Source organism: Streptosporangium sp. NPDC000509 (assembly GCF_042898365.1).
Taxonomy (GTDB): domain Bacteria; phylum Actinomycetota; class Actinomycetes; order Streptosporangiales; family Streptosporangiaceae; genus Streptosporangium.
Genome location: NZ_JBIAYX010000012.1, coordinates 1 through 57142, shown reverse-complemented (window position 1 = coordinate 57142; position 57142 = coordinate 1). Strand labels below are relative to the sequence as shown.

Here is a 57142-nt window from a genome sequence, read left to right as displayed (position 1 = left end):
CTCGCGTGGAACGAGGGCGACCTCTCTCGCGGGCTGGGCCTGGCGCGCGAGGCCGTGGAGCGACCGGCCGGCGGCCCGCACCGGCAGCCGCGGGCGGTGCTGGCCACGATGCTCGTCGACCTGTGGCTGCTGGACGAGGCGGCAGCGGCGACAGAGATCGCCGCCGAGGAGGCCGACACCGCGGGTGAGCCCTCGTGGGCCGCGGAGATCCCCGTTCTCCGCGCCCGCCTGGACCTGGCCACGGGCCGGATCGGCGCAGCGATCAAGCACGCGGAGGTCGCCCTGACCACCGCCGAGGCCCTGGAAGCGCCGATGCTGGTCTCCTCGTCCCTGTCGGTGCTCGGCACCGCGTCACTGCGGTCGGGCGACCTGCCTGGGGCCGTCAGGTACATGGAGAGGGGCCTGGTCAGGCCGGCATCCGGCATGCCGCCGCCCGCACGGCTGCGATCGGAGCTGGTGGCCGCGCGGATCAGGGAGGCGCGCGACGGCGCCGCGGGTGGCATGAGCTCGCTCGGCGGGGTCTACGACGCGCTGCCCCTGCACCTCGGCGCGCTGACCGGCGAGCCCGCGGCGGCGGCGTGGCTGGTGCGGGTGGCGATGGCCGTGAACGACCGGCGCAGGGCCGACGCCGTGGTCGACGCCGCCGAGGACGTCGCCTCCCGCAATCCCGGCCTGTCCAACCCGTCGGTCTCCGCCGACCACGCGCGAGGGCTGCGGGAGGGTGACGCCGAGGCGCTGGGCCGCGCGGTGGCCGGGTACGTCGATCCCTGGGCGAGAGGGTCGGCGGCGGAGGACCTCGGGGTACTGCTGGGGGTGGGCGACGGCCACAGGGAGCTGGCCGTGGGGAGCCTGAAGACCGCCCTGACCTGCTACGGGGCCGTGGAGGCCGTCCGGGACGCGGCGCGGGTGCGGGGCAGGCTGCGGCGTCTGGGCGAGCGGTGCCGCCACTGGGTCAGGACCGCCCACCCCACCTCGGGGTGGGCCAGCCTGACCGGCACCGAGCAGGCCGTCTGCGATCTGGTCTCCCAGGGGCTGACGAACCGGCACGCCGCCGAGCAGATGTTCATCAGCGAGCACACCGTCGCCTTCCACCTGCGGCAGGTCTACCGCAAGCTGGGTATTCACTCACGGGTCGAACTGGCCAGGCTCGCGGCACAGGAGAGCGGCCACCGGCGTCCTGGCTGACGTCCTCCTGGCGCGTCCTCCTCGAGGAGGACGGGGCGTGGTTCCGGTATCGCACGACATTTCGGTATTTCGGGGACGTCGACCGTTCCGCTGGTCCGCGGTCGGCGACTCACCCGTAGGTGACGGCGAGTTCGTCGCCGGCGAGGTCCACCCGGACCACGGCTCCCTCGTCCGCCTCTCCCGACAGGAGCGCGCGGCCGATGCGCGTCTCGACCTCCCTGGCGATGAACCTGCGCAGCGGGCGGGCTCCGTACACGGGGTCGTAGCCTCGCTCGGCGATGTGCCGCAGCGCCGCCTCGGTGACCTCCAGCCGGATGCCCCGCTGTTCGAGGCGGTCGCGCAGCTCGACGAACATCAGGTCGACGATGCGTTCGATCTCCTCCGGGGTGAGCGGCTTGAAGATCACGATGTCGTCGACGCGGTTGAGGAACTCGGGGCGGAAGTGGGAGCGCAGTTCGGCCATGACCCGCTGCCTCGCCTCGGGCTCGATCTCCCCGGTCGAGGTGACGCCGTCGAGGAGGTACAGGGAGCCGAGGTTGGAGGTCATGATCAGGACGGTGTTGCGGAAGTCGACGGTCCTGCCCTGCGCGTCGGTGAGCCTGCCGTCGTCGAGCACCTGCAGCAGCGTGTTGAAGACATCGGCGTGCGCCTTCTCCACCTCGTCGAAGAGCACCACGGAGTAGGGCTTGCGCCGCACGGCCTCGGTCAGCTGGCCTCCCTCCTCGTACCCGACATAACCGGGGGGCGCGCCGACGAGACGACTGACCGTGTGCCGCTCCTGGTACTCGCTCATGTCGATGCGGATCATGTTGTCCTCGGTGTCGAAGAGCGCCGCCGCGAGCGCCTTGGCCAGCTCCGTCTTGCCGACGCCCGTGGGCCCCAGGAAGATGAACGACCCGATCGGGCGGCGCGGGTCCTTGATGCCGGAGCGTGCCCGGATCACCGCGTCGGCCACCAACCGCACCGCCTCGTCCTGGCCGATCACCCGCTCGTGCAGGATCTGGTCGAGCCGCAGGAGCTTCTCACGCTCGCCCTCGCGCAGCCTGCTCACCGGGATGCCCGTCCATCGGGAGACGATCATCGAGATCTCCTCGTCGGTGACGACCTCGCGCAGCAGGCGCGAGGCGCCCTGCTTGGAGTACAACCGCTCCTCCTCGGCATCGAGCCGCCGCAGCAGCTCGGGCAACCTGCCGTGCCGCAGCTCCGCGGCGCGGTTGAGGTCGTAGTCGCGCTCGGCCCGCTCCGCCTCCGCGCGTACGTGCTCCAGTTCCTCGCGCAGGGCCTGGACGGCGCGCAGGGCGTGCCGCTCCGCCTCCCACTGCGCCCGCATCGCGTCGGTCTGGGCGCGCAGGTCGGCGAGTTCCCTGCGCAGCTCCTCCAGCCGGGTCCCGCTCGCGGAGTCCTCCTCCTTCGCGAGCGCGGCCTCCTCGATCTCCAGGCGCATCACCCTGCGGGTGAGCTCGTCGAGCTCGGCGGGCATCGAGTCGATCTCCGTACGCAGCATCGCGCACGCCTCGTCCACCAGGTCGATGGCCTTGTCGGGCAGGAAGCGGTCGGAGATGTAGCGGTGGCTCAGCACGACGGCCGCCACCAGCGCGCTGTCCTGGATCTTCACGCCGTGGAAGATCTCCAGGCGCTCGCGCAGGCCGCGCAGGATGGACACGGCGTCCTCGACCGAGGGCTCGTCGACCATCACCGGCTGGAACCGGCGCTCCAGGGCCGCGTCCTTCTCGACGTGCTTGCGGTACTCGGCGAGGGTCGTCGCCCCGATCATGTGCAGCTCACCACGGGCCAGCATGGGTTTGAGCATGTTGCCCGCGTCCATCGCGCCCTCGGCGGCTCCCGCGCCCACCACGGTGTGCATCTCGTCGACGAAGAGCAGGATCCGCCCTTCCGCGGCCTTGACCTCGTTGAGCACCGCCTTGAGCCGCTCCTCGAACTCGCCCCGGTACTTGGCCCCGGCCACCAGCGAACCCATGTCGAGGCTGAAGACCGTCTTGCCCTTGAGTCCCTCCGGCACGTCCCCGTGGCTGATCCGCAGGGCGAGGCCCTCCACGATGGCGGTCTTGCCCACACCGGGGTCGCCGACGAGGACCGGGTTGTTCTTCGTCTTGCGCGACAGGATCTGGATGACGCGGCGGATCTCGGCGTCACGCCCGACGACCGGGTCGAGTTTGCCGGACATGGCGTCGGCCACCAGGTCGCGCCCGTACTTCTCCAGCGCCTCGTACGCCACCTCGGGCATCGCGGAGGTCACCCGCTGGTTGCCGCGGATCGCGGTGAGCGCCTTGAGGAAGCCGTCCCTGGTCAGGGCCTGCTCGTGCAGCAGCCGCCCCGAGGCCGTCGAGCCGCCCTCCTCAAGCAGGGCGACGAGCAGGTGCTCCACCGACACGTACTCGTCCCTGAGCCGGTCGGCCTCCCGCTTGGCCGTCTCCAGCAGGCGGGAGAGCCGCTGCGTCACGTAGACCTGGCCGGGCGAGGCGCCGGGACCGCTCACCTTGGGGCGGCGGTCCAGCCCTGCCTCCAACTCGGTCCTGAGCCGGTCGGTGTCGACGTTCGCGTACGAGAGCAGGCGCGGGATCAGCCCGTCCGGCTGGTCGAGCAGCGCCAGCAGCAGGTGCTCGCCGTCCACCTCGGTGTGCCCGAAACGCAGGGCCTTGGTCTGCGCGTCGTGCAGCGCCTCCTGTGACTTCTGCGTCAGCTGGTTCATGTCCACGGCGGGCCTCCGGTGGGTCGGGAACGACCGCGCTGGGCGGCCTCGAGTTCTGCGATGCGGTCCAGCAGGTCCAGTACGAGGCCGAGCGCCGCGTAGTTGATCGAGAATCCGGCGCGCAGCCGCCGGATGCGCGCCATGGTGAGCAGCTGGGGAGGCGGGAACCACAGGTTCCCCTCGGCGTCGGTCCAGGCGTCGAGCAAACCCAGCACGACGAGGCGTCGCAGCAGGTCGGGGTGTGTCCCCGTCTGGGCGGCGAACGTCTCCAGATCCAGGCGCGCGGGCCTGGTCAGCTGATAGGTCCTCCCTGCCTCTCGCGGGGCCTCTCGCGGGGCCTCCCTTGGGGCCTCCCACCGGTTCTCTCGCGGGTGGGAGACCGCGTCCGGGGCCGACGAGCCTCCGGCGCGCTCCGCCCGCTCCCGCGGGTGGGTGGGGCGCGGCTCCGGCCGGCGCGGTCCGCGTTCGGAAAACGGGTCGTTCATCACCGTCTCCTCGGGTCGAACGTGGAAACCGAGGAGAGCTGCTCGAACAACCGCCGCTCCTCCTCGGACAGCCGTTCCGGGACCATGATCCGCACCTCGGCGTACAGGTCGCCCGGCTTGTCGCGACGGCTGGGCATCCCCCGGCCGCGCAGCCGCAGCCGCCTGCCGCTGGACGTGCCCGGCGGCACCTTGACCTTGGTCTCGCCGCCGGGGGTGTCGACCGCGACGGAGGCTCCGAGCGCCGCCTCCCACGGGGCGACCGGGAGCAGGACGTGGATGTCGCGCCCCTCGGCCCGGTAGCGGGGGTGCGGGGCGATCCTGATGATCAGGTAGAGGTCGCCCGCGGGCGCCCCTTCACCGCCCTTGCCGCCCTGACCGGCCAGCCTGACGCGCTGGCCGTCGGTGACGCCCGGCGGGATGTCGACCCGCAGCCGACGCGAGCCGACGGTGATGGAGCGGGGCCCGCCACGGTAGGCGTCCTCGAAGGACAGCACGATCTCGGCCTCCTGATCGGCACCGGGAATCGGCCCCCAGCTCGTGCCGGAACGCCTCCTCCTGCCGCCGGAGAACAGCCCTTCGAGGAGATCGTCGAGGTCGACGCCCTCCTCGAAGCCGCCGAAGCCGCCGCCACGGGGACCCGCTCCGCTCCGGCCCCCGGCCCGGCCCGCGCCCGCCCCGCGTCTCCCGGCGCGTGCCCACGTCTCGGGGTCGACGTCTTCGGGCACCTGACGGAAATCCGGCCCGAAGGCGTCGTAGCGGCGCCGGGTCGCGGGGTCGGACAGCACGCTGTAGGCCTCGGAGACCTCCTTGAAGCGGTCCTCGGCGGAGGGGTCCTTGTTGACGTCCGGATGGTTGGCCCGCGCCAGCTTGCGGTAGGCGCGCTGGATGTCCTCCTGGCTCGCCCCTCTCCGCACGCCGAGGATCTCGTAGAAGTCCCGGTCGGGGGGCATCATGCCCCCTTGGCCACCACGACCAGCGCGGGCCGCAGCTGCTGTTCACCGTCCCCGTAGCCCGGCCGCACCACCCGTACGACCGTGCCGTCGGGCACGCCCTCCTGCGAGAGCACGCCCACCGCCTCGTGCCTGGCCGGGTCGAACACGGCCCCGGTATCGTCACGACGCGCGTACCCGAGGCGGGAGAGCACCTCCTGCGCCTGGTCGCGGATCACCCGCAACCCGTCGGCTATGGAGACGGGGTCGGTCTCGGCGTGCTCCAGCGCGCGGTCCAGGTTGTCCAGTACGGGCAGCCACTCCCCGGCGGCCCGGGCCCGCTCCTCCGACCGGGTCCGCGCGGCGTCCCTGCTGACGCGTTTGCGCAGGTTGTCGAGGTCGGCGAGGGCACGCCGCCACCTGTCCTGGAGATCGGTCACCAGCGCCTGGAGCTCCACGACGCGCTCCTGGAGCTCGTCCGGGGTCTCCAGGCTCTCCGGGGCCCCCGGGGACCCCGGGTGCTCCTCCCGGACCTCCGGTCCCCGGTCCGGTGTCTCCTCCCGGCCATCGCGCCGTGCCTCGGGTGTCTCACTCATCGGTCGTGAACTCCGCGTCGATGACGTCGTCGTCCCTGCCGCCCTGGGAGCCGGCCGGTCCCGCGGCTCCCGGACCGCCCGCCGCCCCGCCGGTCCCCGTGGCTCCGTCGCCCGAGACGCCGGCGCCCGCCGCGGCGAGGCCGTGGTAGGCCTGCTGGAGCTCGGAGGTGAGCGAGCGGATCCGGTCGAGCGGGGCCTCCTGCTTGATCGCGTCGCGGGCGTCGTTCACCAGCATCTCCCCGCGTGCCTTCTCGTGGACGGGCACCGAGTCGCCCAGCTCCGCCAGGCGGCGCTCCACCTGGTAGGCGGCACTGTCGAGCTCGTTGCGCGCGTCCACCACCTGCCGCATCCGCTGGTCCTCCTCGCGGTGCCGCTCGGAGTCGGCGACCATCCGCTCGACCTCGCTCTTGTCCAGGTTCGAGCTCTCGCTGATCGTGATGCGCTGCTCGGCGCCGGTGTCCTTGTCCTTGGCCGAGACGTTCAGGATGCCGTTGGCGTCGATGTCGAAGGTCACGTCGACCTGCGGCACACCGCGCGGCGCGGACCGAATGTTCTCCAGCCGGAACCGGCCGAGGGGGCGGTTGTCGGCGGCGCGCTCACGCTCGCCCTGCAGGATGACGACGTCCACGGCGGTCTGGTTGTCCTCCGCGGTGCTGAACGTCTCGGAGCGGCGGGCCGGGATGGTCGTGTTGCGCTCGATGACCTTCGTCATCACCCCGCCGAGCGTCTCGATGCCGAGGGAGAGCGGGGTCACGTCGAGCAGGACGACGTCCTTCAGCTCACCCTTGATGACGGCGGCCTGGATCGCGGCGCCCAGCGCCACGACCTCGTCCGGGTTGACCGTCATGTTCGGTTCCTTGCCACCGGTCATCCGGCGCACCAGGTTCTGCACGGCGGGCATCCTGGTCGACCCGCCCACCAGGATCACCTCGTCGATGTCGTCGGCGGTGAGCTTGGCGTCGGCCATCGCCTGCTGGACGGGCCCTTTGCACCGTTCGAGCAGGTCGGCGGTGATCTCCTCGAAGGTCGAGCGCCTGAGCGTGGCGTTCAGATGCTTGGGGCCGGAGGCGTCCGCGGTGATGAAGGGCAGGCTGACCTGCGTCTGGCTGACCGCCGACAGCTCGACCTTGGCCTTCTCGGCGGCCTCGAACAGCCGCTGCAGGGCCTGCGGGTCCTGACGCAGGTCGATGCCGTTGTCCCGCTGGAACTCGTCGGCGAGGTAGTCGACGACCCGCCGGTCGAAGTCGTCGCCGCCCAGGTGGGTGTCGCCGGCGGTCGACCGCACCTCCACGACGCCGTCCCCGATGGCGAGGATGCTGACGTCGAAGGTTCCACCGCCCAGGTCGAAGACGAGCACGGTCTCGCTCTCCTTGCGGTCGAGCCCGTAGGCGAGGGCCGCCGCGGTCGGCTCGTTGATGATCCGCAGGACTTCCAGGCCGGCGATCTTCCCCGCGTCCTTGGTCGCCTGGCGCTGGGAGTCGTTGAAGTAGGCGGGTACGGTGATGACCGCCTCGGTGACCTTCTCCCCCAGGAACTTCGAGGCGTCGTCCACGAGCTTGCGCAGGACGGCCGCGGCGATCTCCTCGGGGGCGTACGACTTCTCGTGGATCTTGAAGCGGACGGCCCCCTCCGGGCCGGGGACGACGTCGAACGAGACGGCGTTCAGCTCGCTGGAGACCTCCTCGTGGCGGCGGCCCATGAAGCGCTTGGCCGAGTAGATCGTCCCCTTGGGGTTCAGGATCGCCTGGCGGCGGGCCAGTTGCCCCACCAGGCGTTCGCCGTTGTCGGTGAACGCCACGACCGACGGCGTCGTCCGGGCACCCTCGGAGTTGGGAATCACCGTGGGCTTGTCGCCCTCCATGGTGGCGATCACCGAGTTGGTGGTGCCCAGGTCGATTCCGACTGCTTTAGCCATGCTGCCCTCCTATGCGCTGCGGCACCGGCGCCCGCCGGACGGCGTCGTCGGTGCCCATCCGACAGCCCGGCGTCCCCCGGGCCCGGTGGTTCCGCGTCTCCACCGGAACCGCCCGGCGGATCGGGCCGGCCGGATGGGCGGACATGGGACGGCGGCGCGAGCGACATCGCCCGCGCCGCCGTCAGTACGGGCTCCGGCCCGGGTGGCTCCGGCCGGTCAGATCTGCTGATGCATCTGCTGGGACGTACCGACGTTGAGCAGCCTGCGCGCCTCGGCGGCGTGCGCGGCCGCCGCCAGCACCTCGTAGCGGTCGGCGACGATCGCGCTCGACGACAGGAAGTCGCGTTTGCCGCCGGTGAGCGCGTGACCGACCAACCCGAAGATCACTCCGGCGATGGCACCCCAGATCAGGCCCCACAGCACCAGGATGAAGGGGAAGCGCCCGGGAGTGAAGATCGCGAAGAACAGGCCGATCAGCAGTCCGAACCAGGCTCCGGTCGCCGCGCCCATCCCCGCGGCGCGGAGATAGGTCAGCCGCCCGAGCACCCGCTCGATGAGCCGGAGACCGACTCCGACGATCATCGTGTGCTCCACCGGGAACTTCTGGTCCGACAGCTGGTCCACGGCACGCTGGGCCTCGGCGTAGTCGCCGAAACTCGCCACCGTCTCATAGCCGGTCAAATTGACGTCAGGTCGCATGGCACTTCCCTTCGACGGGCACCCGCGAGGTGAATCCGTACTCGACTCACCCTGACCCCGCGACGGCGTCCCCACATCCCCAGACCTGACAGTCATCGCCGTCGCCGTCACCCCGGCGCGGGTTCCCCTGCCGTCGGGCCACCGCCGGGGAGGGCGCCCGGCGCGTCCCCACCGTCGGCCGGGAAGCCGCTGTCAGTCGTGGGCCAGGCCATGCCGGAAGGCGTACGTCACCGCCTGGGCCCGGTCGCGCAGTCCCGCCTTGGCGAAGAGATTGTTGATGTGCGTCTTGACCGTCGCCTCGGAGATGAACAGCTCCCGGGCGATCTCCGCGTTGGAGCGGCCCGCCGCTATCAGTCGCAGCACCTCGCTCTCGCGGCGGGTCAGGCCGTCGGGCGGGTCAGGCGCGCGGCGGCTCCCGGTCACCGCCTCGGCGAGCCGCCGCTGGACACCGGGATCGAACTGGGCCTCACCCTCGACCACGGTGGCGATGGCCGAGGCGAGGGACTCGGCGTCGGCGTCCTTGGTCAGGTAGCCCCGCGCCCCCGCGGCCAGCGCGGCGAAGACCGACTCGTCGTCGGAGTACGTCGTCAGGACCACCACCTGGATCTCCGGGTGGGCGGCCCTGATCCTGCGGGTCGCCTCCACCCCGTCCATCCGGGGCATCCGCAGGTCCATCAGGACCACGTCGGGCCGAAGAGAGCCGGCGAGCCCGACCGCCTCCCGTCCGTCGGCCGCCGCCCCCGCCACCTCGATGCCGGGCAGCAGCCCCAGGAGCAGCACCAGCCCCTCGCGCACCACCGTCTGGTCGTCGACCACCAGCACCCGCACGGTCACCCTGCCTCCCTGCCTCCCTACCTCTCGAACGCCTCTCGAACGCCCGCCGAACCCCTTGAACGCCCCTCGAACGCGCCCGCGTGCGCCGATCACACTCCCGGCGTGGTCGTACCGTACGGCACCGGCGTGACCCGTCCGCGGCGCGGCGCCCACCCCCGCGATGGCGCCGCGCCGCGGGCGGATCACGCCGGGACCCGCAGCAGGACCTCGAAGCCCTCCTCACCCGGACGCACGGCGAGCGAACCACCGATCAGCTCGGCCCGCTCCCGCATGCCCACCAGCCCGTACCCGCCTCCCGACGGCGCCGCCGGGCCCGGCGGGCCGCCCGTGTCGCGTACCTCCAGCTCGCACCAGCGGCCGACGCGGCGCAACGCCACCGACGCCGCGGCGCCCGGCGCGTGCTTGCGCACGTTCGTCAGCGCCTCCTGCGCGGTCCTGGCCACCGCCAGCCGTGCCCCCGCCTCCAGGCCGTCGAGGTTCCCCGCGACCGAGACCGCGCAGGGCGAGCCGGTCACGGAACGGAACTCCACCGCCAGCCGCTCCAGCCGCTCGGCCAGCGGAAGCTCCTCCCCGCGCAGCGCGTCGAGCGCCCTGCGGGTCTCCTCGAGCCCGGCGCGCGCCAGCCGCACGGCGCGGTTCACCCGGTCGAGGGCCGCCGCCGTGTCCTCTCCACGCTCAAGCAGCAGCCGCGCGCCCTCCAGGTGGACGATCTGCGCCGACTGCGAGTGCGCCAGGATGTCGTGGACCTCCCTCGCCAGCCGGGCCCGCTCGGCCAGTACCGCCTCGCCCGCCCGCGCCTCGGCGAGCGCGGCGGCGTGATCCCTGGTCGCCTTCACGTGCCGCATCAGGAAGACGAAGACGGCGACGTAGGTGAGGCCGAAGGTGTTGCCCAGCACCTCCGCGACCGGCAGCCCGAGCAGGAAGGACACGGCCGTCGTGGCGGCGACGTCCGCCGTGACCAGGAACGCCGCCGGCCAGAGGCGGGTTTTGAACGGCGCGGCGAAGATCACGATGTACATGAACCCCATGCCGCTGTAGGGGCTGATCCCGTGCAGGGCCAGTCCCCCGGCCAGGGTCGCCGCGAGCAGCGGGGCATCTCGGCGCGGCTCCCGGCCGAGCAGCACCCACAGGCAGCAGCCGACGGTGGCGGCGCCGAGCGGGACCACTCCGAGCAGACCGGGCCAGCCCGTCTCGACCGCGCCGATCACCGGACCGGAGAGCATGTAGCCCACCAGCACGACGGCGAGGAACCGGCGCACCGAGGGGCGGCGGAGAAACGTCACGCCCACACGCTATCCACGCCTTCCTGCGGCGGGCCATGGGCCTCGGGGTGGAGATCGCCTCCACCCCCGGCGGTCCCGATCTCCTCCCGGGTGGACATCGCGAGATCCATCCCCGGGACCGTGCGCTCCCACCCGCCCGGGGGCCATCGTCGAGGCCATGTCAGCAATCAGCGTCACCCACCTCGGCAAGTCGTTCGGCGGGGTACGGGCCGTCGACGACCTGTCGTTCACGGTGGAACGGGGAACACTCACGGCCTTCGTCGGCCCCAACGGGGCGGGCAAGACCACCACCCTGCGCATGATCCTCGGCCTGGTCACGCCCACCGAGGGCAGCGCGACCATCGGCGGCGAGCCCTACCGCGACCTGAAGCGCCCCGTCTGCACGGTCGGCGCGGTGCTGGAGGCCACCGCCTTCCACCCGGCGCTGAGCGCCCGCACGCATCTGGAGGCTCTCCGTCTCGCCGCGGGCCTGGATCCCGGACGCGTGGAGCAGGTTCTGGAGCAGGTCGATCTCACCGCCGCGGCCGACCGCAGGGTGCGGGGCTTCTCCCTGGGCATGCGTCAGCGGCTCGCCCTCGCCTCCGCCCTCCTGGGCGACCCGGAGATCCTCGTCCTCGACGAGCCCGCCAACGGCCTGGACCCGGCGGGCATGCGCTGGCTGCGGGGGTTCCTGCGGGCCTACACCCACCAGGGGCGCACGGTCCTGGTCTCCACCCACGTGCTCGCCGAAATCAGGCAGATCGCCGACCACGTGATCATCGTCAGGGCGGGGTGTCTGGCCTGGCAGGGCCCGCTCGCCCCGGAGACCGACCTGGAAGAGCTCTACATGGAGGTGACCTCGTGAACGGCCTGATCCGCGCCGAGTTGCTCAAGGCACGCGCGAGCCGCACCACCTGGATCCTCGCCGCCCTCGCGCCCCCGCTGTGCGTGGCCTGGGCGGGGCTGATGGTCTTCCTGATGAGCCTGGAAGGCGGGATGCCACTCGACGCGCAGATCGAGAACGTCTACAGCATGGCCCAGCAGGCCTACGTCGTCACCCTGCTGCTCGGCGTACTCGGCATGGCCGGGGAGAACCGCCACCAGACGATCACCTGGCAGTTCCTGGTCACCCCGGGGCGGAGCCGGGTGGTGACGGCCAAGCTGGCCGCGTACGGGATCGTCGGCCTGCTGATCGCCACGGTCTCGGCGCTGGTCACGCTGGTGGCGGGCCTGGTCACCCTCACTCTGGCCGGCCACCCCGCCTGGAGTCCCGGTGTGCCCGCCGTCCTGCTCGGCTCGGCGCTCGGGGTCGCCCTGTACGGCCTGCTCGGGGTGGCTCTGGGCGCTTTGATCCGCAACCAGGTCGCGGCGGTGGCGGTGGCGCTGGTGTGGTTCATGTACGCCGACTACCTGCTCGTCAGTTTCCTGCCGGAGCTGGGCAGATGGCTGCCGACCGGGGCGGCCAGGGCCCTGAGCGGCATGCCCCTGCGTACCGGTGAGCTGCTGCCCGCTTGGGCCGGCGGGATGCTGTTCGCGGGCTACGTCGCGGTGATCGTGCTCGCCGCCCGTGCGCTGACCCTGCGTCGCGACATCACGTGATCTCGCGACACCGCGGCACGGCCCCTGTCACGGCACCTTCATGACACCGTCACGAAGCGCGTCGGACCGGCCGCGCCGCGCCTCGGAAAGCACGCGGTGCGATGTGATCGGAGGAGGCGGTGTCACGCCATGGTGTCGCGGACGGCGGCGTGGGCCGCCTCACGCATCATGGAGTGCAGCACCGCGTTGGACTCCCGGTCCGTCCGCACCTCGATCATGCGCAACCCGTCGCCGCGCAGCGCCTTGACCAGCTGCCCCGGCTCGTCCACGAAGGTGTACGGCGTGCCGGTGGCGGCGGCCACGTAGCCCAGGTCCACCGCGTGCGAGGTGCCGAAGACCCGCTCGAAGGGGTCGCGCAGCGCGGCCTGGGGAAGGAGTGAGAAGATCCCGCCGCCGTCGTTGTTCACCACGACCAGGCAGAGATCCGGGCGGGGCTCGCGGGAGCCGAGGACCAGCCCGTTCTGGTCGTGCAGGAAGGTCAGGTCGCCCATCAGGGCGTAGGAGGGGCCGTTGTGCGCGAGGGCGGCGCCCATCGCGGACGACACCACACCGTCGATCCCCGCCGCCCCCCGGTTGGCCAGGACCCGCAGACCTCGCCGGGCACGCATCGCCTGGTCGAGGTCGCGGATCGGCATGGAGGAGCCGGAGAACAGCAGCGATCCGTTGGGCAGCGCCTCCGCCAGGTCGCGGGCCAGGCGCGGCTCGCTGAGCCCCGTACCGTCCAGCACCTCGTCGATCGCGGTCCTCGCCGCCGTCTCGGCACGGCGCCAGGAGTGCAGCCACGCGTCGTCGCCCGCGGTGACCGGGATCTCCACCACCTGGGCGACCTGGGTGGCCGAGCGGGTCGGGTCGGGCCAGCGGGTCATGTCGGCGGCGACCACGATGTGCTCGTCCGCGTGCCTCAGCCAGTTCAGCAGCGGCCGGGACAGGCCGGGACGGCCCAGGGTGACCACGACGTCGGGACGGTGCCGGTCGGCGAACTCCGGGGTGCCGAGGAGGAAGTGGTAGGTCGACATCGCGTGGTCGCCGTAGCGGGCGCCGCCGTTGGGCTCCGACAGGACCGGCCATCCGGCCATACCCGCCGCCGCCACGTATCTGCGCGTGTTGGTCGCGCCGTCTCCGACGACCAGCACACCCCTCCTGGTCGGCGGCAGGTGCAGGGCCACCGGCGGGGAGGCCACCCTGGCGCGGATCCACGGCCCTTCGCTGTCACCCTCCAGGGACTCGCACCAGGACGGGTCGCCGTCCGGGACCAGCGGCTCGCGGAAGGGCACGTTGAGGTGAACCGGACCCGGGTCGTACGGGCCCAGCGCGCGCTGGTAGGCGCGGCAGGCCGTCGACCGCCAGTAGGCGACCTGGCCCAGGCGGTCCTCGGGCACGCCGATCTCGCCGAACCAGCGGACGGCCGTGCCGTACAGCTTGACCTGGTCGACGGTCTGGCTGGCGCCGGTGTCGCGCAGCTCCGGCGGGCGGTCGGCGGTGAGCACCAGCAGCGGAACCCCCGACTCGTGCGCCTCGATGACGGCGGGGTGGAAGTTGGCCGCCGCGGTGCCGGAGGTGCAGATCAGGACGACCGGGCGGCCGCTACGGCGGGCGAGGCCCACCGCCAGGTAGGAGGCCGAGCGCTCGTCCACCCGCACGTGCAGCCGGATACGGCTGTCGGCGTGCACGGCCAGGGCGAGCGGCGCCGACCGCGATCCGGGTGCGAGCACCACGTCCGTGAGACCGCAGCGGGCGAGCTCGTCGACCAGCACCGTCGCGAGCGCGGTCGCGGGATTCACCGCACCGCCTCCTTAACTCCGCACCCGGGGGGTGAGTCCGTCCTGAGGCGCGCGAAGGCGACCTCGTCCATGCGGGGCGGCGCGCCTCGGGACCGAACCGCCTCGGACCCCCGCCATCCCCGGGGGCGGCGGGAGAACCTGTCCCCGCCACCCGGCCGTGAACTTCCGCCGCCGCTAGGGACGGCGCGGGAACTTACCGAAGTCGGGGGCGCGCTTCTCCTTGAACGCGTCGCGGCCCTCCTGCGCCTCCTCGCTCATGTAGTAGAGCAGGGTGGCGTCACCGGCGAACTGCTGCATCCCCGCGGCGCCGTCGGTCACCGCGTTCAGCGCGCCCTTGAGCATACGCAGCGCGAGCGGCGACTTCTCCAGCATCTCCCTCGCCCACTTGACCGTCTCCGTCTCAAGCTCGGCGAGCGGCACGACCGCGTTGACCAGGCCCCAGTCGAGGGCGGTCTGCGCGTCGTACTGGCGGCAGAGGTACCAGATCTCACGGGCCCTCTTCAGGCCGACGGTCTCGGCCAGCAGCCAGGAGCCGTAACCTCCGTCGAAGGAGCCGACCTTGGGACCGGTCTGGCCGAAGACCGCGTTGTCGGCGGCGATGGACAGGTCGCAGCACACGTGCAGCACGTGGCCGCCGCCGATGGCGTAGCCGGCGATCATCGCGATGACCGGCTTGGGGCAGCGGCGGATCTGGACCTGCAGATCGAGCACGTTGAGCCGGCCGACGTGCGGGGTGGACTTGTCGACGTAGCCGTCGTCGCCGCGGATCTTCTGGTCACCGCCGGAGCAGAAGGCCCTGTCACCCGCGCCGGTGAAGATGATCACACCGACCTCGGCGTCCTCCTGGGCGACGTTGAAGGCGTCCTTGAGCTCGAAGAGCGTCGTCGGGCGGAACGCGTTGTGGCGCTCCGGGCGGTTGATCGTGATCTTGGCGATGCCCTCGCCGGTCTCGTAGACGATGTCCTCGTACTGGCCGGACCTCTTCCAGTCGACCGCGCCGTCGCGCTCGGACGCCTTCTCCACCGCCCGCTCATCCACGCCCGGCTCGACCCGCTCCGTGCCCACGATGGCTTCACCCTCTCCGCTGCGCCGGTACCCCCGGCCGTTGTCCGGCTTCCGGCACTAACCTTACGACCGTGATGACCGCTCCTGCGCACGAGGCGTGGCTTTCCGTAGAACGGGAATTGCACGCCGTGGTATCTCCGGCGACCTCGGAGTTGTTCCGGGCCGTCGGCGAGGCGCTGGACGGCAGCGGCCCGGCCGTGCTGCCCCTCTCCCCCGCCCTGCCCGCCCCCGCACTGCGGGCGACGCTCGACGCGTTGCGCCCGACCCATGTGAACGGAGTACGCCGCGAGGGCGGCGTCGGTGTGCCCGCCGAGGTCGCGGTGGTCATCGCCACCAGCGGCTCGACCGGCGTCCCGAAGGGCGTCCAGCTGTCCGCCGAGGCGCTGCTCGCCTCCGCGTCGGCCTCGTTGCGGCGCCTGGGCGCCGCCGCGGGCGAGCGCTGGCTGTGCTGTCTGCCTCCCTCCCACGTCTCCGGCCTGCAGGTCCTGGTCAGGTCGCTGCTGGGCGGGACCGAGCCGATCGTGCACGACGGGTTCTCCCCCGAGGCCGTGCTCTCCAGCGGCGCGGAGCACGTCTCGCTGGTGCCGACCCAGCTGCGCCGGCTGCTCCAGGTGGATTCGACGCGTCTCCAGCGCCTGTCGAGGATCAGGACCATCCTGCTCGGCGGCGCCGCCGCTCCCCCCGGCCTGCTCGCCGCGGCCCGCGCGGCCGGCGCCCAGGTGGTCACCACGTACGGCATGAGCGAGACCTGCGGCGGGTGCGTCTACGACGGCGATCCCCTCGACGGGGTGGGGATCGCCGTCGTAGACGACGGCCGGATCCGTCTGAGCGGGCCCATGCTGTTCTCCGGCTATCGGCTCCGCCCCGACCTCACCGAGGCGGCCCGCGACGGCGACTGGTTCCTCACCTCGGACCTGGGCACCCTGGAGGGAGGGCGGCTACGCGTGCTGGGGCGGGCCGACGACGTCATCAACACCGGAGGTGAGAAGGTGGTCGCCGCGGCGGTGGCCGCCGTGCTGGCCGAGCATCCCGCGATCGTCGACGTCGCCGTGGTCGGCCGTCCCGACCCCGAGTGGGGCGAGCGGGTGGTGGCCGTCGTCGTCTCGCCCTCTCCGCCGCCCCTGGCCGAGCTGCGCGCCCTCGTCAAGGAGCGGATGCCCGCCTACGCGGCCCCTGCCGACCTGACCGTTGTGACCGAAATACCGCTTCTGGCCAATGGCAAGCCGGATCTCGCGGCTCTCCGTTATGGTCGTGATCGGGAACCGTGAAGGTGCCCCCGAACGTCCAATGAGGTAGCCGAAGCAGGAAGGACAAGCCCGATGAACGTCACCCGGAAGACATGGGTCTCGGCTGGAATCGTGAGCCTGGTCCTCGCCGGCGGCATTTCCGTCACGGCGGCCGCCGCGTCGGGCGGGATCGGCAGAGCGGAGAAACCATCGGACGAGCCGGTGCCCGCCGTGTCCCCGAACGAGCCGGGACCGCCCTCGTACGAGCCGTCACCGACCGCGTCCGCTCCTCCCGCCGAGGACTACGTGGTCTCCAAGGAGGTCAACCCCGACCCCGAGAAGGTCTTCGGTTACTGGAACGAGGACCGGCTGGAGCAGGCCGAGCCCTTCCCGATGCCCATGGTCGACGGCCCGCTCGAAGGCTCCTCGGAGTCGGCCGAAGAGGGCCCCGTGGAAGTGATCGAATAGGCCCTCTCGGGCACCCGAGCGCGGGTGGATCGCCGACACGGCGGTCCACCCATCATATTTTCCGAGTCAAGTCGGGAACAGAATGTTCTTGCCTGGGGTTATTGGTACTGGTGCGCCGAGCGGCTCCCAGACCGCCCCACCCCAAGACCAGCAAACCGTAAATTCAGACGACTCCGTGATGGAGGAGGTGTCCTCATGCCCCCAGCCGCCGTGGCGACCTCATCTGAGGCCCCGACGACCCTCGACCAGCTCCTTGACCGAGGACGAGTCCAGGGTCACCTTTCACTCGCGGAGCTGCGTCACGCCTTCGCCGAGGCGGGCGTCAGCCCCACCGAGGGCAGGTCGATTCTGCGCGAGCTCACCGAGGCGGGCGTCAGCCTGGCGGCCGAGAACGAGCCCACACTCTCGGCATCCACCACCAAGAGCACCCGCAAGACCTCCGCACACAAGACGAAGACCGCCTCCGCGAGGAAGACCTCGACGAAGGCCGAACCCGTGGCCGGCGCCCCCGACGCGACCAAGGTCCCGGTGGAGTCCTCCGGGGACCTCAAGACCACCAGGAGGACCAAGGCCGTGAAGGCCGCCGGGACCACCGCCAAGGGCGTCAAGGACGCCAAGGACACAGCGGCGGAGCCCGAGGACGAGTGGAACCCGACGGAGGAGCCCGAGGTGGAGGTCGAGCCGACCCTCGACCTCGACGACCAGTCCTCCGTCATGGGCGACTCGGTGCACACCTACCTGAAGTCGATCGGCCGTCGCACCCTGCTCACCGCCGCACAGGAGGTCGAGCTGGCCAAGCGCATCGAGGCCGGCCTGTACGCCGAGTCCAAGCTGGAGGCCGAGCCGGGCCTGTCCGCGGTCGTGCGTGACGACCTGGAGTGGATCGCCGAGGACGGCCGCCGGGCCAAGGACCACATGCTGGAGGCCAACCTCCGCCTGGTCGTCTCCGTGGCGAAGAAGTACACCGACCGGGGCATGGCCCTGCTCGACGTGGTCCAGGAGGGCAACCTCGGCCTGATCCGCGCGGTGGAGAAGTTCGACTACACCAAGGGCTACAAGTTCTCCACCTACGCCATGTGGTGGATCCGCCAGGCCATCCAGCGCGGCTTCGCGGACTCGGCCCGCACGATCAGGCTGCCGGTGCACGTGCTGGAGATGCTCTCCAAGCTGTCGCGCGTCGAGCGCGACATGCACCAGCGCCTGGGCCGCGAGCCCACGCCGGAGGAGCTGGGCGTCGAGCTCGACAAGAGCCCCGACCAGATCGAGGAGCTGCTGCGCACCAGCCGCCAGCCGATCAGCCTCAACGCCACCATCGGCGAGGACGGCGAGACCACCATCGGCGACCTCATCGAGGACGTCGACTCGCCCGAGGCCTCGGAGGTCGTCGACCGTCAGCTGCTCGGCGAGCAGCTGCGCGGCGTGCTGGGCAACCTCTCCCCCAGGGAGGCCAAGATCATGGCCCTGCGCTTCGGCCTCGTCGACGGCAAGCCCCACACCCTCGACGAGATCGGTAAGCACCTCGGCCTGACGCGCGAGCGCATCCGCCAGCTGGAGAAGGAGTCGCTCTCCAAGCTCCGCCACCCCAGCAACACCCGCCCGCTGCTCGACTGGGCCAGCTGACCCGGGCCGCCCGTTTCGAAGGGCGCCACCGCGAGACCTCCTGTCCGCGGTGGCGCCCTTCCGCGTTTCCGGCCCCGCCCGAGGGGGGTCCCGACGGAATCGGCGCGATCGCCGAGCGTCCCTCCCGGAAGGTCAGCGCGGGGGCCAAGGTGGACCAAGGCGACGGTCACCCGCATCCGGCCTCGAAGGCCGGGAAGGCGCGGAAGGCTCAGCCGTCCATCTGGGTGATGAGGCTCCTTGGGCGCATGTCGGTCCAGGAGCTCTCGACGTAGGCGAGACAACCGGCGCGGGAGTCCTCACCGTGGGCGATCTGCCAGCCCGCGGGGACGTCGGCGAACGCGGGCCACAACGAGTGCTGCCCCTCCACGTTCACCAGCACCAGGAAGGACGCGCCGTCGTCGTCGAAGGGGTTGATCATCGGTTACCTCCAGCAGGAACGGGCAAGGATCGGGGATTCGTCCGGCACCGGGAGCGGCGGTCGGCACGGGGTCCGCGTACGGGCGTCGGCGCGTGGTTTTCCCGCCGGCGCGCCCGGAGGCCGCCGAGCACCGATCTCCCGTCGCGTTCTCGGAGCCATCAGGCAGGGGTTGGGGCAGAGGAAAATGCGTGGCTGTGCACATCTCAGCGAAATACCTGGTCACAGCGTTAGGCGAGCAGTCGGGGGCTGTCGGAATGACAAGATTTATTAGGTAAGCCTATCCTAAAATCCACCTCATCGACGGCGATGTCAAGGCTTATGGGGGATGACGGTGCCCAGGCCCCCCACAGGCCCGCCCGTGGGCCGGGACCGCGAAGGGCTCCTCCCCGCGGTCTTCGGCCGCGGGGAGGAGCCCTCTCGAACGGGAGCCCTAAGTGCCCAGGGTGCTTGGGACGAAGGTCAGCGGGCGGAGGCGGCGACCGGGCGGGGAACCCGGGGGATGCCGGTCAGCCGGTTCTGCTCGCGAAGGGTGCGCAGGCGGTTGACCTCCGCGGTCCACTCGGCACCCCGGGGGGTCGCCCTGCCCTTGCGGCGGCGGATCCGGTCGTCGTACGCCTTGACCCCGAACGTCGCACGCTGGTTGGCCTCGGCCGCGCGCAGGGCCTCGGTGAGAGCCCTGTCGAACGCCAGCCCGGCGGCTCGCAACTCCTGCACCGGAGCCGCGGCGGCCTGCGCCCGGCGCATTTCGGCCTCGGCCTCGCGCGCCTTCTCAAGGAGCTCGGGAAAGCTCTTCCCGACCTCCTGGTCAGCGTGGTGACGAACCTCCGCCTCCCGGCTCACGCTCGGTCGGAAAAACGCCATCTTCTTCCCTCTCTCACCGGTCGCCGGGCCTCCTCCGGCAGATCACCGCTCGTAGCCTACGCGCTCAGCCCTCACCCCACACACTCAGGGACCCGACCCCTTCCGGACGACCCCGTCCCGCCGCGCGACGGAGGTCCGTCCTGTTCGGCGCGCCACCCTTTACGCAGTAAGGCAGGCGGTGGCAGGATGCCTCCCATGCCCGCCAAGCGACCACCCGTCCCGCTCTCCAGGGAGCGCATCATCGACGCCGCCCTTCACATCGCCGACGGCCAGGGGCTCCGGCGTCTGACGATGCGACGGCTGGGCGACGCGCTCCAGGTGGAGGCGATGGCCATCTACCACCACCTGCCGCGCGGCAAGGACGCCCTCATGGACGCGCTGGCCGAGCACGTCACCACCGTGCACGCCGAGCCGGGCGAGAGCTGGCAGGAGAGCGCGAGGGCCTGGTGCCGGGCGAGCAGGGCAGCACTGAGAGAGCATCCCGGGGTGCTGGCCCTCGCCCTGACCAAGCCGCCGAGGGGCAGGGCGGCGATCGCGATCAGGGAGCAGACCGAGCAACTGGCCGAGGCGGGCCTGGCCGACCCGGCGGGGGCGGTACGCGCCCTGCGGGCCTACGTCTTCGGCGCGGTGGCGGTGGAGGTGCAGCAGTCGGGCTGGGCCGAGCCCCCGGGCGACGGGGACGAGCCCTGGCGCCCTCCGTCGAGGGGAGGCGGTAGCCCGGCGGCGGACACCGACTTCGAGCACGGGCTGGACGCGCTCCTGGCCGGCCTGGGCACGCGGGAGGGCAGGAGCCGTTAAGGGCCAGGCCGGGGGCGCGAGGGCCGACATCGGGGCACGTCAGCAACTTGTAACCGATCGTTTACCCGCCAGGCGGCGTGTCGGACTTGGTTGAATGTGCTCATATGAGGCATGCTGTGTTATAGGTCACATCCCCCGACAAAGCCCTGACGGACTGGCCCTCTAGCAGTCCCAAACAGTCCTAACGGGCTATGTCGCCGAGGTGCGATCGATCGCACACTTGATCTACTTGATGTGCGACCCTCGCTCTGTTAGGGGTCGCATGGCCATATGTCAACATTCAGATGCTCGTCCCCGTCATACGTGGGAACGGAGACCCATCGGTGACGGTGCCGCCGGATGTCCGATGCCCACCCCCGTGCCCGGTGTGACACGGGCGAGCCGACACGAGAGATCCGGAGGCACGCCGATGTGCCCGCACGAGCCGTCCTGTCCGTCCGCCGACGCGCTGGACCGCGAAGCCGCCCGCACCATGGCGGCCCACCCCGAGCAGGGCTGGAGCCTGCTCTGCAACGGTGTTGTGCTGTTCGAGGACACCGGCGAGCTCCTCCCCGACGGTGCCGTCATCGAGCCGCACCGGCCACTGGCCGGCGTCGTCTGAAGACCCGTCACCCCCGACCGGTCACGCTGAGCGGGTCCACCGAGCCCGGCCGCATCCTCGTGTCGAGCCACTCGGCGACCACCTCGCCCACCCTGGTGGGACTCCTCCCGAGGTCGTGACCCTCTCCCGGCAGCACCACCAGGCGCGCGGCGTCCGCCGCCTCGGGCACGCCGAACGGGTCACGGTCTCCGCTCACCACCAGCACGTCCACACCCGCCGCACGCAGCTCTCCCGCGCGTGACCGCTCCGGCTTCCTCGGCGGGTGCAGGGGGAACGCCAGCGCGACGACCGCGTGAGCACCGACCCGCTCGGCCGTACGGCACGCGACCCTCGCCCCGTTGCTCCGCCCGCCCTGCGCCAGCGGCAGCCCCGGATAGCGCCCGCGCAACCCCGCCACCAGCCTTTCCCACGCCTCGTCCTGCTTGACCGCCGACCCCGGCGCCCGGGCCCCGCGCACACGGAACGGCTGCAGCACCCGCGCGACCGTCCCGCCGATCGCCGTCACGGCGTCCCGCACGGCCAGCAGGTCCGGGGCGTCCACTCCCCCGGCCGAGCCGTGGGTGAGCACCAGCAGGAAGCGCGGGGCGGCCACCTCGTCGATCTCCACGAGGGCCGGGCCGTGCGGGGTCACGATCTCCAGGGGCCCGGCCGTGCCCGCCGGAAGCCGGGATTCCGCGGTGGTCCGCGGGGCGGACGCCTTCGCGAGGGGGGTGGAGTCGAAGGTGGACACGAATCTCGTCCTAACGGCTGATGCCCGGCGGCCGGGGGCGAGGGAACAATCGAAGCGTGCAGGACTACCAAGATATCCGCCAGGACATGCGCGCCACCATCGAGGCCCGGCGCGACCTCGGCCCGGAGTACGAGGCCGCGCTCGTCGACTCGTTCGTGTCACGTCTCGACGCGACCATCGCCCACCGGGTGCGCGCCGAGTTGCACGCCGCCGGGGCACCGGCGGCCAGGCCGCGCAGGAGCACGAACTCCTCGATCCCGATCGCCCTCGGTTCCATGGGCATCGGGATCCCGCTCACCGCCATCGCCGCGCAGAACGCCGGCACCGCCGGACTGCTGCTCGCCTGGGGCGGAATCGTCGCGATCAACTTCGCCCACGCCCTGAGCCGCTGGCGGGAGCGCGACTGACGGCGAGGGCGCCGCGGGGACGGGGAGACGCCTCCCCTGTGGTCCCCTGTGGATCCGCCACTCCCGGACAGTGTCCGGCCCGACCTCATCGGCCCGGCGTCCGCCCACAGGGCGACCGCCGCTCCGCGCACGGCCCCCGAAGTCGCCGGACCTCAGAGATCCCGGTCGAGGCGCAGGCGGACCTCACCGGCGAGGTCCTCGTCGGCGCTGTCCAGACCGTAGCGCCACACCCGCTCGGCGTCCTCGTCGCGCCCTCTGAGCGGAAGGGTGCGCGCCAGGAGCTCGATGGCCAGCGCACCGGTCTCCACGTCTCCGCCCTCCTCGATCGCGCCGGAGAACTCGGCGCAGGCCATCTCCAGATGAGCGATGCCGAGCATCACCCGCAGTCTCGGCACCTCGGCCGCCTCCGGCACCGAGAGCGCCTCCAGGAGCACCTGCGCGGCCTCGGCCGGCTCGCCCTCCTCAAGGAACACCTCCGCCAGCCGCTGAGCGGCCCGAGGAGCGATCTCCGGGTCACGGGTGGCGAGCGCCTCGCGAAGCGACCGCTCGGCCTCCTCATCGCCCGTGGCGAGCCGCGCGAGGGCCATGTGCGCCAGCGGGACGTAGGCGGGGTGGCCGACACCCAGCGCGGCCTGCCAGGCGGCGCGGGCCTGCTCCACCAGGTCCTCCCTTTCGAAGCTCCCCGCGAGCAGGCAGGCGGCCTGGGCGGCGAACTCCGGGTGCCCGGTCGCCAGCGCGGTGCGTGCGGCCGCGCGGGAGCCCGGCACGTCTCCGCTCTCCTCAAGCACCACCGCGAGCCCCACCGCCGCCTGGGCCCTGTCGGGTTCGTCGGGATCGGCGACCAGCTCAGCGAAGATCGTGGCGGCGCCGTCGAGATCGCCCGACTCGGCCAGTCTTCGCGCGGCGTCCAAGGGACGGGTGTCCACCTCAGGCATGCATGATCCTTCCGGATACGGAGACGCCCCGAGCCTAACGACTCGGGGCCTCGTCCGTCCCCCCGCATTCCCGGCGGATATCACGGTTCGCGCGGGTTTCCCGGCTCTCGCCGAGGCCGGCGGGATCAGTCCTCGTACGCCTCCAGGGGAGGACAGGAGCAGACCAGGTTACGGTCGCCGTAGGCCTGGTCGATGCGGCGGACCGGCGACCAGTACTTGCCCTCGCGCACCGACGGCAGCGGGTAGGCCGCCTCGGTGCGGCTGTAGGGGTGGACCCACTCGTCGACGACGAGGCTGTCGGCCGTGTGCGGGGCGTTGCGCAGCGGGTTGTCGGTCCTGTCGTACGCGCCGGAGGCGACCTTCGCGATCTCCTCGCGGATCGCGATCATCGCCTCGCAGAACCGGTCGAGTTCGGCCAGGTCCTCGCTCTCGGTCGGCTCGATCATCAGCGTTCCCGCCACGGGGAAGGACATGGTCGGGGCGTGGAATCCGTAGTCGATGAGGCGCTTGGCCACGTCGTCGACCGTCACCCCGGTCTCCTTGGTGATCTGGCGCAGGTCGACGATGCACTCGTGGGCGACGAGGCCGCCACGGCCGGTGTAGAGGACCGGGTAGTGGGGGCTGAGCCTGCGGGCCAGGTAGTTGGCCGACAGGATGGCCTGCTCGGTCGCCGCCTTCAGGCCGTCGGCGCCCATCATCCGGATGTAGGCCCAGGAGATGGGCAGGATGCCCGCCGAGCCGTACGGCGCGGCCGAGACAGGGCCGACCGCCGTACCCTCACGCAGCGGATGGCCGGGCAGATAGTCGGCCAGGTGGGCGCGGACCGCGACCGGGCCGACGCCGGGGCCACCGCCGCCGTGCGGGATGCAGAAGGTCTTGTGCAGGTTGAGGTGGGAGACGTCCGCCCCGAACTCCCCCGGCCTGGCCAGACCGACCAGCGCGTTGAGGTTGGCGCCGTCGACGTAGACCTGCCCGCCGGCCTCGTGCACCAGCTCGCAGATCCGGACGATCGTCTCCTCGTACACACCGTGCGTGGACGGGTAGGTCACCATGATCGCGGCAAGCTGCTCGCGGTGCTTGTCGATCTTCGCGACGAGGTCGTCGAGGTCGACGTTGCCCTTGTCGTCGCAGGCGACCACGGCCACGCGCATGCCCGCCATGACGGCGCTCGCGGCGTTGGTGCCGTGCGCGGACGAGGGGATCAGGCAGACGTCGCGGCCCGACTCTCCGCGCGCGGTGTGGTAGGCGCGGATCGCCAGCAACCCGGCGAACTCCCCCTGCGAGCCGGCGTTCGGCTGAAGCGACACGGCGTCGTAGCCGGTGACCTCGGCGAGCCAGCGCTCCAGCTCCCCGATCAGCTCGATGTGGCCCGCGGCCTGGTCCTCGGGCGCGTAGGGGTGCAGCCCGGCGAACTCCGGCCAGGTGATCGGCTCCATCTCGGTGGTCGCGTTGAGCTTCATGGTGCAGGAGCCCAGCGGGATCATCGACCGGTCGAGCGCGATGTCCTTGTCCTGGAGCCTTCGCAGGTAGCGCAGCATGGCCGTCTCGGAACGGTGGCTGTGGAAGACCGGGTGGGTCAGGTAGTCGCTGACCCGCGCCAGCGCGGCGGGCAGCGCGTCGTGGGCGGCGGCGTCGAGGTCGGCCAGCACGGCGCCGCTGATCTCGAAGGCGGCCAGGACCTGCTCCAGGTGGAGCGGCTCGGTCTTCTCGTCGCAGGTGACGCCCACGTGGTCGGCGTCGACCAGGCGCAGGTTGACGCCGTTCTCGCGGGCCGTGGCGACGATCTCCTCGGCGCGGCCGGGCACCCTGGCGAGCACGGTGTCGAAGAAGGTGTCGTGCACGACCTCGACACCGCCCTGACGCAGGCCCTCGGCGAGCACGACGGCGTGCCTGTGGGTGCGCCGTCCGATCCTGCGCAGGCCCTCGGGGCCGTGGTAGACGGCGTACATGCCGGCGATCACGGCGAGCAGCACCTGCGCGGTGCAGATGTTGCTGGTGGCCTTCTCGCGGCGGATGTGCTGCTCACGGGTCTGGAGGGCGAGCCGGTACGCGGGGCGTTTGTCGGCGTCCTGGGAGACGCCCACCAGGCGGCCCGGCAGCTGGCGCTGGAGACCGTCGCGGACCGCCATGTAGGCGGCGTGGGGGCCGCCGAAGCCGAGGGGGACGCCGAAGCGTTGCGAGGACCCGACGGCGATGTCGGCGCCGAGCTCGCCCGGCGCGGCCAGCAGGGTGAGGGCGAGCAGGTCGGCGGCGGCGACCACCTGGGCACCGCGCGCGTGGGCGGCGTCGGCGATGGCGCGGAAGTCGCGGATCCTGCCGCTGGCGCCGGGATACTGCACGAGCACCCCGAAGCACTCGGGAAGCTCGGCGGTGAAGTCGCTCTCGACCAGCTCGATGCCGAGCGGCTCGGCGCGGGTGCGCAGCACCGCCTTGGTCTGCGGCAGCGCGTCGGCGTCGACCACGAACACCTTCGAGGGGCCGCGGCCGGCGCGGCGGGCCAGGGTCATCGCCTCGGCGGCGGCGGTGGCCTCGTCGAGCAGGGAGGCACCGGCGACGTCGAGGGCGGTCAGGTCGGAGACGACGGTCTGGAAGTTGATCAGGGCCTCCAGACGGCCCTGGGAGATCTCCGGCTGGTAGGGCGTGTACGCGGTGTACCAGCCGGGGTTCTCCAGGAGGTTGCGGCGGATGACGCCCGGAGTGATCGTGTCGTGGTAGCCCAGGCCGATCATCGAGGTGAGCACGGTGTTTCGCCCGGCGAGGACTCGAAGCTCCGCGAGGGCCTCGGACTCCCCGGCCGCCGGGGGCAGGCTCAGCCGCCCCGCGGAGCGGATCGCCTCGGGCACGGCCACCGCGACCAGGTCGGCCACGGAGGCGAATCCGACCGCCTCCAGCATGCGGGTCTGGCCGGCGTCGTCCGGCCCTATGTGGCGGGTGGAGAACGGCAGGGAGCCGAGTTCGCTGAGCGATGACAGGTCGGTCATTGTGAAGCCTCCCGGGACGGGGTGGAGACCGGCGCTGGGCGCGGGCGTATGCCTGGTCTCCCCCTCTGTCATCACGACCGTCTCACGCGTCGTGACCTGAGAGCTTCACCTACCCGTGACGGGAGGCTTGCACCGTCGGTGAGTCGCGCCTGGCCGGCGCGCCTGCTTTCCAGAGTTGCCTCGTCCGTGCGGTACCGGGTGCCTGAGAGATTCCGGGGAGGTTGCTCCTTCGGCGCCCCGCTCGCTGTCGGGGTCTCTCCCGCACAGGGTCAGCAGCGAGTCCGAGTTTACCCGGTTCGTCGTGCTCTGCGACGGCGGGCCAGCTCATCGGCCTGATGATCGCCTAAAGGGCCCTCGCTCGACTCCGCACGTTCGCCGGGCAGATCCGCGAGGGAGCCCTCCACCTCCTGCCACACCCGTCCCAGTGCTATGCCGAAGACTCCCTGGCCGCCCTGGAGGAGGTCGATCACCTCGTCGGGCGAGGTGCACTCGTAGACGCTCACCCCGTCGCTCATCAGGGTGATCCCGGCCAGGTCGTTGACGCCCCGGTCGCGCAGGTGCTGCACGGCGATGCGGATCTGCTGGAGGGAGACGCCGGTGTCGAGGAGCCGTTTGACGACCTTGAGCACCAGGATGTCGCGAAAGCCGTAAAGGCGCTGGGAGCCGGATCCGTGGGCGGCTCTCACGGTGGGCTCGACGAGGCCGGTGCGCGCCCAGTAGTCGAGTTGCCGGTAGGTGATGCCGGCCGCGGAGCAGGCCGTCGGGCCCCGGTAACCGATGTCGGCGGGCACCTTCACCGGTTGCCCGTCGAACAGCAGACCCTCTTCACCCGCGCGCTGACGTGCCGACTGGCGCCGTTTCGGGTCATCCTGATCGGCGTTTCTACCCTCGCCGCTGCTGACCGCCACGCGGACCTCCGGCTTTCTCTCATCCCACGGCCTGATCTGGGGGTTTACGCACGGCCGCAGGGTTCACATGCACCGTAGGACTGGGGCCAGGTCCAGTCAACGACCCCACTCGGCGCGTCGTGAAGCGTAAATGCACCGAAATTCCTACCCCGCGCGGCCGAAGTCCTCGGGCGTGATCGTGTCAAGGAACTCCCTGAACTTCTCCACCTCGTCCTCCTGGTCGTCGGGGATGATCACCCCCGCCTCCCGGACCACATCCTCACTCGCGAAGATACGTGCGCCGGTGCGAAGTGCCAAGGCGATCGAGTCCGAGGGACGCGCGCTCACCTCCACCCCGTTGGAGAACACGAGATCGGCGAAGAAGATGCCGTCGCGCAGGGCGACGATGTTGACCGTGCTCAGCCGGACTCCGAGCCCTTCGAGCACGTCACGGAACAGGTCATGAGTGAGCGGCCGGGGTGGTGGTTCCTCGGCCTGGGCCATGGCGATCGCCGTGGCTTCCGTCATGCCGATCCAGATAGGCAGGTAACGCTCCCCATGCGTCTCTTTCAACAAGACGATCGGCTGGTTGGAGGGCATTTCAACTCGAACGCCCACGACCTCCATCTGCAACACGGGCTGCTCCGTCTTCGCTGGATTCCGACCGGTTTGTTCAACGTAACACTCGTGGGGGTACGAGTGCCTGGTCAGGCTCTCACCGACCCAGAGCCCCACGCACGCCGGAACGCAGCAGCGAGGCGTGCAATTCCAGCAGCAGGCCGGAAATCTCCCTCGCCGTCTCGTCGGCCTGGTCGATCGCGCCAGGCCCGCGACGGCGCAGCAGCGGGGCGACGGCCTGCTCCACCAGGCCCGCCTCGCGCTCGGCCGCGGCCTTGACCGCCCTCAGGTGGCGGGCGCGCAGGCCGAAGGCGGCGAGGGCTCCGACGCTGCGGGCCACGGCCAGCGCCTCGGCGTCGTAGTAGCGGGCCACCGCGGCCAGCAGGCCGTAGTCCTCAAGCTCGGCGAGGGTCTCCTCGTCGAGCTCGGCGGCGGCGATCAGCTCCTCGCGGGTGAGCCTGAGCTCGGGAGGCGCCTCGTCGGGGACGGCGCGCGGCCGGGCGGCCGGGCGCTCCTCGCGATCGGCCGCCTCCAGATGATCCTTGATCACTCGCAGCGGCAGGTAGCGGTCACGCTGCTCGCTGAGGATGTAACGGAGCCGCTCGACGTCGGCGTAGCTGAACTTGCGGTAACCGGAGGGACTGCGCTCCGGCTCGATCAACCCCTCGCCCTCCAGGAAACGAATCTTGGAGATGCTGACGTCGGGGAACTCGCCCTGCAGGAGGGCGAGCACCTCCCCGATGCTCATGTGCGCACGAGCGGCCTGCGAGCTCATCATCCTCCAGCGGCGCCGCGGGTGAGGAAGACGAGGCGGAACTTGCCGATCTGCACCTCGTCCCCGCCGTACAGCGGGACCTCCTCGATGCGCTCGCGGTTCACGTACGTGCCGTTGAGGCTGCCGACGTCACGGACGGTGAAGACCCCGCCGCCGCGCCGGTAGAACTCCACGTGACGGCGCGAGACCGTGATGTCGTCGAGGAAGATGTCGCTCTCCGGATGGCGGCCCACGGTGGTGAGATCGCTGTCGAGCAGGAACCGGCTGCCGGCGTTGGGGCCGCGCATCGCGACCAGCAACGCGGTGCCCGGGGGCAACTGCTCGACGGCCTGCCGTTCGGCGAGAAGCGTCTCACCTGTCTCCGCCTCATACGCCTCGATCCCGGAGAGGGAGATCGTCGATGTGCTGTCTCCGGCGGTCTCGGCTTTGGTAAGCGGCGACCCGCATCGTGAACAGAAACGGGCATCCTCAGGGTTGGCATGACCGCACTGCGTGCAGTAGACGCTCGGCATCGATCGGCTCGGCCTCCTACCGCGAAGACGCGGCAACGGTGCTCAGTGATGCGCGCCTCGCTTCTTCGCTTCTCAAGTGTTTTCTCGGACTGCGAATGCCGCAACATACAGTGATGAGGCGCGAAGGTCAAGGTTGACGCTGAACCGCGGGTACGGTCGGTGACAAAGTTACAGTGGGGCACTGTCTCCGGTCCATGGCGCCGCGCTGTGTTTTGTCGCGACCCCTCGCCCCCGAGCGCTCATCCTCCTCCCTTCCCGCCCGGCTTCTCCCGCTCCGCTCGGCTCACGGTCCTCGCTCACGACCTGCTCCTCGCCCCCTCCCCCGGTGCCCGGCTGGGCCCACCTGAGCCCGCCTGTGCCCGCCTGTGCCCCTTCAGCCGCCCGCGGCGTCCTCGACCACCCGCGCCCAGTGCTCGATCAGGGTCTGCGCGGAGTCGACGTCGAAGCCCTCGGCCCACAGGTGGGTGACCGCCTCCGTCGGGTCGGGCAGCACCAGGGCCCAGCTGCCGTCCTCGGCGACGACCCGGACCCCGTCGGTGGTGTCGATGCGGTAGTGCTCGGCGGCCTCGATGACCGAGCGCATCACCGCGCCCTTGGCGGCCCACGGGGTCGGCACGGTCCGGCGCAGCAGCTTGGCCTCGGGGATCCTGGCGTCGATCTGGCTGAGCGAGAGCCTGGTCCTGGCGACCAGGCCCAGCAGGCGCAGGAACACCGCCAGGCCGTCCACCGTGGGCCCGAACTCGGGCACGATGAAACCGCCGCGCCCGTCGGCCGCGAAGATCGTCTCCGGCCCTCTGGCCGCGGTGGTCAGCGCGTCGATCGCGGTGGAGGTCCACTCGGCCTGCACGCCGTGGAACCTGCAGACCTGCTCCGCCACCCGGGTGGTGGTGACCGGCAGCGCCACCCTGCCGCCGCGCCGCTCGGCGGCGACCAGGTCGAGCACGACCAGCAGGGCGCGCTCCTCGCTGATCAGCTGGCCCATCTCGTCCACCAGCGCGACCCGCTCCCCCACCGGGTCGAAGCGCACCCCGAAGGCCGCCCTGGAGGAGCTGACGAGCTCTGAGAGGCGCTGCAGATCACGGCGGCGCTCGGCGAGGGTCTCGGTGGGCGAGGCGTCGTCCAGCCGGTTGTTGACGGTCAGCACGTCCACCCCGACCCGGCCCAGCAGGCTGGGCAGCACCAGCGAGGAGGTGCCTCCCGCGCAGTCGACCACGACCTTCATGTCGACGTCGCGCACCCCGCTGATGTCGACCAGGCGCAGCAGCTCGTGCGTGTAGTCCTCCACCGCCCTGGCGGGAAAGCTCAGCTCGGCGATCTCTCCGGGGAAGGCGCGGCGGAACTCCTGCCGGGAGAAGACCCGGTCCAGCTTGCGCTGGGCCGCCGGGGACAGGTCCGCGCCGTGCTCGTCCATGAAGACGATGTCGACGCTCTGCGGGTCGCCGGGGGTGGTGCGCAGCGCGATGCCGCCGACGGCGTTCTCCCTGGCGGTGTGGAAGCGGGCCACCGGGAGCGGGGACGCCTCCAGGTCGAGCACGTTGATCGCGCTCGCGTTCAGGGCGCTGATCACCGCCCGCTTCAGTGCCCGCGCGGCACGGGAGGAGTCGCGGGAGGTGATGACCGAGGCGCCCTTCTTCAGGGTGGTGGCGTACGCGCTGGCCAGCCGTACGCACAACTCGGGGGTGATCTCCACGTTCACCAGCCCCGACACCCCCCGGGGGCCGAACAGGTTGCGCTGGGCGCGCGGCTCCCAGATGACGCTGTTGTTGATCACCGCCCCGGCCTCGATGGTCTTGAACGGGTAGATCTTGACGCCGGAGGAGATGTACGCCTCGGCCTCGATGATGCACTCGTCTCCGACGACGGCGCCCTCCTCGACCCTGGCCGCGGTCATCAGGTCGGTGTTCTTGCCGATCACGCAACCGCGCAGGTGGGCGCTGGGCCCGACGTAGACGTTGTCGTGGACGACCGCGCGGTGCAGGAAGGCTCCCTCCCTGACCACCGCGTTGCTGCCGAGCACGGTGTACTCGCGCAGCTCGGCCCCCGCCTCGACCTTGGCGTAGTCGCCGATGTAGAGGGGGCCCTTGAGGACGGCGTCGGCGTCGACCGAGGCCCCCTCGGCCACCCAGACGCCCGGTGAGACCTCGAAGGCGTCGATGTCGACCTTGACCCGCCCCGACAGGACGTCGGCCTGGGCCTTGAGGTAGCTCTCGTGGGTGCCCACGTCCTCCCAGTAGCCGTCGGCCACGTAGCCGTACAGCGGGGCGCCGCGCTCCAGCAGCCTGGGGAACACGTCGCCCGACCAGTCGACGGACTCCCCGGCCGCGATCTCGTCGAGGACCTCGGGCTCCATCACGTAGATGCCGGTGTTGGCGGTGTCGGAGAAGACCTGGCCCCAGGTCGGCTTCTCCAGGAAGCGCTCCACCCTGCCCTGGTCGTCGACGATGACGATGCCGAACTCCAGCGGGTTGGGGACGCGCTTGAGCCCGATCGTGACCATCGCGCCGTTCTCGCGGTGGAAGCGGATCATGTCACTCAGGTCGATGTCGGTCAGCGCGTCGCCGGAGATGACCAGGAAGCGGTCGTCACGGAGCCGGTCGGCGGCGTTCTTGACGCTGCCCGCGGTGCCGAGCGGCGTGTCCTCGGTGGCGTAGTGCAGGCTCATGCCGAGCTCGTCGCCGTCGCCGAAGTAGTTTCTGACCAGAGCCGCCAGGAACTGCACGGTGACCACCGTCTCGGTGAAACCGTGCCGTTTCAGCAGGCGGAGCACATGCTCCATGATCGGCCGATTGATCACGGGCAGGAGAGGCTTGGGCTGGTTCGCGGTCATCGGCCGGAGCCGTGTCCCTTCCCCGCCCGCCATGACGACGGCCTTCACAGATCACCTCTTAAGGCGTTTGGCCTCGCTGGTCAGCTGACGCACCTGTACCCAATACAGCACTCCGGACCACCAGTACAGACCTGTGCCCCAGATGGCGAGGGACCAGCCGACGATCCCCGCCGCCTCGGCGTACCAGGAGGGGTGATGGGCCAGGAAGAGCAGGGGGAAGGCGTAGAGCAGGTTCGCGGTGGCGGCCTTGCCGAGGAAGTGCACGGGCAGTGCCGGACCGTATCCGAGACGGCGCAGGATGAGCGGGATGCCCAGCAGCATCACGTCGCGCAGCGGGATGGCGAGCGCCAGCCACCAGGGGATGATCTCGCGCATGGCGAGGCCGAACAGGGTGGCCAGGATGTAGAGCCGGTCGGCCAGCGGGTCGAGCAGGCGGCCGAGCCTGCTGGTCTGGTTCCAGGCACGGGCGATCTTGCCGTCGAGCCAGTCGGAGAATCCGGCCAGCATGAGCAGGGCGACGGCCCAGCCGTCGGCCTTCGGCCCCAGCACGAGCCAGAGGAAGACCGGCACCCCCAGGAGCCTGGCCAGGCTCAGCGCGTTGGGAACCGTCCAAATTCGATCTTCAGCCCCCGATTCTTCCGGACCCACCGGCTGAACTCCCTCCCCGCACCTGATGGTGACACTACTGTGTCCGGCGCCACCGAGGGGATGCGGGGAGGGCGCACGTCTCAGGACCGGCGTTCGGCGGCGCGGGGCGACCACGCCCAGATGAGCACCGCCACGGTCAGTCCGAACAGGGCGAGACCGCTGGGCACGTGGGTGCCGAGCGCGTCCCAGCTGAAGTGCTGGCCCATGCCGATCAGGAACAGGCCGAGACTGGCCAGCGCGGGCCAGCCCGCCCCCCGTCCCGGACGCCAGACCAGCACGGCCGCGACGATCTGCAGCAGGGCGATCAGGTGCACCACCATCCCGGCCATGACGTGGGTCTCGCCGAGTTCTCCCCCGCCCTGTACGGCCTGGCCCGCGAACGAGGCGGCGACGACGAGTCCGGCGGCCTGGGCGACGACGAGGACGCGGACGCCGTACAGCAGGCCCGTGGATACCTGACGGCCCCGCGTCGGATCGGGCTGGGCGACGACCTCCTGCATGAGATGTGTCCTTCCTCAGATGAAAGATGAGAAGCGAGTGGTTCGAAGCACATCGTGACCGCGGAGGCACGGCCGGGTCGTCAGCCTGGGGAATGACCTACGGATCCACCGCCTGGCGGATTCCCCTACGCTTCAGACCATGACCAATGACACCGCGCTCTTTCTGGGGCAGTGGCTCCGCTCGCCGGGCACCGTCGGAGCGGTGGCGCCGAGCTCGCGGCGGCTCGCCGAGGCGGTGGCCTCGCCCGTTCCCCTCCGAGGAGATCCGGTGATCGTCGAGCTCGGCCCCGGCACCGGCGCGTTCACGGCGGAGATCCAGCGCCGGCTGGGCGGCCGGGGACACCACATGGCCGTCGAGATCAACCCGAGGCTGGCCGAGTTCCTCGCCGCGGGAAACCCCGGGGTGGACGTCGTGGTCGACGACGCGGCGCGGCTGCCGCAGCTGCTCCAGGAGCGCGGCCTGTCCAAGGCCGACGCGATCGTGAGCGGGCTGCCGTGGGCCGCCTTCTCCGCGGACACACAGGCCCGCCTGCTGGAGGCGGTCACCGCGATCATGGGCACGCATACGGCCTTCACCACCTTCGCGTACAGCTTCGCCAAGCGCCTTCCCCCCGCGCGGCGCTTCAGGAGGCGTCTCGCCGACACCTTCGAGGAGGTCGTCGTGGGCCGGACGGTGTGGGGGAACGTGCCGCCGGCCTTCGTCTACCACGCGCGCAGGCCGCGCCTTCCCGCCTCGGAATCCTGAGCCAGCAGGGCCTCGGACTCATACTTCCGCGGCAGTCCCCCGCCGAGAACGATGGAGTTGATCATCGTGGACTTCACCCTCCCCGAGAGCGCCCTCGCCGTGCAGCGCGGCATCGGCGACATCTGCGCGCGCTACGACCTGGACTACTGGCAGCGGTGCGAGAGCGAGAAGCGCTGGCCGGAGGAGGTCTGGCAGGACCTGGCGAAGGGCGGCTGGCTCGGCCTGGCCGTGCCCGAGGAGTACGGCGGCGGCGGGCAGGGCCTGCTGGAGCTGGCCGTGGCCACCGAGACCCTGTCGGCCTCCGGCTCAGCGGGCGGCTCGGCGTTCACCTACGTGCTCACCCCCGGGTTCGGCGCCATGACCCTCGCCAGGCACGGCAGCGGCCGGCAGCGTGAGGAGCTGCTGCCCAGGCTGGCCACCGGCGAGCTGGAGACCTGCTTCGCCCTGACCGAGCCCGACGCCGGGTCCAACGCCCTGGGCATCTCCACCTTCGCCCGCCGCGACGGTGCGGAGTTCGTCGTCCAGGGCCAGAAGATCTGGATCACCGGGGTGCAGCGGGCGACCTGGATGCTCCTCGTCACCCGGACCATCCCGGCCGCCGAGGCCAGTCCTCGCTCCAACGGCCTGACCGTCCTGCTGGTGAACGTCCCCGAGGCGGTCGCCGCCGGGCAGCTGTCCTTCCGGCCGATCCCGAAGATGGGCGCGAACACCACCCCGTCCAACATGGTCTTCATCGACGATCTGCGGGTCCCCGAGAGGAACGTCGTCGGCGAGGTCGACCAGGGCGCGCTGGTGCTGTGGGACATCCTCAACCCCGAGCGCGTCCTGCTGGCCGCCTCCGCCCTCGGCGGCGCCGAGGTGGCGCTGGGGGTGGCCGTGCGGTACGCCAAGGAGCGCGAGGTCTTCGGCCGCCCGATCGGCGCCAACCAGGCCATCGCCTTCCCCCTCGCCCAGGTCAAGGCCAAGATCGAGCTGGCCAGGCTGATGCTCTACAAGGCCGCGTGGTTGTTCGACAGGCAGCTGCCCTGCGGCACCGAGGCCAACATCGCCAAACTGACCGCCTCGCAGGCCGCGTGGGAGGCGGCCGACCACGCCTTCCAGACGCACGGCGGCATGGCCTACTCGCTGGAGTATCCGGTGGCCCGCCTGCTGGCCGACGCCCGTATCGGCAGGGTGGCCCCCGTCACCGAGGAGCTCCTGCTCAACTATCTGGCCACCCAGGTGCTCGGGCTGCCCAGGAGTTTCTGACCGGGTCGCGGACGCTCCCGCCGTACGGGGGCAGGGGCGGCGCCGCTCACCGGAATGCCTCCGCGAGACGGGCCGCGGCGTACTCGCGCGCCTCGATCGCCTGGTCGAAGAAGCCCGGCAGGCCGAAGAAACCGTGGATGGCCCCCTCGTACCTCCTCACCTCGACCGGCACTCCGGCCTCGGCGAGCTGGGCGGCGTACTCCTCGCCCTCGTCGCAGAGCGGGTCGCACTCGGCGACGATCACCGTCGCCGGAGCCAGGCCGGACTTGTCGGCCAGCCGGGCCGGGGCGAGCCGGGGGTCGGCCGGGTCGCCTCCGTACTGCGTGACGAACCAGGCCATCTCATCGGCCCCGAGCCCGAATCCGGTGGCGTAGGTGCGGTAGCTCTCGGTGTCCATGGCCACGTCGGTCACCGGGTAGACGAGCAGCTGGTGGGCGAGCCCGAGCCCGGCGTCCCTGGCCCGCCAGGCGGCGACGGCCGCGACGTTACCCCCGGCGCTGTCGCCGCAGACCGCGATGCGCCCGGGGTCGGCCCCGTAGGCGCCGGGACGGGCGAAGAGGTCCTGGACGACGCTCCACGCGTCGTCGGCCGCCGCGGGAAAGGGATGGTGGGGCGCGAGCCGGTAGTCGACCGAGATCACGACCGCCCCGTTGCGTACCGCGAGGTCGCGGCCGAGCGCGTCGTTGCGCTCGACGCTTCCGAAGACCCAGCCTCCGCCGTGGAAGTAGACGAGCGCGGGGAGGGGGTCGTCGCCCTCCCGGGGCCGGTAGACGCGGACCGGCACCCCCGCGGCGACGTCGTCCCTCACCACCGGGAGGGGAATGATCGGACCGCGCTGCTCGGCGAAGGCGTCGAGGGTCCGCAGCTCGGCGATCGTTTCGGGGGTGAGAGTGGAGAGAGGGGCGCCGAGGTCTGTCCGGAAGAGCTTCAGGTAGGCCTCGGCCTGCGGGTGCAACGGCATGATCGGCACCCTACCCGCGTCGTCCCCGGCACGGCGGGACCCGGGCGCGGCGGCGGCGCGCGTCAGCGGCGCGTCGCATCGCCCGTTCTCGCGGGTGACGTCCGCGCGACGGCGTCGGGAACGACCGGCACACCGGGGCGATCGCGCGGGACGTCACGTCCGCGCGACGGTGTCAGGATCCGGCGGCCTCGACCAGGGCCTCGACGAGCCGGTTGTCCCCGGCTCGCGCGAGGTCCCATTGCACACCGATGCCGAACCTGTGCCCCTCCAGCTCGACGCCCTCGACGATCTGGTCGTCGGCCCACGCCACGGCGAGCAGGCCGGTGCCCAGCCGCTTGACGGCCTGGTGATGGGAGGCGGTCACCTCGGCCGTGTCGCCCAGCGTCTTGCCGAGTTTGCTGGAGACGCTGATCTGGACGCGGTGCGCCGTGGAGGCGGCGTGACGGTCGTGGTCGACCACCTCGGGGAGCCAGGGGATCAGGTTCCCGCCCTGGGCGACGTTCAGGACATGCATGCCCCGCCCCGAGGCGAGCAGCGGCAGGTCGGCCTTGACGGCGGCGCGGGCCAGCGCCAACTCGAAGCGGTCGCGGTGCGGCTGCGGGTCACCGACGCGCTCCTCGCGGGCGGCCCCGTACAGGGAGGGATCGAGCTCGCCCCCTCCGGCGAGGATCACACCGGACAGGCCGCGGACGTAGTCGTCGATCCCGCCGAGGTTGAGCGGGGGCAGCAGCACCGGGGCGCCACCCGCCTTCTCGACGGCCCGCGCGTAGGAGGGCGGCGACAGGACGGCCTCCCTGACCCAGTCGCCCCAGCGGGCGGCCTCAAGGTAGGTGGTGATACCGATCAAAGGTTGGGGCATGCGTTCTCCAGGGGGGCGTGCACGAGGTGGCGCCACCTGTTTCGGACAGCACCGATCCCATCTCCAACAGCTTCCCTATCATGGCGCACTCCATTTCGGTCATGTCACACATCCGAGGTATCAGTGTCGTCTCGCCGGGCCTCCCCACCCCTCACCGCCGGAGGGCTTCCCGCCGCTCAACCCCTCGGAACCCCGCCGTGATGAGAAATCGTACGAATAGTAAATTTCACCTTCAAAACGAATGTGATTATTATTCGTTTATCCAGCTCTCCACAGATTAACCAGTCACCCAAAATAACTCTCCAATTACCGATAGTTAGATTTCCCGCTATATTGCCGGGAAACGGTTGTGAGGCCCACTAGGTGATGGAAGACTCGAATTCGAGTGACCGGGCGAGCCGGGGCTCCAGGTCACTCGTCACCCGGAGCCGTCAGGGAGGTGGATCTGCGTGATCGGACTTTGAGCCGGTCAATTAGGGTGGGTTCTTTAAATGTCTTTGAATCCGCGTCTTGTCAAGGAAAGCTTCGCCGTCGTCGAACCCGTCGCGGACAAGGCCGCGGCATACTTCTACGGGCGCCTGTTCGCCGAGAACCCGCACCTGCGGGCGATGTTCCCCCCGGCGATGGACATCCAGCGCGACCGGTTGTTCAGCGCGCTGACCAGGATCGTCTGGAGCCTGGACAGCCCCGGCGGCATGGCGTCGTTCCTCGGCCAGCTCGGCCGCGACCACCGCAAGTACGGAGTGGTCCCCGAGCACTACACCGCGGTCGGCAACGCGCTCCTCGCCACGATCCGGCGCTTCGCCGCCGAGGTCTGGAACACCGAGATCGAGGCGGCGTGGGTGGCCGCTTACACCGCCGCCGCCAATCTCATGATCGAGTCAGCCCGGTCGGACGCGGGAGTGTCGCCCGCCTGGTGGCCGGCCGAGGTGATCGACCACGAGCTCCGCACCCCGGACATCGCGGTGATCACCCTGCGGCCCGGCCAGGAGCTGCCTTATGTGCCCGGCCAGTACGTCAACGTGCAGACCGCGCGCTGGCCACGCGTCTGGCGCGCGTTCTCCATCGCGAACGCGCCCCGGGACGACAACACCGTCCGTCTGCACGTCCGCGCGATCACCGGTGGCTGGGTCTCCACCACGCTGGTCAGGCACACCCGGATCGGTGACACCGTGACGCTGGGCCCCGCGATCGGCACCATGGTGCCCTCCGGCTCCGGACGCGACATCCTGTGTGTGGCGGGCGGCACCGGCCTGGCCCCGATCAAGGCGATCCTGGAGCACCTGATCGACTCCGGGCGCCGCCCCGACATCCACCTGCTGTACGGAGCCCGCACGGCCGCCGAACTCTACGACCTGACCGACCTGCGGCGGATGGAGTCGGCCTTCCCGTGGCTGCGGGTGCTGCCCGTGGTCTCCGAGGAGCGGGGGTACGCCGGCATGCGGGGCCGTCTTTCCGAGGTGATGGAGCGGTTCCACTCGTGGGCCGACCACGAGGCCTATGTCTGCGGCCCGGTCGCCATGGTCGACGAGACCGTCCGCAGGCTCCAGCGGGGCGGAATGCCGTTGGCCCATATCCACCGGGACACCGTGGAGGGGGATCCTTGAGCGACATTCGCGACTAACACCCCAAATTGATCACGCAAATTTCATAGAGCACGGCGGGACGCGGCGTGACATGGCAGCATGAGGCCCGATCCGAAAGGAGATGGTCATGCACGAGGGCCCCCCTCCCAGCCCGTGCCCCCCTCTCGACCGCCACCCGCACGGACCCGTCCGCCATCATCGTCACTCGCCCGGCAGCCCGGCCGGCCCCGTCCGCCACCGTCGCCGCCCGTCCGGCCCTCCGGCCGGGACCGCCCGTCCGCACGCCCTCGTCCCCGGTCCCCCCCACCGGTGGCGGCCCTCCGCGGACCGGGGTGAGCTCCCCCCTCGATCCTCGGCCGTGCCCGCCTCGCACGTCACGGTGCTCTGAGCCGATGGCCAGACCCGTCACCCTCGTGACCTTCATGCTCCCCGCCACACTGCGCCACTGGGCGGGCGAGACCACCGAGATCCGCGTCTTCGCGATCGCCGACCGCGACGACGGACACCCCACGCTGGGCTCCGCCCTCGACATGCTCCGCCGCACGCACCCGTTCCTGGAGCAGCGGCTCCGCGACGACTACGGGGGCATCCGCCGCCATATCAGCATGTTCGTCTGCGGGGAGAACGCCCGGCACCATGGCGGCCTCGACTGCGCGCTGCCTCCCGGTGCCGAGATCTTCGTCCTGCCCGTCCTCTCCCGCTCCCCGGAGACGACGGGCTGAGGCGGGCTAGGGAGCGACCCTGCCCGCGGCCGCGAAGGCCGCATGCGTGAGGGGCATCAGTTCCGCCCAGGCCGCCTCCATCTTCTCCGCCACCATCTCGATCTCGCGCTGCGGGAACGAGGGCACCCTGGCCTGCTCGTTCTTGGTACGCAGGGACAGGAAGTGCATGAGCGAGCGCGCGTTGCAGGTGGCGTACATCGACGAGAAGAGACCGACGGGCAGCACCGCCCTGGCCACCTCCCTCGCGATCCCGGCCTCCAGCAGCTCCTGGTAGGCGGCATAAGAGTTCCGGTACGACGACTCCATCACCTCGGTGACGAGCTTGTGCTGCCCGGCGTCACCGTCGGCGAAGACGTACTGCCCCGGCTTGCCCTTCTGCACCAGCTTCCGGTCGTGGCCCGGCACGTAGAAGACCGGACGAAGCTCGCGATATCTCCCGCTCTCCTCGTTGAACGACCATCCCGCCCTGTGCCGGTGGAACTCGCGGAAGACGAAGATCGGAGCGCTGACGAGGAAGGTCATCGAGTTGTGCTCGAACGGACTGCCGTGCCGGTCGCGCATCAGGAAGTTGATCAGCCCCTTCGAACGCTCGGGGTCCTTGCCGATCTCCTCCAGAGACTGCTCCCCGGCGGTCGACACCCGCGCGGCCCAGAGCACGTCGGTGTCGGAGGCGCTGTGCTTGACCAGCTCCACGGTCACGTCGTCAAGAAAGCGTGCCTCTGCCCCATCGCCCGTCAACTGGCTCCCCCTCGTCGCACCAACAGTCGCCCCATTATTCCAGGGGCCCATCCGCCCCTGAGCCGGGCACCCGTCACAACCGGTATATCCGGCGCGCGTTGCCGGAGCCGATCATCTGGGCCACCCGGGCCGCGTCGGCGACGCTCCACTCGCCGTCGGCCAGTCTCGCGGCGAGCGCCCCCGCCAGGCCGCGCCGGTAGTGCAGGGCGCCGAGGTGACAGGTCTCCGCCACGCCGTGGCCACCGGAACCGAACAGCTGCTTGTGGAACGGCACGAGCTCCAGCAGTTCCGCCATGACCGCCGCCGAGCCCGTGGCACTGCGGGTCAGGGCCGCCCCCACGTCGACGTAGACGTGCGGAAGGACCCCAGCCAGCCCGGCCGCCTGGCGGTGGAACGGGTGGCAGTGCAGCAGGACGACGGGGACGCCCACCGGCTGCACGGCCATGATGAAGCCGGCCACCGGCGCCGGACCCGCGTCGTGCGGGCCGGGGACGGGTCCGGCGTGACCGCCGGAGGTACCGAAACCACCGTGGGCCTCGTGACCGCCGGAGGTGATCCGGCCACCGCGTCCCAGGTGAGTGTCGCGGCGCGCACCGCCGCCGGGGCGAGCGAGACCGGTGTGAAACTGCAGCGGCCGCCCGTACTCCCTGGCCACGTCGACGGCCGTCCAGAGCAGGTGGCGCAGCAGCACCTGGTCGGTGAGCCTCTCCCCCGGACAGGCCAGCCGCCGGGTGGCCGCCGCGATCACCGCTCCCCGGCTCGGCCTGGCCGGATCGAGACGCCTGCCTGACCGGTGGGCCGTGACCGACTTCAGGGCGACCGCGCGGACGGCCCGTCCCGCGAGGTTCTGGGCGAGGGAGGAGATGTAGGAGACTCCCGAGACGGCGCTTCCCGCGACCTCCGCCTCGACCCGTTCGATGGGAACGACCCGCGCGGTCTCCGCGCCGCCCGCGTGGCCCATCTCGGCAGGTGGCAACACCTCGGGCACGCCGAAGCGGTCCCGACGATCCGGGCCACCGGGGCCCTTCGGTCCGCCCGAGTCGCCGGAACCGTCGAAAGTGTCGGAGCCCTCGAAGCCGTCGAACAGGAAGGTGGCGATTCCCGCGGCGCCCAGCAGCCGCCGGTTCACCTCATCGGCGCCGAGTTCCATCCGGCGGGCCAGGTAGACGGCGGGCGGCACGTGCGGGGCGAGACCGAGGACGGGGGCGCACCAGCGGCGGACCGCGGCGCCCGCGGGGGTGTCGAAGTGGGTGGTGCCCGGCGGCGCCGGGGTTCCCGCTTCGGTGAGCAGCGTCTCGAACCGGGCCCGGGTCAGGTCGTCGCGGCGCACGCCGTGGCAGTTGTGGTCGACCAGCGGCGCCAGCAGCGCCTCCCGCACGGCGTCGGGCAACTCGACGGGCAGCACACCGTCCGACCTCATGCCCGCTCCTCCCCGCCACAGGCGTACCGGCCGAGACCGGCCCCGGTACGCCCGCGATCTCCACGACGAGGGGAACTCTAGGGTCACCCGGCGTGCTCGCCGGGCGCGAAGCACGGGTTCTTTACCCGCTCTTGCGGCAGAGCCGAAGAACGTTGGCGATGACCTTCGCTCCCGCGCCTCCCCCCGCGGTGAGGATCGACTCGGGGTGGAACTGCACCGCGAAGCGGCGTCGCTCGACGTCCTCGATCGCCATCACCGCGCCGTCGGGAGTGAACGCGGTGGCGGTGAACCCGGCGACGCCCGGCTGCTTGGCGTGGACCGAATGGTAGCGGGCGGCGGTGAACTCCTCGGGGAGCCCGTCGAGCAGGGCACTCGCGCCCACCCTCCGTACCTGACCGCGCTTGCCGTGCTCGGGGTAGGACAGCAGTTCGAGGGTGCCACCCGCGTGCTCCACCATGCCCTGCAGGCCGAGGCAGACGCCGAACACCGGCAGATCACGCTCGTAGAGGGCGCCGACCAGGGCGGGCAGGCCGAAGTCGGAGGGCCAGCCGGGGCCGGGCGACAGCACCACCAGAGAGGGGTCCAGCTCGTCGATCATCGTGACGGGGAAGCCGTGCCTGAGTGTGACGACCTCGGCGCCCTGCTGACGGAAGTAGTCGGCGAGGGTGTTGACGAAGGAGTCCTCGTAGTCGACGAGGAGCACCTTCATGCCGCTTCCCGGCAGCTCCGCGGCCGCCTTCGCCTCGGTCCGCTCCTGCGGGGCCGCGCCGACCGCCGCCAGGGCGCCCAGCAGGGCACTGGCCTTGAGTTCGGTCTCCCGCTCCTCGGCCTCGGGGTCGGAGTCGAACAGCAGTGTGGCCCCGGCCCGCACGGTGGCCACGCCACCGCGGATCTGCGCGGTGCGCAGGGTCAGGCCGGTGTTCATCGAGCCGTCGAAGCCGATGTAGCCGACCGCCCCGCCGTACCAGCGTCGCGTGGTCTCCTCGTGGTCCTCGATGAACTGCATCGCCCAGTTCTTGGGGGCTCCCGTGACGGTGACGGCCCACATGTGGGTGAGGAAGGCGTCCAGGGCGTCGAACTCGGGACGCAGCCGGCCCTCGATGTGATCGACGGTGTGGATGAGCCGGGAGTACATCTCGATCTGACGCCGGCCGATCACCTGGACCGTCCCCGGCACGCAGATGCGGGACTTGTCGTTGCGGTCCACATCGGTGCACATGGTCAGCTCCGACTCCTCCTTCACACTGGACAGGAGGGTCCGGATCGCGTCGGCGTCCTCGATGGGGTTGCCGCCTCGGGCGATGGTGCCGGAGATGGGACAGGTCTCGACGCGGTCGCCGCTGACCCGGACGTACATCTCCGGTGAGGCACCGACCAGGTGCTCGCCCTCGCCGAGGTTGAACAGGAACTCGTACGGCGCCGGATTCACCGTGCGCAGTCCCCGGTAGAAGGCGGCCGGGTCGGTGCAGGGGGCGTGGAAGACCTGGCCGGGGACGACCTCGAACAGGTCACCGCGGACGAACTTCTCCTTGGCCGCGGCCACGACCTTGGCGTAGGAGCCCTTCTCCGGGTCGGCGGGAAGCTCGGACGGGAGCGCGGGCAGCGGCACGACCTCCCCCTCACGCTCGAGCCCGTGGGTGGAGACGCCGTCCACGGTGAACTCGTAGCGGAACTCCTTGCTGGTCTCCCTCTTCCGGTCGATCACCATCACCCGGTCGGGCAGGTGGAGCACGAGGTCACGCTGGTCGGCGGCCCGGGTCAGGACCTGCCTGATCGGCTCGAACTGGAAGGCCAGGTCGTAGCCGAAGGAGCCGTACAGGCCCAGATGCTCGTTCTCTCCCTTGAAAACGGCGATGACCTCGCGGATCGCGGTGAAAACGGTGGGGCGGCGGCTACGCATCTCCTCGGGGAGGATGTCCTCCGACTCCGCCACGTAGACCTCGACGAGATCGGCCGTCGGCTCCTCGACGGGCTTGCCGGCCGCCAGCAGGCAGGACACGACGGCGGGCAGGACCACCCTGCCCCGGGCGTTCAACGCGCGGGCGGAGATCCTGCGTCCCCTGGCCACGATCTCCAGGCAGGGGTCGACATAGGCGAGGTGCCATCGGCTGTAGCGGCCCGGATACTCCATCCCGGAAGAGAGCACTCCGCCACGGCGCTCGCCGAGCGTCGTGACGACGTCCTCAAGCACCGTCTCGGGCACGTCGGACGCGGTGACCTCGACCCCTATGCCGCCGGCGGTGGTATATCGGCTCGTCTCCACTGCGGTATCGCCCCTCTTGTTTCCCTGATGCCCTGAGGGGGCGGACACAGAAAAGGCCACCTCCCCGGGCGGCCGTTTGTCTGCTCGCGAATGCGAAACCTGCGCCGCCTAGAAGCGGCGCCACCACTGAAGGGTAATCGGGTGTCGCATGCGGCCAGAGTACCGGCGGCAACCGTGATCATGCAACGTGACGCCGTAGCGGACCTTCGACGCCCTGGGGGAGGGCACAAACCTTACGAAATCCACGAAATAGGCGCGTGGCTCGACGCCGGGCCGGATTGCCCGCCCCCGCCGTCCCCGCCCGGCATTCACTCCCGCACCGTCACCGAGGTTAGGGTCGGAGGGTGCGTGCGGCCAGGTTGATGTCGTTGGTCCTGTTACTCCAGGCCCGGGGCGGGATGACCGCGACGGAACTCTCCAGGGAGCTGGAGGTCTCCGAGCGAACCGTCCACCGTGACGTGCTGGCCCTGTCGGAAGCCGGTGTGCCGGTGTACGCCGACCGCGGGCGAGGTGGCGGCTACCGGCTGCTTGACGGATACCGCACCCGCCTCACCGGCCTTGACCGGGCCGAGGCGGAGGCGCTGTTCCTGTCGGGCGTTCCGGACGCCCTGCGGGAGATGGGGCTGAGTGAGGTGGCGGCCACGGCGCGGCTGAAGGCCTCGGCCGCGCTCTCCCCCGGCCTCCGCGACGCCCCCGCGACCGCGGCCCAGCGCTTCCACCTGGACGCCCCCGGCTGGTTCGCGAGCGAACGGCCCCCGCCTGCGGCACTCACGCCCCTGGCCAGGGCGGTGTGGGGCGATCACCCGGTCACCGCCCTCTACCGGCGTGCCGCGCGTTCCCGGTCTGGTGAACAGAGCGGACGATCGGGTGATACCCCGGAGACCGGGCAAATCGGGCAGTCCGAAGGACCCGGTCAGGCCGGGCACGACAGGCGGGCCGGGGAGACCGAGCAGGCCGGGCGCGATGGACGGGCCGGGGAGACCGTGGATGCCGAAGGGACCCGGCAGGCAGGTGCCACCCGGCGCCTGGAGCCGTATGGGCTGGTGCTGAAGGCGGGGGTCTGGTATCTGGCGACCCGGTTCGCCATCTACCGGGTCGACCGCTTCGACGAGGTTCGGATCCACTCGGACCTGCGCTTCGAGCGAGATGAGACCTTCGACCTCGCCGCCTTCTGGAGAGAGAGGGCGGCGCGATTCGCCGTGTCCCTGCTCACCACGCACGTCACCGTACGGCTCAGCCCGGCCGGCCGCCGCGCGCTCCCCTTCATCGCCGACCACGCCGCCCTCGAGGCCGCCCTCGCCTCCGCCGGTGAGCCCGACGAGCAGGGATGGGTCACGTTCCGCCTGCCCGTCGAGTCGCCGGAGGTCGCCTACAGCCAGATCCTTGGCTTCGGCCCCGAGGCCGAGGTCGTGGACCCACCCGGCCTCCGAGCTCGCCTTGCCGAGGCCGCGACACGCCTGCGCGACCTGTACGCGTCCCCCCGCGTCCCCCGCGCCCTCCGCTCCTCCGGTGACACCGGCGCGCCGGACCGCTGACCTCTCGCGACAGGCCCGGCCTTCGAACCGCCGACCTCTGATAACGAGCCCGGTCCCGGGGCCGCCGATCTCGCACGGCGAGCCACGCCGACGGTCCCGGCGCCGGTCAGCGATAGCCGGTGGCGTCGGCGGGTTTCCCCTTGCTCTCGACCTCCTCGATATAGCGCCAGGCGTCCGGTCTGCTGCCGTCGACGTCGGTGAACCCGTACACCTGGGCGAGCTGTCCGCTGGACACCGACTGTCCCGACCAGCGCATCCGATCCTCGTCGGCGGCGAGGGCGACGACCGCGCGGCCGGTGTAGGCGGGTGTCTCGGAGATCACGAAATGCGGCTGTTTGGCGGTGGCATCTCGCCAGTTCTCCTCGGTGACGCCGAAGAGCTCCAGCATGCTCTCCGATCTGAGCCAGCCGGGGGTGAGCGAGATCGCGGCGCAGCCGTGCGGGCGCAGCTCGTGGGCCTGGATGAACGCCAGGCGGTTCACCGAGATCTTGGCCAGGTCGTAGAAGGCAGAGAGCCGGTAGTTGGCGGTGTTGTACTCCAGGGTGCCGTCGGTCACCTCGATCACCATGCCCCCGGGATTCTCGATCAGCAGGGGCAGGGCGTGGTGACTGGTGATGAGGTGGGTGTCCACCGCCAGCCGGAGGATGCGCAGGCCGTCGTCGAGGGAGTGCTTCCAGACGGGGACGTCCCACTTGGTGAGCGGGTCGGCCCCCCAGACGTCGTTGACGAGGATGTCGAGTCTGCCCTGCTCGTTTCTGATCCGCTCCACCAGGGCGCGCACCTGCTCCGGGTCCAGATGGTCCACCCGGACCGCGACGCCGTGCCCGCCCCCGCGGGTCACCAGCTCGGCCGTCTCCTCGATCGTCTCCGGCCGGTCCATCTCCGAGCGCCGCTCCCGTGTGCTCCTGCCGGTGCAGTAGACCGTGGCGCCGGCCGCGCCCAGCTCCGCCGCGATCCCCCGGCCGGTCCCCCTCGTCGCCCCGGCGACCAGGGCGACCTTTCCTTCCAGCGTTCTTGTCATGGGACGAGCGTGGCGCCGAAACAGGACACCTACTGTCATGTTTTCGTACGACCCCCCAGGGGGCACGACGGCCGGGGCGGAGAGGGCGACGGGACCTCTCGGCCCGCCGGGCCGCCGAGGCGAGCTCGGGCAAGTAGTGGCTGGTCGATGACCCGACACTGACCATGGGCGGCCGTCAGGGTCCTTCGTGTGCAATCGATGGATTGTTAGCGTTTTTTCTAATTGGCCAGAACGGCGAGTCATCGAGGGAGGTGTCCCATGAGCGAGTTTCCGACGCTGCCGCCGCACATGCGGCGAGCGGGTTTCGATCCCGATCCGGAGCTGGAGGCGCTGCGGGACGGGACGGGGGTCGGGCTCGTCAGGACGACGGCGGGTGTCGACGCCTGGCTGGTGACCCGCTACGAGGACGTGCGCGCGGTGCTGAGCGACGCGGAACGGTTCAGCGTCGCAGAGACGATCAACTTCCAGCTGCCCGGCGTCGAGAGCAGCGAGGAGGATCTCGCCGCGCTCCGCGCGGGCAACCTGCTCGCCTTCGACCCTCCCGAGCACACCCGGCTGCGCCGGATACTCACGCCGGAGTTCACCCTGCGCCGGATACGCCGGCTGGAGCCGCGGATCACGTGCATCGTCGAGGAGCACCTGGACGCGATGGAGCGCGCGGGGTCCCCCGCCGACCTGGTGCCGTCGTTCGCGCTGCCGATCCCCTCTTTGGTGATCTGCGAGCTGCTGGGCGTGCCGTACGCCGACCGGGAGGACTTCCAGCGCAGGACCGGCCGGTTGCTCGACGTGGCGGCGCCCGTCGAGGAGCGCAGGGCGGCGCAGGCGGAGTCACGCGCCTACATGGCCGGGCTGGTCGCCCGCGCCCAGGCCGACCCGGGAGAGGAACTGCTCGGCACGCTGGTCCGCGAGCACGACGACCTGACGACGGACGAGCTCATCGGCATCGGTGACCTGCTGCTCGTGGCCGGGCACGAGACCACCGCCAACATGCTCGGGCTGGGCACGCTCGCCCTGCTGCGCGACCCCGGCCAGCTGGAGCTGCTCAGGAAGGAGCCCGACCGCGTCGACGCCGCGGTGGAGGAGCTGATGCGCTGGCTCAGCATCGTCCCCTCCAGCACCTTCCGGACGACCACCACCGCGGTCGAGATCACCGGACAGGAGATCGGGCCCGGTGAGCCGGTGATGTGCGCGCTGCTCGGCGCCAACCGCGACCCCGCGTTCCTGGCCGATTCGGAGGTGCTGGACATCACCCGGGGCGCGCCCGGCCACCTGGCCTTCGGTCACGGCGTGCACCACTGCCTGGGGGCGCCGCTGGCGCGGTTGGAAATGCGCATCGCCTTCCCCGCGCTGTTCAGGCGCTTCCCCGAGCTGCGCGAGGTCGAGTCCGAGGCGCACTTCCGCTCCTCCAGCTTCGTGTACGGCCTGTCGTCCCTCAAGGTCGCCTGGTGACCGCCGCGGGAGGACCGGGCACCGGCCGGGGCTGCCGGTGCCGGGAGGCGCGGCGGCCGCGAGCGGTCAGATGTGCGGCCGGCGAAGGCGGGCACGACAATCGTTCCACCGACCCGACACGGGAGGTCACGGCATGTCCGACCAGGAGAGGGCGAGCGTGCTGTTCATCGGCAACGCCACGACGCTCATCCGCTGCAACGGGTTCACCATCCTCACCGACCCCAACTTCCTGCACCGCGGCCAGTACGCCTACCTGGGCCACGGGTTGTTCACCAGGCGGCTGACCGAGCCCGCGCTGGGCGTCGACCGGCTCCCGCCGCTGGACGCCGTCCTCCTCTCGCACATGCACGGCGACCACTGGGACCGGGTGGCCCGCGAGGGGCTGGACCACAGCACGCCGATCGTCACCACGCCGCAGGCGGCGCGGAAGCTGAAGCGCCAGGGCTTCGGCGGGGCGGTCGGCCTGGCCACCTGGCACGACCACGAACTCCGGGGCGCGGGCGGCTCGCTGAGGATCACCTCGCTGCCCGCGCGCCACGCTCCCGGCCCGGCGGACTTCCTCCTGCCGCCCGTGATGGGGAGCATGCTGGAGTTCTCCGGCACGGACGGCCGCGTGGACCTGCGCATGCACGTCAGCGGTGACACGCTCATGACCAGGGAGCTGGACGCCATCCCGCGCCGCTTTCCGGACATCGACCTGGGAATGGTCCATCTGGGCGGCACGAAACTGCTGGGCGTCCTGCTGGTGACGATGGACGGCCGCCAGGGAGCCGAATGGGTGCGTCTGATCAGACCGCGTCACGTGCTCCCGGTGCACTACGACGACTACGGCGCCTTCAGCTCCCCGCTCTCCGACTTCCGCGACCACGTCGAGCGGAGCGGCCACGGAGACCGGGTCGTCTACCTGGACAGGGGTGAGAGCTACGACGTGCCCGAACGGCCGTGACCTGCGGGGACGGGCCCCGGCGCCGCGTCCCGCCCGGCCGGGCCTCCTGTGATAGGCAGTTCTCATCACCCGAGGGAGCGAGGAGAACATGGTGGACAACACCGAGTTCGAGCTGCGCGGGATCAACCACCTCGCGCTGGTGTGCTCGGACATGAAGCGGACGGTCGACTTCTACTCCGGCGTACTGGGCATGCCCCTGATCAAGACGATCGAGCTGCCGATGGGCTGGGGGCAGCACTTCTTCTTCGACTGCGGGGGCGGCAACGCGCTGGCGTTCTTCTGGTTCCCCGACGCGCCCGAGGGCGTTCCCGGCGTCTCGGCGCCGAAGAACCTGCCCGACCGGGGTGAGCTGCTCTCGGCGGTCGGCTCGATGAACCACATCGCCCTCGACGTCGCCCCGGACCGCATCGAGGAGTACCGCGACAGGCTCATCGCCAAGGGCGTGGACGTCGGAGTGATCCTCAACCACGACGACAGCGAGTTCGGCGTGGCGCCCGCCATGGGAGAGGGCGTGTTCGTCCGGTCGATCTACTTCAAGGACCCCGACGGCATCCTGGTGGAGTTCGCGGCCTGGACCAGGGAGCTCGGCCTGCCGGAGGACGTGCGCCACGAGCCGAGGACCGCCGCCGACCGGACCGTCTGAGCCCGCGCGTCCTCGGGTCCGCCCGCCACCGAGATCAACCGCACCGGCCGCGAGAACGGGCCCGCGCACCGGCGAGCCGTCGCGCCGCCCGGCACGCCTTCCCCGTCACGGCTTCCTCGTCATGCCCTCACACACGCACCCTCACGTGCCACACCCTTGCAAGGCGTGCCTTTACGATCACTTGCTCGATCATGTCAAGGAAGCCACGCCGGAGATGCGCCGATCGGTGAGAGCTCGTCGCCGAAGGAGATCCGCCCGGCGGGAGCGACCCCGTGACCTGGTCGGAGGCCTTGACCACGGAGCCGGGCGACCGTTCGTCGCGCCACCTGTGCCGCTCGGCGCTCGGTGACCTGAATGCAACGGCCGCGTAATTACGCTGCCGGTCAGCCGAAGGGGACGATCCTGCCCGGGCGTCCATTCTCCAGCTCAAGGAGACCGCGTTGACCACTCCAAACGGGGACCGGAGCGATCGCAGCCCATGGAACTGGCTGCTTATCGTGCCGATCATCCTACCTTTGCTCCCGCTTCTCTACAATTCCGATGAACCCCGGCTTTTCGGTTTCCCGATGTTCTACTGGCTCCAGCTCGCCTTCATCGCGATCGGTGTCACGTGCACCTCGATCGTGTACCGGATGACGAAGCGGCGGCGGTGACCCGATGGAAGCCCACCTGACAGAGATCATCATCTTCTCCGTGCTGTTCCTGGTGGTCAGCGGCATGGGATTCGTGGCCGCGCGCTGGCGCCGCCCGGAGAACCTGGCCAGCCTCGACGAGTGGGGACTCGGCGGCCGCAACTTCGGCTCGTGGGTCACCTGGTTCCTGGTCGGCGGCGACCTCTACACCGCCTACACCTTCGTGGCCGTACCCGCCCTGCTCTGGGGGGCGGGCGCGATGGGCTTCTTCGCGGTGCCGTACACCATCGTGGTCTACCCGATCGTGTTCCTGGTGCTGATCCGCCTCTGGTCGGTCTCGCACGTGCACGGCTTCGTCACCCCGGCCGACTTCGTCCGGGCCAGGTTCGGCTCCCCCACCCTCGCGCTGCTGGTCGCGATCACCGGCATCGTCGCGACGATGCCCTACATCGCGCTTCAGCTCGTCGGCATCGAGGCCGTGCTGAAGTCGATGGGGGTGACCGGTCATCTGCCGATCATCATCGCGTTCGCGATCCTGGCCGCGTACACCTACCAGTCGGGCCTGCGCGCGCCCGCGCTGATCGCGTTCGTCAAGGACACACTGATCTACATCGTGATCCTGGTCGCGATCTTCGCGATCCCCGCCCAGATCGAGGGCGGCTGGTCGGGCATCTTCGACGCCGCCCAGGCCAAGTTCGACGCCAGCGCCGCACCCGGCGACGGGATCCTGCTCAACGCGAACAACCAGCTGCAGTACGTCACACTCGCCCTGGGCTCGGCACTCGCGCTGTTCCTCTATCCGCACAGCGTCACCGGCATCCTCGCCTCCAGGAACCGCGACGTGATCAAGCGGAACATGTCGGCGCTCCCCGCCTACAGCCTGCTGCTCGGCCTGATCGCCCTGCTGGGCTTCATGGCCATCGCGGCCGGGATCCAGCCCATCGGCACCGACAACAACACGATCGTGCCCCAGCTGTTCGACAGGATGTTCCCCGACTGGTTCACCGGCGTCGCCTACGCCGCGATCGGCATCGGCGCGCTGGTCCCCGCGGCCATCATGTCCATCGCCGCGGCGAACCTGTTCACCCGCAACATCTACAAGGAGTATCTGAACCGGGACGCGAGCGATGCCGACGAGGCCCGCGTCTCCAAGATCACCTCGCTGCTCGTCAAGGTCGGCGCGGTGCTGTGCATCCTGTTCCTGGACACCGGCTTCTCCATCGACCTGCAGCTCATCGGCGGTGTCATCATCCTGCAGACGCTCCCGTCGGTGGCGCTCGGCCTCTACACCCGCTGGTTCCACCGGGGCGGCCTGATCGCCGGCTGGGTGGCCGGCATGGGGGCCGGGATGCTCCTGCTCTACAACATCGGCAACCCGGCCACCGGCAAGCTGCACTTCGCGGGGTCGGCGTTCCCGCTGGAGAAGCTGGGACTGGACACCAAGATGACGATCTACGCGGGCATCCTCGCCCTCGCGGTCAACCTCGCCGTCGCCGCGCTCGGCACCGTCATCGCGCGTTCCGCCAGAATGGCCGAGGGCGACGACTCCACCAAGCCCGACCACTACTTCGCCGACGAGGGCGACCCCAGGATCAAGGACCTGGACCTCAGCGCCCCCTGACACCTCCACGCCGAACGCGGGGGGAGAGCCGGTCGGGCCCTCCCCCCGCGCCCCGCGTCAGCCGCCGGCCGGGGCGCGCAGCTGCGCGATCAGCGCCTGCCCGTCCCGTACGAGAACGTCACGTGCCTTCGTGTCGGGCACCCAGAGCTCACGCTGGGCGAGCTTCACGAAGACCTCCAGCGAGGCGATCGCGGCGTTCTTCCTCCCAGCCTCCGCGTGCTTACTCGCCTGGTCGAGCTGGACATCGAGGACGCCGCCCCGCGCCGAGCCCTCCGCCTTGAAGCGGTCGAGGAGTTTGCGCACGTCGGCGAATGAGGTCGTGACCTCGAACGCGACGGTCTGCTTGGTGACGTGCCCCGCCTTGTCCTTCGCGGTGACGGTCAGCGTGTGCGTGCCGAGCGCCAGCTTCGACAGGGCGATCGCCTTGCCGGAGACCACCTCCAGGTCACCGATGGCCGCCGTCACGCTCGCCACCCCCGAGGCCGCGTCGGACGCCGAGAAGACGGGCGTGATGAACGCGGAGTCGCCGTACTTGCCCGGCTCCACCCCGCTCACCGACAGGACCGGGGCGGTCTTGTCGATCTTCGCCGTGACGGTGCCGATCTGCGAGACGTTGCCCGCGTTGTCGGTCGCCCGGTAGAGCACCTCGAGAGCACCCTCCGCACTCAGGGTGACCGGGTTGTTGGCGTTCAGCCATGTCGTACCGCCGTTGAGCGAGTACTGCCTGCTCGCCACCGTGCCGTTGTCGGTCGCGGTGACCGTCAGCGTGACGTTCCCGGTGTACCAGCCGTTCTCCCCGCCCGGCTGGGCCGGGGCGAGCGTGGCCGACACGGTCGGGGGCGTCTTGTCGGCGACACCGTCACCCTGGAAGGTGAACCCGTCGACCTCCACGCCGCCGGTCGAGGTGACGTAGAGCTCGCCGCTGCCGGTCGGGGCACCGGTGAGCGCGGTCTCCACGCTCTGCCAACCCGATCCTGCCGGCACGGTGACGGTGGCGAACGGCTCCGCCGTCTCCGAACCCCATCGCAGGGAGAGCGTTCCCGCACCGGAGGCGCGGGTCTTCACACTGGTGATACCGGCGAAGTTCACCGGGTCGTACGAGATCCAGTCACCGGCGTCGAACGACGTGATCTTCGCCCGGCCGGACGCGCTCGCGTCCTCCACCTTGGTCACGCCGCTGCTCGCGTCGGCGTGCTCGGCCTGCAGCTCCTTGGGGTTGAGGATGAGCGTGGCGTCACCGACCGCCCCGGGGATGTCGCCGGCGCCGTTGTCCCGGTAGCTCACGACGACGACGCCGAAGATGTTCTCGGTCTCACCGTGCTCGGGGGCGTCGGCCGGTGTCGGCCACGCGCCCGAGCATCCGGAACCGAGGGTCTCCGGGTGCGCGTGCGTGTCGTGACCGAGGCCGAAGGTCCACTGCACCCGGCTGCACACCGGGTTGTCGCCGTCCTCCTTGTCGGAGACCTTGATCTGGAACGGCACCGCGTCGCCCCAGTTGAAGAAGGAGCCATTGCCCGGCGACTGGATGGTCACCTCGGGCGCGGTGTTGCCCACGGTGATCTCGGTGGAGGTGAGCCCGAACTTGCCCTGCGCGTCGGTCACGCGGAGCCTGGCGACGTACTGCCCGAGCGCGGGGTAGGTGTGCGAGGCCGTCACACCGGTGGCGTCGAAGGTCCCGTCGCCGTCGAAGTCCCACTCGTAGGTCAGCGGGCCCGGCTCGGCGTCGGTCGACGAGGCCGCGCTGAAGTCGACCGCGAGAGGCGCGGTGCTGCCCGACGACGGCTTGGCGACGATCTTCGCCTGCGGGGTCTTGTTCCCCTCGGCGTAGTCGATGCGGTACAGACCCGAGTCGGGGTTGGCACGGAAGAAGCCGTCGCCGTAGTCGAGCACGTACAGCGACCCGTCGGGGCCGAACTCGATGTCTATCGGGCTGTCGGTGATCGGCATCACCGCCGCCGTCAGCGCGCTGTTGGGCAGGAAGTGTTCGATTTTGGTCACCGGCCCGCCAGGCGCCGTCACGGTGAACGCCGCGAGATAGTCCTGCGAGAACTCGGCGAAGAAGAACTTCTTGTCCCAGTACGCGGGGAACTTCGTCGTCGAGGGGTTCGCCGCGTCGTAGTGGTAGACGGGACCGCCCATCGGTCCCTGACCGCCCGCGGGCTCGAAGTCGGTGAGCCCGGCCCATTCCGCGGGCTGGTGGGTGTTGTTGTCACCGTAGTAGAGGGTGGCCGGGGTCGCGGGCGGCAGCTTGTCCACGCCGGTGTTCCAGCGGGAGGTGTTCACCGGCCCCGCCGCGCAGTCGAACCACTCGCGCGGTGTCGCGGTCGCGAAGTTCCAGTCGTTGTAGTTGAAGTGGTTTCCCGTGCAGTAGGGCCAGCCGCCGTTCATCGGCTTGTCGATGGGGGTGACGTCCCACTCGACATAGCCCAGGGGACCCCGCGCGGGGTCGGGCGCCCCGGCGTCGGGACCGTAGTCGCCCCAGGAGACCGTGCCGGTCACGTCGTCGACGTCCATGCGGAAGGGGTTCCGCACTCCCGTCACGAAGATCTCGGGACGGGTCTTGGCCGTTCCCGGCGGGAAGAGGTTGCCCGCCGGGACGGTGTAGGAGCCGTCCTCCTTCACCGTGATCCGCAGGATCTTGCCGCGCAGGTCGTTGCTGTTGCCCGCGCCACGCCGCGCGTCGAGGCCGGGGTTCATCCCCGGGGCGTCGTTGTTGGGCGCCATGCCGTTGGCGCCGGGTGTGCCCGCGGGGGTGTTGTCGCCGGTGGCGAGGTAGAGGTTGCCCTCGGCGTCCCAGTCCATGTCGCCCGCGACGTGGCAGCACTGCCCGCGCTGCACCTCGACCTTGATGATCACCTGCTCGGTGGACAGGTCCAGCGCGTCACCGGTCCACTTGAACCGTGACAGCTGGTTGTAGCCCTTCCACTGGTTCCAGTACGACTCGTCCGCGCCCGCGGGCAGCGAGTTGGGCGCGGAACCGGTGGGGGTCGTCTCCGGGTACGGGGCCGTCATCGTCTTCGGCGCGTAGTAGACGTAGACCCACTTGTTCTCGGCGAACCCGGGGTCGATCGCGATCGTCTGGAGGCCGTCCTCGGAGTTCGCGTAGACGGGGATCGTGTTAATGATCTTGGTGATACCGGTGGCGCCGTCGGTCAGGCGGATGTCACCGTTGCGGGCGGTGTGCAGGACTCTCCTGTCCGGCAGGACCGCCATGTCGATCGGCTCGCCGACGTTCTTGGTCAGCGTGATCTTCTCGTAGTTCGACCAGTTCGTGGCCGCGTCCTGGAGCTGGGCCTGTGCGGGGGCGGCACTGGGCACCGCCAGGGGAAACAGCAGGGCGGCCAGTGCTCCGCCGAGCATGGCGCGGGTAAGCTTCAACTTCCTGAGCCTCTTCTTCAGGGGAGTGTCAGGACATGGCGGGCCGCCACGCGTGCCGCGGCAACGGCTTCGATCACGTGGCGGTCCGCCGAACCCTTCGGATCCTCCGGATCCTTCCTCGGGTTCTTCCTCGGATTCTTCTTCGAGGTGTGTGCTCTGAGGTGTGGCTAAGGTGCGCCGAGCTCTCAGTGACGGCGCAGGGCGGAGAGGTTCTTGTAGCTGAGGTCGGCGTACTGGAGCGAGCGGCCCGGCTCGGCGGTCCCTCCGGGCGCGTTGTCCTGCTCGTACATCGGGTTGTGGCGCTTCTCGATGTCCAGCTTGGAGAAGAAGGCCTTGTAGTCGATGTCACCGGTTCCGAACGGCACCATGTCGTAGCCGTTGGCGGTGGTGTTGGACTTCCCGTCCTTGGCGTGGAACAGCGGGAACCGCTTGTCGTTCTGCCGTACGAGCTTCAGGGGGTCGAAGATGTCGGTCCGGGTGACGCCGTTGCGCGCGACGTACTCGCGGTGCTTGTACTGCGCCACGTGCGCCCAGTAGATGTCCAGCTCGAGATAGACGTCCTTGCGCTCGGTGATCTTGAGGAAGTACTCCAGCTTCCGGATGCCCGACGAGCGGGTGGGCCGGCCCAGCTCGTCGAGGGGGCCCTCGTCGAGAAGGAAGCTGTAAGCCGCGTCGTGGTTGTGCGTGTACAGCTTGAGACCGGCGGCCGAGGCGAGCGCGCCAAGTCCGTTCCACTTCTGGGCGGCGAGGTCCCAGTCCGCCTTGTAGGCGCTGTTGGTCGGGTCGCTGCCGGTGCCCACGTGCTCCATGCCGAGGATGTTGGCGATCTCCAGCGTCCTCTTGAAGCGGTCGAGATCGGCCTGGGTGAGCGGCCAGGAGCTGGGAATGAAGCCGTGGTTGCCCTGGGCCTTGAGCCCGTTGTCGTCGAGCCACCGGCGCAGCAGCCGGGCACCCTCGACGGTCTCCAGGTCGGCTCCGCCCTCCGCGTTCGCGTGCTGGCGGTAGCCGGCGAACTCCACCTGCTTGTAGCCGATCCGCGAGAGCTCCTCGAACACGCGCCGGAAGCCCGCCGGCAGGTTCATCGCCGGGTCGCGGGAGACGACGTCACGGACCGTGTAGAGGATGATGCCCCGCTTCGCCTCCGGCACCAGGGCGTCCTGGTGGCCTTGGCCGTGGCCCTTCCCGCGCTCCTGGTCGCCGTCGGGGGACGCGTACGCGGCCGACGCGAGCGGACCCACCGCCGACATGGCGGCCACCGCGGTGACCCCCGTCGTGGCGGCGAGGAACTGGCGGCGGTTCAGCCCGAGCCTGCGGCGCAGCGCGCCCGCGATCTCGTCGGTCTCTTCTTCGTGTGCACTCATGTTTTCCTACCTTCGTGTGGGTGGATGGAGCCCCACGGTCCCCGATGCCTCAGCCGGGTGACCGCCGACTCCCTTCCGCCGCAGGCCGCGGTCCCACCCGGCGGGTCACCTCTTCGAGGGGATCCGCCTGCGGACGCCGTCGGCCGACTCACTTCGTCCTCTCGGTGGTGTGCAGAGAACTTGGCGTGGAAGTTACGCGTCTTCTGCACCTTTTGGAAGAACTTTTGCCATGATCACTTGAACTTTCTACGGCGGACGACCAAAGTCCCTCCGGGGTGTAGCCGTACCGGGCACGCTCCCACACACCCCCAGTCGAGAGATCTTGCCTGATCAGGCGGGGTGGCCACTCGCGGAACGTCGCAATAGACTCGGTTTGTAACAATATGGGCAAACAGCCCTACGAGGCCCCCCGGAGACACCCCTCCCCTAGAGCCGTCACGCGACTCGACCTGCGTCTCGCCGGTCACTCCCGCCCCCACCCCGACACGGGTGATCACAGAACGTATTGAGCGGTGACTTCGGTCGGCCACGCTGGAACTTCTGTCAAATTTGACAAAAGTAGCTGACCATAGGGTCTCAAGACCGAGGGGAACCGATCATCCCGGCGAAGAGAACGAAGAAAAGGAGAACACCACCCCGCCGCGCGCCTCAGCATAGGTCGAGCATCGCTTCCCGATCATGAGCATCGCCGCGACGATCACGCTTCGGCTGGTGCACGAACGGCGGCCGGCTCTCCGTGACACGCTCGGCGAGCTCCACGCCCAAGGTTGCGCATCGAGGGTTTCGTCGTACCCAGGCAGGCCCGGTGCCGACCGTCAGAACGTGACGCCCGTGAAGCGAAAGCGACTTCCGTCTCACAGTGAATCCCTTCGCCTCGCAGAGGCCCGGGAGCTCCCCCGGAGCCCTTGCCTCTGCCGGCCTGGAACGTGGCGGCTCGGGAGCCCCGGCCTTCGACGTCTGGAGGTTCGGAACACCGCTTGAGCGCCGCTGGGCCGCCCTCGGGACCCCGCCGGGCATCGCCGGGCATCGCTTGAAAAAGGCCCAGGAAAGCACGAAAGGGCCCCCACCAAACGGCGGGAGCCCTCTCATGAAAGATTGTCCGGCGGTGACCTACTCTCCCACACCGTCCCCGGTGCAGTACC

At 70.6% G+C, this 57142-nt stretch carries 49 protein-coding genes and 1 riboswitch (1 of these 50 cut by a window edge); of the genes, 19 read left to right on the top strand and 30 right to left on the bottom strand.

The window, feature by feature from the left end:
- Positions 1-1185, top strand: the 3' portion of a protein-coding gene (locus ACFY3D_RS22485) for an AAA family ATPase (RefSeq protein WP_389981965.1). The gene continues 1095 nt to the left of window position 1, outside the view; 1185 of the gene's 2280 nt are visible here — the last part of the coding sequence; its start codon lies off the left edge, out of view; its stop codon occupies positions 1183-1185.
- 109 nt (positions 1186-1294) lie between these two features.
- Here the strand turns inward: ACFY3D_RS22485 and clpB are convergent, their stop codons facing one another.
- From clpB to ACFY3D_RS22445, 8 genes are all read right to left on the bottom strand, one after another.
- Positions 1295-3901 (bottom strand): ATP-dependent chaperone ClpB, encoded by a 2607-nt coding sequence (gene clpB / locus ACFY3D_RS22480; protein ID WP_389981963.1) that lies wholly within the window; start codon positions 3899-3901, stop codon positions 1295-1297.
- Positions 3892-4380 carry a chaperone modulator CbpM gene (locus tag ACFY3D_RS22475; RefSeq protein ID WP_389981961.1) on the bottom strand — a complete coding sequence of 163 codons (489 nt, stop codon included), beginning with the start codon at positions 4378-4380 and terminating at the stop codon, positions 3892-3894. Before ACFY3D_RS22475 ends, clpB begins: the two co-directional genes overlap by 10 nt.
- The gene (locus ACFY3D_RS22470; RefSeq protein WP_389981959.1) at positions 4380-5333 is read right to left on the bottom strand and encodes a DnaJ C-terminal domain-containing protein; all 954 of its coding nucleotides are present in this window, start codon (positions 5331-5333) and stop codon (positions 4380-4382) included. Before ACFY3D_RS22470 ends, ACFY3D_RS22475 begins: the two co-directional genes overlap by 1 nt.
- Positions 5330-5905 carry a nucleotide exchange factor GrpE gene (locus ACFY3D_RS22465; RefSeq protein ID WP_389981957.1) on the bottom strand — a complete coding sequence of 192 codons (576 nt, stop codon included), beginning with the start codon at positions 5903-5905 and terminating at the stop codon, positions 5330-5332. The genes ACFY3D_RS22470 and ACFY3D_RS22465 overlap by 4 nt, the downstream gene beginning before the upstream one ends.
- On the bottom strand, positions 5898-7820 hold the full coding sequence (dnaK, locus tag ACFY3D_RS22460) for a molecular chaperone DnaK (RefSeq protein WP_389981955.1): 1923 nt from the start codon (positions 7818-7820) through the stop codon (positions 5898-5900). Before dnaK ends, ACFY3D_RS22465 begins: the two co-directional genes overlap by 8 nt.
- Before the next feature lie 216 nt (positions 7821-8036).
- A complete protein-coding gene (locus tag ACFY3D_RS22455; protein WP_350947163.1) occupies positions 8037-8519 on the bottom strand; it encodes a general stress protein in 483 nt (160 codons plus the stop codon).
- Between the two features lie 192 nt (positions 8520-8711).
- The gene (locus ACFY3D_RS22450; RefSeq protein WP_389981953.1) at positions 8712-9353 is read right to left on the bottom strand and encodes a response regulator; all 642 of its coding nucleotides are present in this window, start codon (positions 9351-9353) and stop codon (positions 8712-8714) included.
- A 182-nt stretch (positions 9354-9535) separates the two neighbouring features.
- A complete protein-coding gene (locus tag ACFY3D_RS22445; protein ID WP_389981951.1) occupies positions 9536-10636 on the bottom strand; it encodes a sensor histidine kinase in 1101 nt (366 codons plus the stop codon).
- Between the two features lie 157 nt (positions 10637-10793).
- On the opposite strand from ACFY3D_RS22445, the gene ACFY3D_RS22440 reads away from it, so the two are divergent.
- The gene (locus ACFY3D_RS22440; protein WP_389981949.1) at positions 10794-11480 is read left to right on the top strand and encodes an ABC transporter ATP-binding protein; all 687 of its coding nucleotides are present in this window, start codon (positions 10794-10796) and stop codon (positions 11478-11480) included.
- Entirely contained in the window at positions 11477-12214 is a 738-nt protein-coding gene (locus ACFY3D_RS22435; RefSeq protein ID WP_389981947.1) for an ABC transporter permease, read from the top strand. The genes ACFY3D_RS22440 and ACFY3D_RS22435 overlap by 4 nt, the downstream gene beginning before the upstream one ends.
- 122 nt (positions 12215-12336) lie before the next feature.
- Here ACFY3D_RS22435 and menD read toward each other — a convergent pair whose 3' ends face one another.
- Together menD and menB are read right to left on the bottom strand one after the other, a co-directional pair.
- Entirely contained in the window at positions 12337-13995 is a 1659-nt protein-coding gene (gene menD / locus ACFY3D_RS22430) for a 2-succinyl-5-enolpyruvyl-6-hydroxy-3-cyclohexene-1-carboxylic-acid synthase (RefSeq protein ID WP_389981945.1), read from the bottom strand.
- 174 nt (positions 13996-14169) lie between these two features.
- On the bottom strand, positions 14170-15018 hold the full coding sequence (gene menB / locus ACFY3D_RS22425; protein WP_350947313.1) for a 1,4-dihydroxy-2-naphthoyl-CoA synthase: 849 nt from the start codon (positions 15016-15018) through the stop codon (positions 14170-14172).
- Positions 15019-15134: 116 nt separating this feature from the next.
- On the opposite strand from menB, the gene ACFY3D_RS22420 reads away from it, so the two are divergent.
- The 3 genes from ACFY3D_RS22420 to ACFY3D_RS22410 all read left to right on the top strand — a co-directional run bounded on the left by ACFY3D_RS22420 (position 15135) and on the right by ACFY3D_RS22410 (position 18374).
- The gene (locus tag ACFY3D_RS22420; protein WP_389981943.1) at positions 15135-16328 is read left to right on the top strand and encodes an AMP-binding protein; all 1194 of its coding nucleotides are present in this window, start codon (positions 15135-15137) and stop codon (positions 16326-16328) included.
- Between the two features lie 51 nt (positions 16329-16379).
- A complete protein-coding gene (locus ACFY3D_RS22415; RefSeq protein ID WP_389981941.1) occupies positions 16380-16754 on the top strand; it encodes a hypothetical protein in 375 nt (124 codons plus the stop codon).
- Between the two features lie 195 nt (positions 16755-16949).
- Positions 16950-18374: an RNA polymerase sigma factor gene (locus tag ACFY3D_RS22410; protein ID WP_389981939.1), complete on the top strand. Its 1425-nt coding sequence runs from the start codon at positions 16950-16952 to the stop codon at positions 18372-18374.
- Between the two features lie 208 nt (positions 18375-18582).
- Here the strand turns inward: ACFY3D_RS22410 and ACFY3D_RS22405 are convergent, their stop codons facing one another.
- Together ACFY3D_RS22405 and ACFY3D_RS22400 are read right to left on the bottom strand one after the other, a co-directional pair.
- Positions 18583-18792, bottom strand: coding sequence for an MbtH family protein (locus tag ACFY3D_RS22405; RefSeq protein ID WP_350947156.1), 210 nt, complete (start codon positions 18790-18792; stop codon positions 18583-18585).
- Between the two features lie 459 nt (positions 18793-19251).
- Positions 19252-19653, bottom strand: coding sequence for a hypothetical protein (locus ACFY3D_RS22400; RefSeq protein ID WP_389981937.1), 402 nt, complete (start codon positions 19651-19653; stop codon positions 19252-19254).
- Between the two features lie 195 nt (positions 19654-19848).
- Here ACFY3D_RS22400 and ACFY3D_RS22395 point away from each other — a divergent pair, with 195 nt between their 5' ends.
- A complete protein-coding gene (locus tag ACFY3D_RS22395) occupies positions 19849-20451 on the top strand; it encodes a TetR/AcrR family transcriptional regulator C-terminal domain-containing protein (protein WP_389981935.1) in 603 nt (200 codons plus the stop codon).
- 409 nt (positions 20452-20860) lie between these two features.
- On the top strand, positions 20861-21052 hold the full coding sequence (locus tag ACFY3D_RS22390) for a DUF5999 family protein (protein ID WP_307558872.1): 192 nt from the start codon (positions 20861-20863) through the stop codon (positions 21050-21052).
- A 7-nt stretch (positions 21053-21059) separates the two neighbouring features.
- On the opposite strand, the gene ACFY3D_RS22385 is transcribed toward ACFY3D_RS22390, so the two are convergent.
- Complete coding sequence (locus ACFY3D_RS22385; RefSeq protein ID WP_350947311.1) at positions 21060-21692, bottom strand: alpha/beta family hydrolase; 633 nt, start codon at positions 21690-21692, stop codon at positions 21060-21062.
- Positions 21693-21838: 146 nt separating this feature from the next.
- Here ACFY3D_RS22385 and ACFY3D_RS22380 point away from each other — a divergent pair, with 146 nt between their 5' ends.
- Positions 21839-22189 carry a hypothetical protein gene (locus tag ACFY3D_RS22380; RefSeq protein WP_389981933.1) on the top strand — a complete coding sequence of 117 codons (351 nt, stop codon included), beginning with the start codon at positions 21839-21841 and terminating at the stop codon, positions 22187-22189.
- 152 nt (positions 22190-22341) lie between these two features.
- On the opposite strand, the gene ACFY3D_RS22375 is transcribed toward ACFY3D_RS22380, so the two are convergent.
- The 9 genes from ACFY3D_RS22375 to ACFY3D_RS22335 all read right to left on the bottom strand — a co-directional run bounded on the left by ACFY3D_RS22375 (position 22342) and on the right by ACFY3D_RS22335 (position 32872).
- Entirely contained in the window at positions 22342-23124 is a 783-nt protein-coding gene (locus ACFY3D_RS22375; protein WP_389981931.1) for a tetratricopeptide repeat protein, read from the bottom strand.
- 125 nt (positions 23125-23249) lie between these two features.
- On the bottom strand, positions 23250-26105 hold the full coding sequence (gene gcvP / locus ACFY3D_RS22370; protein ID WP_389981929.1) for an aminomethyl-transferring glycine dehydrogenase: 2856 nt from the start codon (positions 26103-26105) through the stop codon (positions 23250-23252).
- Between the two features lie 179 nt (positions 26106-26284).
- A riboswitch (glycine riboswitch) is annotated at positions 26285-26377 on the bottom strand.
- Between the two features lie 15 nt (positions 26378-26392).
- Positions 26393-27013: a MerR family transcriptional regulator gene (locus tag ACFY3D_RS22365; RefSeq protein WP_350947150.1), complete on the bottom strand. Its 621-nt coding sequence runs from the start codon at positions 27011-27013 to the stop codon at positions 26393-26395.
- A gap of 144 nt (positions 27014-27157) precedes the next feature.
- Positions 27158-27628 (bottom strand): bifunctional nuclease family protein, encoded by a 471-nt coding sequence (locus ACFY3D_RS22360; RefSeq protein WP_326639501.1) that lies wholly within the window; start codon positions 27626-27628, stop codon positions 27158-27160.
- A gap of 79 nt (positions 27629-27707) precedes the next feature.
- Positions 27708-28358: a MerR family transcriptional regulator gene (locus ACFY3D_RS22355; protein ID WP_386205217.1), complete on the bottom strand. Its 651-nt coding sequence runs from the start codon at positions 28356-28358 to the stop codon at positions 27708-27710.
- A 26-nt stretch (positions 28359-28384) separates the two neighbouring features.
- Complete coding sequence (locus ACFY3D_RS22350) at positions 28385-28897, bottom strand: FHA domain-containing protein (RefSeq protein ID WP_350947148.1); 513 nt, start codon at positions 28895-28897, stop codon at positions 28385-28387.
- Between the two features lie 373 nt (positions 28898-29270).
- Positions 29271-31772, bottom strand: a complete 2502-nt coding sequence (locus ACFY3D_RS22345; RefSeq protein WP_350947147.1) for a mannose-1-phosphate guanyltransferase — start codon at positions 31770-31772, stop codon at positions 29271-29273.
- A gap of 3 nt (positions 31773-31775) precedes the next feature.
- A complete protein-coding gene (locus tag ACFY3D_RS22340; RefSeq protein WP_350947146.1) occupies positions 31776-32372 on the bottom strand; it encodes a CDP-alcohol phosphatidyltransferase family protein in 597 nt (198 codons plus the stop codon).
- 80 nt (positions 32373-32452) lie between these two features.
- The gene (locus ACFY3D_RS22335) at positions 32453-32872 is read right to left on the bottom strand and encodes a hypothetical protein (protein ID WP_389981927.1); all 420 of its coding nucleotides are present in this window, start codon (positions 32870-32872) and stop codon (positions 32453-32455) included.
- Positions 32873-33011: 139 nt separating this feature from the next.
- On the opposite strand from ACFY3D_RS22335, the gene ACFY3D_RS22330 reads away from it, so the two are divergent.
- Complete coding sequence (locus ACFY3D_RS22330) at positions 33012-33617, top strand: class I SAM-dependent methyltransferase (protein ID WP_389981925.1); 606 nt, start codon at positions 33012-33014, stop codon at positions 33615-33617.
- Between the two features lie 51 nt (positions 33618-33668).
- Entirely contained in the window at positions 33669-34865 is a 1197-nt protein-coding gene (locus tag ACFY3D_RS22325) for an acyl-CoA dehydrogenase family protein (RefSeq protein WP_389981923.1), read from the top strand.
- 46 nt (positions 34866-34911) lie between these two features.
- Here ACFY3D_RS22325 and ACFY3D_RS22320 read toward each other — a convergent pair whose 3' ends face one another.
- Together ACFY3D_RS22320 and ACFY3D_RS22315 are read right to left on the bottom strand one after the other, a co-directional pair.
- Positions 34912-35826, bottom strand: a complete 915-nt coding sequence (locus ACFY3D_RS22320) for an alpha/beta hydrolase (RefSeq protein WP_389981921.1) — start codon at positions 35824-35826, stop codon at positions 34912-34914.
- A gap of 172 nt (positions 35827-35998) precedes the next feature.
- Positions 35999-36685, bottom strand: coding sequence for a gamma-glutamyl-gamma-aminobutyrate hydrolase family protein (locus tag ACFY3D_RS22315; protein WP_389981919.1), 687 nt, complete (start codon positions 36683-36685; stop codon positions 35999-36001).
- A gap of 491 nt (positions 36686-37176) precedes the next feature.
- Between ACFY3D_RS22315 and ACFY3D_RS22310 the strand changes: the two genes are divergently transcribed.
- Both ACFY3D_RS22310 and ACFY3D_RS22305 read left to right on the top strand, forming a co-directional pair.
- A complete protein-coding gene (locus ACFY3D_RS22310; protein WP_389981917.1) occupies positions 37177-38292 on the top strand; it encodes a globin domain-containing protein in 1116 nt (371 codons plus the stop codon).
- A gap of 371 nt (positions 38293-38663) precedes the next feature.
- A complete protein-coding gene (locus tag ACFY3D_RS22305; RefSeq protein ID WP_350947139.1) occupies positions 38664-38993 on the top strand; it encodes a hypothetical protein in 330 nt (109 codons plus the stop codon).
- 6 nt (positions 38994-38999) lie between these two features.
- Here the strand turns inward: ACFY3D_RS22305 and thyX are convergent, their stop codons facing one another.
- The 3 genes from thyX to ACFY3D_RS22290 form a co-directional block, all read right to left on the bottom strand.
- Positions 39000-39692 (bottom strand): FAD-dependent thymidylate synthase, encoded by a 693-nt coding sequence (gene thyX, locus ACFY3D_RS22300; RefSeq protein WP_389981915.1) that lies wholly within the window; start codon positions 39690-39692, stop codon positions 39000-39002.
- A gap of 112 nt (positions 39693-39804) precedes the next feature.
- Positions 39805-41151 carry an amidohydrolase gene (locus ACFY3D_RS22295; RefSeq protein ID WP_389981913.1) on the bottom strand — a complete coding sequence of 449 codons (1347 nt, stop codon included), beginning with the start codon at positions 41149-41151 and terminating at the stop codon, positions 39805-39807.
- Positions 41152-41272: 121 nt separating this feature from the next.
- Positions 41273-43414 carry an anthranilate synthase component I gene (locus ACFY3D_RS22290; RefSeq protein ID WP_389981911.1) on the bottom strand — a complete coding sequence of 714 codons (2142 nt, stop codon included), beginning with the start codon at positions 43412-43414 and terminating at the stop codon, positions 41273-41275.
- Positions 43415-43758: 344 nt separating this feature from the next.
- On the opposite strand from ACFY3D_RS22290, the gene ACFY3D_RS22285 reads away from it, so the two are divergent.
- Positions 43759-44949 (top strand): helix-turn-helix transcriptional regulator, encoded by a 1191-nt coding sequence (locus tag ACFY3D_RS22285; RefSeq protein ID WP_389981909.1) that lies wholly within the window; start codon positions 43759-43761, stop codon positions 44947-44949.
- Between the two features lie 106 nt (positions 44950-45055).
- Here the strand turns inward: ACFY3D_RS22285 and ACFY3D_RS22280 are convergent, their stop codons facing one another.
- Complete coding sequence (locus tag ACFY3D_RS22280) at positions 45056-45970, bottom strand: SDR family oxidoreductase (RefSeq protein ID WP_389981907.1); 915 nt, start codon at positions 45968-45970, stop codon at positions 45056-45058.
- Between the two features lie 258 nt (positions 45971-46228).
- Here ACFY3D_RS22280 and ACFY3D_RS22275 point away from each other — a divergent pair, with 258 nt between their 5' ends.
- From ACFY3D_RS22275 to mctP, 5 genes are all read left to right on the top strand, one after another.
- Positions 46229-47419 carry a cytochrome P450 gene (locus tag ACFY3D_RS22275; protein WP_389981905.1) on the top strand — a complete coding sequence of 397 codons (1191 nt, stop codon included), beginning with the start codon at positions 46229-46231 and terminating at the stop codon, positions 47417-47419.
- Positions 47420-47552: 133 nt separating this feature from the next.
- Positions 47553-48365, top strand: a complete 813-nt coding sequence (locus ACFY3D_RS22270; protein WP_389981903.1) for an MBL fold metallo-hydrolase — start codon at positions 47553-47555, stop codon at positions 48363-48365.
- 88 nt (positions 48366-48453) lie between these two features.
- Positions 48454-49008 (top strand): VOC family protein, encoded by a 555-nt coding sequence (locus tag ACFY3D_RS22265; protein ID WP_389981901.1) that lies wholly within the window; start codon positions 48454-48456, stop codon positions 49006-49008.
- 440 nt (positions 49009-49448) lie between these two features.
- Positions 49449-49661: a DUF3311 domain-containing protein gene (locus ACFY3D_RS22260; RefSeq protein WP_362901205.1), complete on the top strand. Its 213-nt coding sequence runs from the start codon at positions 49449-49451 to the stop codon at positions 49659-49661.
- 4 nt (positions 49662-49665) lie between these two features.
- Positions 49666-51261: a monocarboxylate uptake permease MctP gene (gene mctP / locus ACFY3D_RS22255; protein ID WP_362901203.1), complete on the top strand. Its 1596-nt coding sequence runs from the start codon at positions 49666-49668 to the stop codon at positions 51259-51261.
- A 57-nt stretch (positions 51262-51318) separates the two neighbouring features.
- Here mctP and ACFY3D_RS22250 read toward each other — a convergent pair whose 3' ends face one another.
- Together ACFY3D_RS22250 and ACFY3D_RS22245 are read right to left on the bottom strand one after the other, a co-directional pair.
- On the bottom strand, positions 51319-54639 hold the full coding sequence (locus ACFY3D_RS22250; protein ID WP_389981899.1) for a PQQ-dependent sugar dehydrogenase: 3321 nt from the start codon (positions 54637-54639) through the stop codon (positions 51319-51321).
- 185 nt (positions 54640-54824) lie between these two features.
- A complete protein-coding gene (locus ACFY3D_RS22245) occupies positions 54825-56000 on the bottom strand; it encodes a sugar phosphate isomerase/epimerase family protein (RefSeq protein WP_389981896.1) in 1176 nt (391 codons plus the stop codon).
- Between the last annotated feature and the right edge of the window lie 1142 nt (positions 56001-57142).

What these genes read in the sequence shown, in the direction of transcription:
- ACFY3D_RS22335 (WP_389981927.1), bottom strand. Translation starts at nt 32,872, where the DNA reads ATGCAGGAGGTCGTCGCCCAGCCCGATCCGACGCGGGGCCGTCAGGTA.
- ACFY3D_RS22415 (WP_389981941.1), top strand. Translation starts at nt 16,380, where the DNA reads ATGAACGTCACCCGGAAGACATGGGTCTCGGCTGGAATCGTGAGCCTG.
- ACFY3D_RS22395 (WP_389981935.1), top strand. Translation starts at nt 19,849, where the DNA reads ATGCCCGCCAAGCGACCACCCGTCCCGCTCTCCAGGGAGCGCATCATC.
- ACFY3D_RS22315 (WP_389981919.1), bottom strand. Translation starts at nt 36,685, where the DNA reads ATGCCCCAACCTTTGATCGGTATCACCACCTACCTTGAGGCCGCCCGC.
- ACFY3D_RS22310 (WP_389981917.1), top strand. Translation starts at nt 37,177, where the DNA reads ATGTCTTTGAATCCGCGTCTTGTCAAGGAAAGCTTCGCCGTCGTCGAA.
- mctP (WP_362901203.1), top strand. Translation starts at nt 49,666, where the DNA reads ATGGAAGCCCACCTGACAGAGATCATCATCTTCTCCGTGCTGTTCCTG.
- ACFY3D_RS22475 (WP_389981961.1), bottom strand. Translation starts at nt 4,380, where the DNA reads ATGAACGACCCGTTTTCCGAACGCGGACCGCGCCGGCCGGAGCCGCGC.
- ACFY3D_RS22405 (WP_350947156.1), bottom strand. Translation starts at nt 18,792, where the DNA reads ATGATCAACCCCTTCGACGACGACGGCGCGTCCTTCCTGGTGCTGGTG.
- ACFY3D_RS22355 (WP_386205217.1), bottom strand. Translation starts at nt 28,358, where the DNA reads ATGAGCATCGGGGAGGTGCTCGCCCTCCTGCAGGGCGAGTTCCCCGAC.
- ACFY3D_RS22330 (WP_389981925.1), top strand. Translation starts at nt 33,012, where the DNA reads ATGACCAATGACACCGCGCTCTTTCTGGGGCAGTGGCTCCGCTCGCCG.
- ACFY3D_RS22265 (WP_389981901.1), top strand. Translation starts at nt 48,454, where the DNA reads ATGGTGGACAACACCGAGTTCGAGCTGCGCGGGATCAACCACCTCGCG.
- ACFY3D_RS22275 (WP_389981905.1), top strand. Translation starts at nt 46,229, where the DNA reads ATGAGCGAGTTTCCGACGCTGCCGCCGCACATGCGGCGAGCGGGTTTC.
- ACFY3D_RS22245 (WP_389981896.1), bottom strand. Translation starts at nt 56,000, where the DNA reads ATGAGTGCACACGAAGAAGAGACCGACGAGATCGCGGGCGCGCTGCGC.
- ACFY3D_RS22280 (WP_389981907.1), bottom strand. Translation starts at nt 45,970, where the DNA reads ATGACAAGAACGCTGGAAGGAAAGGTCGCCCTGGTCGCCGGGGCGACG.
- ACFY3D_RS22270 (WP_389981903.1), top strand. Translation starts at nt 47,553, where the DNA reads ATGTCCGACCAGGAGAGGGCGAGCGTGCTGTTCATCGGCAACGCCACG.
- ACFY3D_RS22350 (WP_350947148.1), bottom strand. Translation starts at nt 28,897, where the DNA reads ATGCCGAGCGTCTACTGCACGCAGTGCGGTCATGCCAACCCTGAGGAT.
- ACFY3D_RS22375 (WP_389981931.1), bottom strand. Translation starts at nt 23,124, where the DNA reads ATGCCTGAGGTGGACACCCGTCCCTTGGACGCCGCGCGAAGACTGGCC.
- ACFY3D_RS22455 (WP_350947163.1), bottom strand. Translation starts at nt 8,519, where the DNA reads ATGCGACCTGACGTCAATTTGACCGGCTATGAGACGGTGGCGAGTTTC.
- ACFY3D_RS22320 (WP_389981921.1), bottom strand. Translation starts at nt 35,826, where the DNA reads ATGCCGTTGCACCCGCAGGCCGAGGCCTACCTGAAGCTCTTCCGGACA.
- gcvP (WP_389981929.1), bottom strand. Translation starts at nt 26,105, where the DNA reads ATGACCGACCTGTCATCGCTCAGCGAACTCGGCTCCCTGCCGTTCTCC.
- ACFY3D_RS22305 (WP_350947139.1), top strand. Translation starts at nt 38,664, where the DNA reads ATGGCCAGACCCGTCACCCTCGTGACCTTCATGCTCCCCGCCACACTG.
- ACFY3D_RS22465 (WP_389981957.1), bottom strand. Translation starts at nt 5,905, where the DNA reads ATGAGTGAGACACCCGAGGCACGGCGCGATGGCCGGGAGGAGACACCG.
- ACFY3D_RS22420 (WP_389981943.1), top strand. Translation starts at nt 15,135, where the DNA reads ATGACCGCTCCTGCGCACGAGGCGTGGCTTTCCGTAGAACGGGAATTG.
- ACFY3D_RS22470 (WP_389981959.1), bottom strand. Translation starts at nt 5,333, where the DNA reads ATGATGCCCCCCGACCGGGACTTCTACGAGATCCTCGGCGTGCGGAGA.
- ACFY3D_RS22410 (WP_389981939.1), top strand. Translation starts at nt 16,950, where the DNA reads ATGCCCCCAGCCGCCGTGGCGACCTCATCTGAGGCCCCGACGACCCTC.
- ACFY3D_RS22400 (WP_389981937.1), bottom strand. Translation starts at nt 19,653, where the DNA reads ATGGCGTTTTTCCGACCGAGCGTGAGCCGGGAGGCGGAGGTTCGTCAC.
- ACFY3D_RS22390 (WP_307558872.1), top strand. Translation starts at nt 20,861, where the DNA reads ATGTGCCCGCACGAGCCGTCCTGTCCGTCCGCCGACGCGCTGGACCGC.
- ACFY3D_RS22325 (WP_389981923.1), top strand. Translation starts at nt 33,669, where the DNA reads ATGGAGTTGATCATCGTGGACTTCACCCTCCCCGAGAGCGCCCTCGCC.
- dnaK (WP_389981955.1), bottom strand. Translation starts at nt 7,820, where the DNA reads ATGGCTAAAGCAGTCGGAATCGACCTGGGCACCACCAACTCGGTGATC.
- ACFY3D_RS22295 (WP_389981913.1), bottom strand. Translation starts at nt 41,151, where the DNA reads ATGAGGTCGGACGGTGTGCTGCCCGTCGAGTTGCCCGACGCCGTGCGG.
- ACFY3D_RS22440 (WP_389981949.1), top strand. Translation starts at nt 10,794, where the DNA reads ATGTCAGCAATCAGCGTCACCCACCTCGGCAAGTCGTTCGGCGGGGTA.